The sequence below is a fragment of the Streptomyces natalensis ATCC 27448 genome, from assembly GCF_000935125.1.
Classification (GTDB): domain Bacteria; phylum Actinomycetota; class Actinomycetes; order Streptomycetales; family Streptomycetaceae; genus Streptomyces; species Streptomyces natalensis.
In genome coordinates this window covers 170879-228058 of the sequence record NZ_JRKI01000003.1, presented here as the reverse complement: position 1 = coordinate 228058, position 57180 = coordinate 170879, and the positions used below count along the sequence as shown (strand labels likewise).

The window sequence follows — 57180 nt, the reverse complement described above, 5'->3', positions numbered from 1 at the left end:
CGCGCACCGTGCGAGCGCCGCGGTCAAGTCCGAGCTGCGGATGCGGCTGCTCGAACGGGCGGCGCGGCTGGGGCCCGGCGCCACGCTCCGCCGTACGGAGACCGACGGGCGGGGCCAGGACGCGGGAGGCCGGCAGGCCGACGACCCGGGCGCGGCAGAGGCGGGCACGCTGGAGATGCGTACCGGCGAGCTGGCCACCCTGGCCACCCGCGGTATCGACGCCCTCGACGATTACTTCGCGCGCTATCTGCCGCAGCTGGGCCTGGCGGTCGTCGTCCCCGTCGCCGTACTCGCCCGGATCGTCCTGGGCGACTGGATCTCGGCCGCGACGATCGTCGTCACCCTCCCGCTGATCCCGCTGTTCATGACCCTCATCGGCTGGGCCACTCAGGCACGGATGGACCGCCAGTGGCGGCTGCTCGCCCGGCTCTCCGGGCACTTCCTCGACGTCGTCGAGGGGCTGCCCACCCTCAAGATCTTCGGCCGGGCCAAGGCTCAGGCCGCCTCCATCCGCGCCATCACCAGCGAATACCGCCGCGCGACGCTGCGCACCCTGCGGATCGCCTTCCTCTCCTCCTTCGCCCTCGAACTGCTCGCCACCATCTCGGTCGCCCTGGTCGCGGTCGGTATCGGCATGCGGCTGGTGCACGGTGAACTCGACCTCTACACCGGGCTGATGGTGCTGGTCCTGGCGCCTGAGGCGTATCTGCCGCTGCGGCAGGTGGGTGCGCAGTACCACGCCGCGGCCGAGGGGCTGTCCGCCGCCGAGGAGATCTTCGCCGTACTGGAGACACCGCTGCCGGCGTCCGGCACCGCACCGGCGCCCGAGGGCACCGCGCTGGCCGTCGAGAACCTGGTCGTCCGGCACCCCGGCCGCGGCGCCGACTCGCTTCCCGCGACCTCGTTCGAGGTCGGGCCGGGTGAGACCGTCGCCCTGGTCGGCCCTTCGGGCGCGGGAAAGTCCACGCTGCTGAGCGTGCTCCTCGGCCTCACCGCACCGGCCGAGGGCCGCGCCCTGGCCGACGGCCGGGACATCGCCTCCCTCTCCCCCGAAAGCTGGCGGCGGCGGATCGCCTGGGTGCCGCAGCATCCGCACCTGTTCGCCGGGACCATCGCCGAGAACGTACGGCTGGCCCGGCCGGATGCGGACGATGCGGCCGTACGGGCCGCCCTGCGCGATGCCGGGGCGCTGGACTTTGTCGATGCGCTTCCGCACGGCACGGCCACCCCCCTCGGCGAAGCGGGCGCCGGGCTCTCCGCCGGCCAGCGCCAGCGCCTCGCGCTCGCCCGCGCTTTCCTCGCCGACCGCCCGATCCTGCTGCTGGACGAGCCGACCGCGAACCTCGACGGCGAGACCGAAGAGGCCGTCGTTGCCGCCGTCCGCCGTCTCGCGGTAGGCCGCACGGTGCTGATGGTCGTCCACCGGCCGGCGCTCCTGGCGGTGGCGGACCGGGTGGTGCGGCTGGCGGATCCGGTCGTGCCGTCGGACCCGGCGCCGAATGTTTCACGTGAAACACCGGCCGGGCCGCCTCGGCGGTCCGCTGCCCCCACAACCTCCGCCGCTGACACGGACGTTGAGGCCACCCCGGCCCCGGCTCCAGCACTGGCCCGGCTGCGCCGTATGGCCCGGGCCCGCCGGTCGCGCTTTGCGCTGGCTCTGCTGCTCGGCAGCCTCGCGCTGGGCAGCGCGGTCGGCCTGATGGCGACCTCCGGCTGGCTGATCTCGCGCGCCGCGCAGCAGCCGCCGGTGCTGTATCTGATGGTGGCGGTCACCGCGACCCGGGCGTTCGGCATCGGACGGGCCGTCTTCCGCTACGCCGAGCGGCTGGTCGCCCATGACGCCGTCTTCCGGATGCTCGCCGATGTGCGCGTCGCGGTCTTCCGGCGGCTGGAGCGGCTGGCGCCCGCTGGTCTCAAGGAGCGCCGCCGCGGCGATCTGCTCTCCCGGCTCGTCGCCGATGTCGACGCCGTACAGGACCACTTCCTGCGCTGGCTGCTGCCTGTCGGCGCCGCGGTGCTGGTCGGCGCGGGCGCCGTCGGCTTCACCGGCTGGCTGCTGCCGGAGGCGGGTGCGGTGCTCGCCGCGGGGCTGCTGCTCGCGGGGGCGGGGGCTCCGCTGGTGTCGGCCGCGCTCGCCCGGCGGGCGGAGCGTCAGCTGGCGCCCGCACGGGGCGTTCTGTCCACCCGCGTCGTCGATCTGCTCACCGGAACGGCCGAGTTGACCGTGGCCGGCGCGCTGACGGCCCGTACGGACGCGGCCCGGCGCGCGGACCAGGACCTGACCCGGATCGCGTCCCGCTCGGCCACCGCGGCCGGCACCGGCGCCGGGTTCTCGGCGCTGCTGTGCGGGCTGACCGTCGCGGCGTCCGCGGTGGTCGGCGTACAGGCCGTGCACGAGGGCCGACTGCACGGGGTCGCGCTGGCCGTTGTCGTCCTCACCCCGCTGGCCGCGTTCGAGGCGGTGGCCGGGCTGCCGCTCGCCGTGCAGTACCGCCAGCGCACCCGGCGCGCCGCCGAGCGGGTCTTCGAGGTGCTGGACGCCCCGGCGCCGGTGCGCGAACCGGCCACGCCCGCGGCCGCTCCCGAGGCGCCGTTCCCCCTGACCGTGAGCGAGCTGACCGCGCGCCACTCCGGGCAGACCGCCCCCGCACTGGACGGCGTCTCCTTCACCCTGCCGGCCGGCCGGCGGCTGGCGGTGGTCGGTCCGTCCGGCTCCGGCAAGACCACGCTGGCGCAGGTGCTGCTGCGTTTCCTGGACCGGGAGGCCGGGGCGTACACCCTGGCCGGGACGGACGCCCAGGCCATGGACGGTGATGCGGTGCGGCGACTGGTGGGGCTGTGCGCCCAGGACGCGCACCTCTTCGACAGCTCGCTGCGGGAGAACCTCAAACTCGCGCGCCGCGGCGGCCCCGATGCGGCGGACGACGGCGACCGCGATCTGTGGGACGCGCTCGGCCGGGTGCGGCTGGCGGACTGGGTGCGCGGTCTGCCTGATGGCCTGGACACCATGGTCGGCGAGCACGGCGCCCGGCTGTCCGGCGGCCAGCGCCAGCGGCTGGCCCTGGCCCGCGCGCTGCTCGCGGACTTCCCGGTGCTCGTCCTGGACGAGCCCGCCGAGCATCTCGACCTGGCCACCGCCGATGCGCTGACCGCCGATCTGCTGGCCGCGACCGAGGGCCGTACGACGGTCCTGATCACCCACCGCCTCACCGGCCTCGACGCGGTCGACGAAGTGCTGGTCCTCGACCGCGGCCGGGTCGTCCAGCGCGGCGGATATGCACAGCTGGCGGCGGCCGACGGCCCGTTCCGCAGGATGCTGGAACGCGAGCGGGCGGCCGATGCGGCGCTGCCGGTGGCGGCGGTTCCGGTGGAAATGGCCCGGTAAATGTCTCCTTATTAGGCTCATGGCATGGCAGCAACGACAGGACCCCCGGACCCGATGGACGCGGCCACCGAGGTCACCCGCAGTCTCCAGGGACTGTCGTCCGAGCTGACCTCCCGGATCCCGCACCTGCTGGAGGCGATGCGGACGGTCGGCGCCGGACTCGATCTGCACATCACCCTCGACCGGATCGCGCAGACGGCCGCCGAACTCGCCGACGCCCGCTACGCCGCGATCGGGATCATCGACGAAACCCGCGAGGGGCTGTCGGACTTCGTCACCTACGGCGTGACCGCGCAGCAGCACCAGCGGATCGGCGCCCTGCCCGACGGCCACAAGGGCCTGCTCGGCGCGCTGATCCACGACCCCAAGCCGCTGCGCCTGGCCGATCTCGGCCAGGATCCGCGCTCGGCCGGACTCCCGCCGCGGCATCCGCCGATGCGGACGTTCCTGGGGGTGCCGATCCAGGTGCAGGGCGAGATCTTCGGCAATCTCTATCTCACGGAGAAGCGCGGCGGCGGCCAGTTCAGCGAGGAGGACCTGCACATGGTCCGGGTGCTGGCCGCCGAGGCCGGGATCGCCATCGGCAACGCCCGGATGCATGCGGCGACCCGGCAGCGCGAACGCTGGATCGACGGTTCGGTCGCGGTGACCACCGAACTCCTGGCGGGCAGCGATGTCGACGACGCCCTCGCGGTGGTCGCCGAACAGGCTCAGCGGCTGGCGGAGTCGGCGGCCGGCATCGTGCTGCTGCCCGACGACGAGGGCGGGCTGGAGATCGTCGCGGTGTCCGCGGACGACCCCACCGGCATCATGGGCACGCATATCCCGCCCGACAGCCCGGTGGCGGAACAACTCCTCGCCGGGGAGCCGGTGTTCGTGGACGACTCGGCCACCGATCCGCGGATGGTGACGGCCATCGCGCCGCGCTTCGGCCCGAGCATGATGCTGCCGCTCAAGAGCGGCGGCCGGGTGCTGGGCACGCTCACCATTCCGCGCAACCGCGGCGCCCGCCCGTACACCGCCGCCGAGCGGACGCTGGCCACCCAGTTCGCGGCGCAGGCCGCACTGGCGCTGGTGCTGGCCGATGCGCAGCGCGACCGCGAGCGGCTGGCGGTCCTCGAGGACCGCGACCGGATCGCCCGTGACCTGCACGATCTGGTCATCCAGCGGCTGTTCGCGACCGGAATGATGCTGGAGAGCGCGCACCGTAAGTCCACGGCGCCGGAGGTGGCACAGGGCGTCGGCAAGGCGGTCGACGAGCTGGATGTGACCATCCAGGAGATCCGGACCGCGATCTTCGCGCTCCAGCAGAGCCCGGCCGAGGCGCCGTCCGGGCTGCGCACCAGGGTCCTGCGGGAGATCGGCACCGCCGCCGTACCGCTCGGCTTCCAGCCGTCGGCGAACTTCATCGGCCCGGTCGACTCCCGGGTGGGCGAGCTGACCGGCAAGAACCTCATCGCCGCACTGCGCGAGGCGCTCTCCAACGCCTTCCGGCACGCCCAGGCCGCCCGGATCGAGGTCGTCGTCGACGCCACGATCACCTTGCCGGACGGGTCCGACGGGGTCCGGCTGACCGTCGCCGACGACGGCATCGGCATCCCGCCGGGCGGCCGCCGCAGCGGTCTGAAGAACCTCGCCCGGCGCGCCGAGTCGCTCGGCGGGTCCAGTACGTACGGCCCAGGGCTGGGCGAGGGCGGCAGCGGGACGAAGGTGACGTGGGAGGCACCGCTGTAGGGGAGTGGCAGGCGCCCGTAGGGGGCGGCGCTCGCCCGTTCGGGGCTTGGACGGGCCGTAGGGGCCTGAGGTCCGGCGGTTCTGGTGCATTTCGGACCAATCTCGGCCTATGCATTCATCGGCGTACCGGAAGGAGCGGGGGGTACAACGGGCAGGGGCGCGCATGCTGTGCGCATTCGCCCTGGTGGTGTCGGCAGCGGTGGGAATCTCCGCGCCGTCCGCCCCGAAGGCGAGGGCGGCCGTCATCCGGTGGCACCCCGTCGGCGACCATCCCGTCGCGGCCGCCGGACCGCGCGTGATGTCGGGCCGTTCGCCCGGGCGACGGCTGGCCGATGTGAGCCTGGAGGTGATCCGGCTGGGCGAGGCGTCGCGCCGGGTGAGCCGCTCGTACGAGGCCAGGCGGCGCGCGGAGCTGCTGGAGCGGGCCGAGAGCGGCCGGCTGCACCGGGAGCTGGACCGGGCCCGGCGGCTGGCCGCGACGCTCCGCCGACGGGTGGGTGCGATCGCCGACGCGCAGTACCGCACCGGCAGCCTGGTGGCGTACACCGTGCACGAGGCGGCCGCAGAGGACCACAAACCGCTGGTCAGCATGTACGAGGAGACGACGCGGCGGGAGCGGGCGCTGGCAGCCCGGTTGGGCACTCTACGGCGCGCGGGGCGCGTACTGGCGGACGGCAGTGCGCTCGCAAGTGCCCGCGCGGCCGCGTTCGCCGCCGACCGCGAGCGGCTCGGCCAGGCGCGGGCGCGGGCCGACCGGGGCCTGGATTCGGCCCGCGACATGCTGCGGCGGCTGGCCTCGCAGGTGTCCCGGAGCGGCAGCTGCGGCACGCTGCCGAGCGAGGTGACCACCGCGGCCAGGGCGGCCGCCCCGGTGGTCGCCCCGAGCGATCCCTGGACGCGCCCGGTGGAGAACTACGAGCTGTCCTCCCCCTTCGGCGGCTCGGGCGCCCACTGGGCCTCCCGCCATACGGGCCAGGACTTCGCGGTGCCGGTGGGCACGCCCGTACGCGCCGTGGGCGCGGGCCGTATCGAGAGCCTGAGCTGCGGCGACGGCTTCGGGATCAGCATGGTCGTACGCCATCACGACGGCCTGTACACCCAGTACGCGCATCTGTCGGCCGTGCTGGCCGGGCCGGGACATCAGGTCGCCCCCGGGGAGCGGATCGCGCTGTCCGGTGACACCGGAAACTCCACGGGTCCGCATCTGCACTTCGAGGTGCGGCATACGCCCTCTCTGGGGTCGGGCGTCGACCCGGTGCCGTGGCTGCGCGAGCACGGGGTCACGGTGTGAGGCCCACCGCGGGCGTCCGGCTGGGCGGATGCGCCGCTCAGCGGGGGTGCAGGATGCGCTCGATGACGAGCGCGACGCCGTCGTCGTTGTTGGAGGCCGTACGACGCGTGGTGGCGGCCAGTACGTCGGGGTGGGCGTTGGCCATGGCGTAGGACGTCCCGGCCCAGGTGAGCATCTCTATGTCGTTGGGCATATCGCCGAATGCGACGACCTCCGAGGGGGAGATCCCGCGCTCCACGCAGCAGCGGGCGAGGGTCCCGGCCTTGCTGACGCCGCGGCCGCTGATCTCCAGGAGTGCGGTGGGGCTGGAGCGGGTGAAGGACGCAAGATTGCCCGCGGCCTCACGGGCCAGCGTCAGGAAGGCGTCCGGGTCGAGGTCGGGATGGTGGGCGAGCAGCTTGAGCACCGGCTGGCCGGGGCCTTCCGGGGCGGAGGGCGCGGCGAAGTCCTCGGCCAGGAGCTTCTCCGCCGGGGCGACTATGGCGGTCGGGTCCAGGTGGAGGGGCGGGTAGCCCGGCTCGTGGTGGAAGCTGCCGGTGCGCTCGACGGCGAAGGACGTGCCGGGGGCGGCGGTGCGCAGCGCGGTGACGACGTCCAGCGCGACGGTCTGTTCCAGGGGACTGACCTCGACGATGCGGCGGCCGCGGTGGAGGTCGACGACGGCCGCGCCGTTTGCGCAGATCGCCAGGCCGTGGCCGTGCACATGGTCGCTGACGACGTCCATCCAGCGGGCCGGGCGGCCGGTGACGAAGAAGACCTCGATGCCGGCCTCCTCGGCGGCGGCGAGCGCGGCGATGGTGCGGTCGGAGACCGTCTTGTCGTCGCGCAGCAGCGTGCCGTCGAGGTCGGTGGCGATCAGCCGGGTCGGCCGGGACGGAACGACCGGCTCGGGCGGCGTGGCGGAGGCGTCAGTCACGGGGCCATCTTCGCTTACCGGGCCGCACAGGTGTGCGCTGGGGCGCGCGTCCGAGCTGCCGGGCGGGCCCGCGCCCGAGCCTGCGGAGCGAGCCCGGGCGGGCGCCTGTCCGAGCCGGTCGCGTGGGCGCCCGCCCGAGCCGCACAGGCGGGCCCGGCGCCCCTGGCACCCTTGGTCACCCGAGCTGGGACCGGGCCTCGGTGGCGATCCGCTCGAACACCTTCTGGTCCGCGGCGAACACGGAGTCCGGTATCGGTGCGTGGATGACGATCTCGGTGAAGCCGAGCGCACGGTGGCGGCCCGCGAAGTCCACGAACGCGTCCAGCGACTCCAGCGGGCGGCCGCCGTCCGGGGTGAAGCCGGTGAGCAGGATCCTGTCCAGCTCCGCGCTGTCCCGGCCGACGTCCGAGCACGCCTTCTCCAGCTTCTCCATCTGGCCGAGGAGGGCCTCCACGGAGTCCTCGGGGGTGCCGGTCGCGGAGATCTTGGGGTCGCCGGTCGTCACCCATGCCTGGCCGTGGCGTGCGGCGAGCCGCAGTCCGCGCGGACCGGTGGCGGCGACGGCGAAGGGGAGACGGGGACGCTGCACGCAGCCGGGGATGTTGCGCGCTTCATCGGCCGAGTAGTGCGTGCCCTCGTGGGAGACGGCGTCCTCGGTGAGCAGCCGGTCGAGCAACGGCACGAACTCGCCGAAGCGGTCCGCCCGTTCGCGCGGTGTCCAGAACTCCTGGCCGAGCGCGGTGGCATCGAAGCCATTGCCGCCGGCGCCGATACCGAGGGTGATCCGGCCGCCGGAGATGTCGTCGAGGGTGATCAGTTCCTTTGCGAGGGTGACCGGGTGCCGGAAGTTGGGCGAGGTCACCAGCGTGCCCAGGCGCAGCCGCGAGGTGGCCGCAGCGGCCGCGGTCAGCGTCGGTATCGCGCCGAACCATGTCTGCTCGCGAAAGGACCGCCAGGACAGATGGTCGTAGGTGTAGGCGGTGTGGAATCCGAGCTCTTCCGCGCGCTGCCACTGCTCGCGGCCGCCCTCGTGCCAGCGGCGGACGGGAAGGATCACGGTGCTCAGTCGGAGGGGAGCGCTCATGGCGTAAAGCGTACGGGGAGGGCCGGAAAGCCCGGGGTGGCTCCGGTCCGGGAGGGGGCGCCCCGCTGGGCCCGTGGCCTGCCGGGGAGGTCGGACCTGCGGTTCCGTCGCTGAGTGCGTGCGCGGTGTTTCACGTGAAACATAGCGCCGGGCTTTACCCCGCATATAGCGGTGAAGAGGGAGAATCGGGTCAGCGGCGCAGTGCGCGGAGCGTGGCGCGCGGGTGAAGTGCGCGAAGCGGTCCGGCGGCTGCCCGAAGCGCGGTGCGATGTGGAGGAGCCATGGCACAGACCCGATTCGCCCCCGACCGCGGACTGACCTCGCGCATGGTCACAACGATGTTCTTCATCGGACTGCTGTACGTCGTGGTCGTCAGCGTGCTGGTGGTGCTGCTCAAGGGCGCCTGGGCGGTGGTGTTGATCATCGCCGGGGGTCTGTTCGTCGCGCAGTTCTGGTTCAGCGACCGGATCGCGGCGTTCAGCATGGGTGCCCGCGAGGTCACACCGGAGGAGGCCCCCGAGCTGCACGGTGCCGTCGACCGGCTGTGTGCGCTGGCCGATATGCCCAAGCCGCGGGTCGCCATCGCGAATTCGGATGTGCCCAACGCCTTTGCGACCGGCCGGAATCAGAAGAACGCGATGGTGTGCGCGACGACGGGGCTGCTGCGGCGGCTGGAGCCGGAGGAGCTGGAGGGCGTGCTGGCGCATGAGCTCTCGCATGTCGCGCACCGCGATGTCGTGGTGATGACCATTGCGTCGTTCCTCGGTGTGCTGGCGGGGATCATCACCCGGGCCGCCCTGTGGAGCGGAGTCGGCCGCAACAACCGCGATCAGAACGCCGCCATCGCCGTACTGATCGTCACCGCCGTGAGCGTGGTCGTCTATGCCATCAGCTTCCTGCTCACCCGGCTGCTGTCCCGCTACCGCGAGCTGTCCGCGGACCGCGCGGCCGCGATACTGACCGGTCGCCCGTCGGCGCTGGCCTCGGCGCTGACCAAGGTCACCGGGCAGATGGCGAGGATCCCGACCGAGGACCTGCGGAAGGTCGAGCCGTTCAACGCCTTCTTCTTCGCCCCGGCGTTCAACCAGGAGACCGTCAGCCGGCTGCTGTCGTCGCACCCGACGCTGGAACAGCGGCTGGACCAGCTCGGCCGGATCGCGGCGCAGCTGGGGCGGCCGTGAGCGGCTCCGTAACGGAACCGAAGAGAGGAAAGCAGGTCACGCATGGGATTTCTGGATGCCCTTCTGGGCCGCAGCAAGCCGGTACGCCCCGATCTCGACCAGCTCTTCGCGCTGCCGTCCGCCGCCGTCACCCTGGAGGCCGCGGCGGGCTTTCGGCCGACCGGCCTGGGCTCGGTGTGCTTCGCAAGCGTGGAGGGCGGGGCGTTCTCCCGGATCGAGGACGAGGCGCGGGGGCTGCTGGACGGCTCGGTGGAGTTCTCCCAGGACGCGTACGGCTACACCTGGCTGCTGGCGCGGCACCCGGAGCAGGACGTGGCGGGGTTGGTCAATGACCTGCACGCGGTCAATACGTCGCTGGAAGAGGCGGGTTTCGGCCCCCAGTTGCTGTGCTCGCTGATCGGATTCCGCGACGGGAAGGACCGCTCGCTGGCGCTGGTCTACCTCTACAAACGCGGCACGTTCTACCCGTTCGCCCCGCAGCCGGGCGCCGGCGAGAAGCGGGACAACGCGCTGGAGCTTCAGGTGCGGGCGATGCTCGGGGACGATCTGACGATCGAGAAGGACCTGGCGCGGTGGTTCCCGGTCTGGGGCGCACCAGGGCTGTGAGCTGGGCTTTCGTTCCGCCTTCTCAGCTCGGGAAGCGGAGGAACTCCGGCGTTACCCGAGCGGTGAGCCAGACCCCGTTGGCGCTGACCTGGAAGACATGGCCGGCCTTGTGCATCGCGCCCGCGTCAACGGTCAGGACCACGGCCTTGCCGCGCCGGGTGCCCACCCGGGTCGCGGTCTCACGGTCCGGCGAGAGGTGGACGGCATGCCGGGACATCGGCCGCAGGCCCTCCTGCCGGATCGCGGCAACGCTGCGGGCGACCGTGCCGTGGAAGAGGTGCGCGGGCGGTTCGGCCGGCGGCAGATCGAGGTCGACACGGACCGAATGGCCCTGGTTGGCGCGGATGCGGCCGTCCTTGATGGTGTAGCGCCGCTTGTCGTTCTCCACGACGACCGCCTCCAACTCGGTCCGGGAGAAGCGGAATCCATGCCGCGCGGCCGCCTCGATCAGTTCCGGTACCGGCACCCAGCCCTGGGCGTCGAGAGTGATGCCGATCCGTTCCGGCTCATGCCGCAGGTGTTTCGCCAGATATTTGGAAATGCGCACGGAGCGCTGGGGGTTCATGCCTCCAGAGTGCCGCTCGGTGCGATCCGCGACATCCGGTTTTCGATCAGGCGTTATCCGCCCCTGATTCCCCTGACTCCTCGGCATGCTCGCGCCCCTTCCTGACCCGCTCGCTCGCCGCCTGTGCCCTGGCGTGGCCGATCTCCTCGGCGGCCCAGCGGGCCCAGTCCGCCTGCATTGCCGACTGGCGCAGGCCGTAGTCCAGCGCGAGACGCCCGTAGACCGAGATCATGTCGTCGTCCCAGGGGAGGTTCTTGTCGAGCTGCTCAAGTGCGCTGTGCGTACGGGAGGCGGATTCGGCGCGGGACAGCAGGTATGTACGGGCCTCGAGCGGGGTGAGGACGCCCAGGAAGAAGACCCGCAGGAGCCCGTCGGAGCGTGGGGGTCCGCTGGGCTCGACCTCGATGATCCAGCGCCGCAGTTCGTCCAGTCCGGCGTCGGTGATCGCGTATTCCTTGCGGCCGCGGGGGCCTTCGGCGGCGACCTCGGCCATGCCCGCTGCCGTGAGCTTGGTCAGCTCTCCGTAGACCTGGCTCTGTGTGGCGGGCCAGACGTTCGCGAGCGAGGCGTTGAACAGCTTCATCAGGTCGTAGCCGCTGGCAGGGGCCTCCGCCAGCAGGCCCAGCACGGCGTGTCTCAGGCTCATGGCCATCACATTACCTTCCACTGTTGACATGTCAAAGAAGGACCTTCTATCTTCGACATGTCGAAGTTGGAATGTGGGCCGGTGTCGGGTCCGGAAAAGAGGGGGGATCATGGGCTATCTGCGGGGCTTCATTCCGTGGCTGGTGTTCGCAGGGGTGGGGTCGTTCGGCTGGCAGTGGGGGGCGCTGGCGGCGCTGGTCGTCTCCGTGGCGCTGCTCCTCGCCGACCGCGCCGGCGGGCTCTCCCTGGAGTTCCGGCTGCTGGAATACGGCACGATCGTGTTCTTCGTGGCCTTGGCGGCCCTGGCCTTCGCCCGGCCCCACAGTGGTCTGCATCAGTACGGATCCACCCTCTCGATGGGCTGGCTGGCGCTGATCGCCTGGGCGTCGATAGCCGTCCGCCGCCCCTTCACGATGGCCATCGCGCGCCGGATGGCCCCGCCGGAGGTCTGGCACACCCCGCTGTTCCGGCACATCAATGTCGTGATCACCGCTGTCTGGGCGCTGTCCTTCACCCTCAGCACTGCCGCACACGCGGTCGTCAGCGCCCAGCACCTGGGCCTGCTGGCCTCCATCCCGATCCAGATCGCCGGATTCGTTCTTCCGGCCCGCTTCACCGCCTCGTACCCGGAGCGGGCCCGCGCCCGATTCCTGCGGGACCGGGGCGCTGCGCGGTCCGGCCTTCAGGAGGCATGACGCCATGACCACCGCAAACCCGAGCGCCGCCACGGAATCCACCGCCCCCGTGCCCCATATGGCCGGAAACTTCGCCCCGGTAAAGGACGAGGTGACCGCCTACGACCTACCGGTTACGGGCACCATCCCACCGGAGCTGACCGGCTGGTTCCTGCGCAACGGCCCCAACCCGCGCGATGCCGCCTCCCGGCATTGGTTCTTCGGCGACGGCATGGTGCACGGCCTGCGCCTGGAGGGCGGCCGCGCCGTCTCCTACCGCAACCGCTGGGTCCGTACGGCCGGCTTCACCGACGGCATCCCCTTTGCCGACGAGCAGGGTCGCCGCAATCTCACGGCGAGTGTCGCCAATACCCATGTCGTCCGGCACGCCGGACGCACCCTGGCGCTGGTCGAATCGTCCTTTCCTTACGAGATCGACTGCCGCCCCGGTCATGAGCTGGAGACCATCGGCGCCCATGATTTCGGCGGCCGGCTCACCACCGCGATGACCGCCCACCCCAAGACCTGTCCCACGACGGGCGAGCTGCACTTCTTTGGATACGGCGGCCCGCACCCGCCCTATCTCACCTACCACCGTGCCAATGCCGCAGGGGAGTTGGAGGTCAGCTGCCCCATAGACGTCCCGGCGGCGACGATGATGCACGACTTCCATCTCACCGCCGCCCATGTCGTCTTCATGGATCTCCCGGTCGTCTTCGACCGCAGCCGTCCCGGGATGCCCTACGCCTGGGATCCGGAGTACGGTGCCCGGCTGGGCGTACTGCGCCGCGACGATCCGTACGGCGAGATCCGCTGGCTGTCCATCGACCCCTGCTACGTCTTCCACGCCCTCAACGCCCATGACGACGGCGCGCAGCGCATCGTCCTCCATGTCGCCCGCTATCCCGACTACGGCGCCAACAACCCGTCCCACTTGTGGCGCTGGACCATCGACCTGGCCTCCGGAACGGTGTCCGAGGAGCAGCTCGACGACCAGTTCTGCGAGTTCCCCCGAATAGACGACCGCCTCGCCGGTCAGCCGGCCCGCTTCGGCCACGCCATATCGGCCGAGGTGCCCGGCTCGGGGCCGCTACCCGGGGCGCTGGTCCGCTATGACCTGCACTCGGGCGCGGTGGTACGGCATGACTTCGGGCCCGGCCGCACCCCGAGCGAGGCGGCCTTCGCACCGGCGGACGACCGCCCGGGCGGGCCGGGCTGGCTGCTCAGCTATGTCCATGACGCCGTCGGCGACACCAGCGATCTGGTGATCCTGGATGCGGAGGACATATCTGCCGACCCGGTCGCGACGGTGCATCTTCCGCAGCGGGTGCCCTATGGGTTTCACGGCAACTGGCTGCCCGATCCCGTGAGTTGAGGGAGGGGAGCATTGAGGGGAGCGCGTTGAGGGGAGCGAGTTGAGGACGCAGATCAGCGTCGGGGCGAACGGGAGCGCTCGGCGGCGGGTGCGTCCCGTAGGGCCGAGGCCGTCAGGGCGTCCATGGTGCGTGCCCGGACTTCGCGGTCGGCGGCGGCGGCGATAAAGGCGGCCATGTTGTCCGGGCCGACCAGGTCGCGTACGGCCTGGGCGGTTTCGGCGGGGAGAAGGACCGGCTCCCGGTCGGTCGCGGACCCCCGTGCCGCGACCGACCGGGAGCCGGTGCCGGACTCCGCCGCACGGGGGATGACGGAGGCAGGCGCGGTCGCGGCAGCCCGCTCCCTGTTCCTCGCGCCGCGGCTTCCTCCGGGCTCCCCCGGCTGCGCCTCGGCGAGGTGGCGGCGGAGGTAGCGGGTGGCCAGGGTGCGCATGGCGCGGGCGAGTTCGGCGTCGATGGTCTGCTGCGCCAGAGGCCGGAGGCGGCGTACGAGCGCGGCGGCCTCGGCGGCCTCGGTATCGGTCGGCGGGTGATTCAGATAGGGACGGAAGAGGTGTTCGGTGGTGAAGTCGACGAAGCGGGCCGCGATGTGTTCCACCTGTCCGCGTACCTCGCGCAGATGGCCGGAGATGGCCGGCAGCGGGACGCCCGCGGAGTGCAGCTCGGCGGCTACGGCGAGCTCGCGGGGACTGGGGACGAGGTACTCGTCGTCATGGCCCGGGATACGTTCCAGTACGCCGAGCTCGACGGCCTCGGCCACCGCGGCGTTGTCGGAGGTGCCGCCGAAGGCGGTGTCCAGGTCGGCGCGGCTGATACGAGACGCCTTCTCATCGGTCCACGGTCCGTCGATCTCGGCGACCAGACCGAGTACCCCGCCCAGGTCGAGTCCCGCGTCCCAGGCCTCGAGGAGTTCCTTGATGCTGGCCAGGGTGTAACCGCGGTCGAGGAGGTCGGCGATCTGGCGCAGCCGGGCCAGATGGACGTCGCCGTAGACATTGGCCCGGCCGCGGCGTTCGGGGCGGGGGAGCAGTCCGCGGTCCTGGTAGGCGCGGATCGTACGGACCGTGGCGCCGCTGAGGTGCGCCAGCTCCTCGATGCGGTATTCGGCCGTGCGGGCCTCGGCCGTCGGCGGCTGCTCGGTCACTGCGGTACTCCTCACAAGATGGCCGCCCGCCCGTCTTGTGGCGGCCGTCCGGTTTCCGTCAACGGCCGCCCGACGGCCGCGCGTCACGAAAGGGCCGCGCGGCCCACCGCGCCCGCCGCGGCCCGGGCGGCCGGGGAGGACGCCAGGTAGGCGACGGCCGTGCGCGGCGACCCCTCCTGCGAGGGATGGTACGACCGCCGCAGATAGCGAGGTACAGCCGAGCCCAGCTCGCGCCAGGAGGGCAGCAGTCCCTTACGTACGGCGCGGTTGTGCTCGCGCAGCGAGTAGCGGGAGGGAAGGGCGAGCTGGGGATCGTGCCGCAGGAGGTAGGCCGCGCCGCAGGCCCAGAGGTAGAGGAGGACGGGTGCCGTGACCGACATCCCGAGGATACGGCGGAGGTAGCGGGCGGGTTCCTCGCCGCCGGTGTGCTGGTACATGTCGAAGGCGACGGCGCGGTGCTCGACCTCTTCGGCGCCGTGCCAGCGCAGCAGATCGAGCATGACCGGATCGGGAGCGGCGCGGTCGAGGCCGTCGGCGGCCAGCACCCAGTTACCGAGCACGGCGGTGAACTGCTCGATGGCGGCGATCAGGGAAAGGCGGAAGCGCAGCCACTCCTGTTGGGGGAGCGGTAGGCCGAGGGGAGGTTTCTCACCCAGGAGGTAGGCGAAGAGGAAGTCGATGTGGCGTGTGTAGCGCTCGGTGTCGAGGCCCTGGTGGGCCAAGTGGTCGAGGACGTAGGCGTGCTGGACGCTGTGGGTGGCCTCCTGGCCCATGAAGCCCTTGACGTCCCGGAGGAGTTCCTCGTCCCGGACCAGTGGCAGGGCCTCCTTGAAGACCGTGACGAACCACCGCTCGCCCGCCGGCAGCAGCAGATGCAGCACATTGATGACATGCGTGGCGGTGGGTTCGTCCGGTATCCAGTGCAGCGGTGTGGTGCGCCAGTCGAACGTGACCCGGCGCGGCGCTATCGGGTGGTGGTCCCGCGGACGCGGGTCAGGGGTGCGGGGTGCAGGTGACGTGCTCATGCGCGGCTCCTGATGTGCGCAGAACTCTCCTTGAAGGAATCAACGGCTTGAAGGAATCAACGGCGACGACCGGATGGCAACGGGGGTGACACACGGTGCGGTCAGCGCGAGTGCGGTTACAGCGGCGGTTCGATGCGGGCGAGGGCGCGCAGGGCGCGCGGGGTGAAGCGGGACATCAGATGGGCGCCGCGTGCCTCCGGGGTGACGGGCACCACCGCCTGGTTGCGCACCACCGCCCGCAGTACGGCATCGGCGACCTTCTCCGGCGGGTAGTTGCGCATCCCGTACAGCCGGGCGGCCTTGGCCTGGCGGCGCTTCTCCTCGTCGGCCGAGACCCCGGCGAAACGCGAGGTGGTGGTGATGCCGGTGTTGACCAGTCCCGGACAGATGGCCGAGACACCGATGCCCTGGCCCGCCAGCTCGGCGCGCAGACATTCGCTGAGCATCAGGACGGCCGCCTTGGACGTGCTGTAGGCGGGAAGGATCTTGGACGGCTGATACGCGGCGGCCGAGGCGGTGTTGACGATATGGCCGCCCTGTCCGCGTTCCGCCATCCGCTTGCCGAAGATCCGGCAGCCGTGGATGACCCCCCACAGGTTGACGTCCAGGACCTTCTGCCAGTCCTCGGTGGTGGTGTCGAGGAAGGAGCCGGACAGGCCGATGCCGGCGTTGTTCACCAGGACGTCGACGGTGCCGTATGCGGCGTCCACCGTGTCGGCGAGCTTCTCCATGGCCGCCTCGTCCGAGACGTCCACGGCCTCGGCCCACGCCTGCGGCGCGCCGATCAGCCGCGCCATATCGGCGGTCCGTGCCGCGCCCTCCGTGTCCCGGTCCACGGCGATGATCCGCGCACCGGCCTCGGCGAAGGCGAACGCCGTGGCCCGCCCGATCCCGCTGGCCGCGCCGGTCACCAGCACCAGCTGCCCGCCGAACCGGTCGGCGTACGGGCCGGTGGCCACCACCTTCTTGGCCGGATCGCCCTCCTCCTGGGCGGTGATGAACTCGGTGATCCAGGAGGTCAGCTGGTCGGGCCGGGTGCGCGGCACCCAGTGCTTGGCCGGAAGGGTACGGCGTACCAGCTGGGGCGCCCACCGCTCCAGGTCGTCATAGAGCCGCTGCGAGAGAAACGCATCGCCGGTCGGAGTGATCAGCTGGACCGGGCAGTGGGCATACGCATCGGCGCGCGGGCGGCGCAGCCGCGGGATGACGTTGTCGCGATAGAGCCAGGCGCCATGGGCGGCGTCCGTGGGCAGCGAAGGCGTCGGATAACTGCCACCGGGCACCTTCTCCACCCGCTCCAGAATCCTGGGCCAGCGTTTGCCGAGCGGGCCTTTCCACGCCAGCTCGGGCAGCTTGGGGGTGTGCAGCATGTAGACGTACCAGGACTTGGCGCCCTGGTTGAGGAGCTGGGCGGCGCGCCGGGGGGTGGGCCGCGCCATCCGCTTCTTGATCCAGTGGCCGAAGTGGTCCAGCGACGGGCCCGACATCGAGGTGAAGGACGCGATCCGGCCCTCCGTGCGGCGGACCGTGGCGAATTCCCAGGCCTGGACGGAGCCCCAGTCATGCCCCACCACATGGACCGGCCGGCCGGGGCTGACGGCGTCCGCGACGGCCAGGAAGTCATCGGTCAGCTTCTCCAGGGTGAACCCGCCGCGCAGCGGCTTCGGGGCCGTGGAGCGGCCGCAGCCGCGGACGTCGTACAGCACCACATGGAAACGCTCGGCCAGCCGCTGGGCGACCTCGGACCACACTTCCTTGCTGTCCGGATAGCCGTGCACCAGCATCACAGTGGGCCGTGCGGCATCCCCCAGTTCGGCGACACACAGTTCCACGCCGCCGGTGCGCACCCGGCGCTCCCGCGCCCCCCGGAGCCCTTCCTGACCCTGATGCGACCCCTGTCCCGGGCCCTGTCCCGTCTTCACGCGGCCTTCTCCTCCTGCCAGCGCCGCACATGCGGCAGATCGTCGTCCAGCCAAAAGGCGCTTTCCTGCGGATCCTTGGAGTCGGTGACCACCAGGATTTCCTCGAACTTGGCGCCCGTGCCCCGGAATCCGAGATGGGGTTCGACCGCCCACAGCCCCGGCTGCGGCGGGTGGTCGGAGAACGAATACGGGCTCCACAGCGGTGACCAGCCCTCCCGGTGGCCGTGCAGCGCGTCGGAGGCCAGGCCCTTGAGGGACTGGGTGCCGAACCCGAAGAGAGTGGGGGACCAGCGGCGCTGCCGGACGCGGTCGATCTTGTGGGCGATGACGCCGAAGGGGTAGGCCCGGTGGCGGTTGGTGTGGCCCTGGCGCACCATCAGCCGCTCCACGTCCTCGTAGATCTCGCGCAACGGGCGCCGCTCGCGCACCTCGCGCAGGATCAGCTCGCGGTGCGCTTCGAGGTCGGCGAGCAGCCGGTCGTGGACGGGGTTGAGGCCGAGGCAGCCGGAGTAGCCGATATCGGCGGTGAAGCCTTTGTACACGGGGGCCATGTCGAGGATGAAGGCCATGCCCGGTTCCAGCTCGCGATGGGTGGGAAAGAACTGCAGCGGGATGCGGAAGTTGACGAAGGCGGTGCGGTCGCCGAACCACGCGAACGGCAGATGGAACCAGTCCCGTACGCCGCGCTCGCGCAGCCACTCGCGCTGCATCCGTGCCGCCGCGCGCTCGGTGACCCCGGGTTTGAGCTGCGCGGCGACCGCCTCCGCGCAGTCGTACGCCAGGCGCTGGACCTCTCTGAACCCGCTCAGTTCGGCGGTACGTGCTGTGGTTCCTGCTGAGGTCGCTGAGGCCATCGCCAACCGTCCGTCCGTAAGCGGTTCATCGCGGTACGCGCCCGTAACTTGCCACTGATGAATGTGACAATGCCTGGCGGCTGCGTCAAGAGGTGTGCAGCACGGGTGTGCGGAGGGGCGTGGGCACGGGGGTGCGTCAGGGGCTGGTCAGGGGGCGGGGCGGGAGTGCCCGGACGCGGCCGGTCGACCCGTGGTGTGACGCGACCCTGAGGCCGGGTCCCCTCCAGGCATGACGACCCCTAAGGGTTCCTCGTACCGGAGAGGTACGCGAGGGGTGGGCAGAGACCACCGTCTGGGTTGACGACCGGAGGGCGCCCCGCCTCTACCGTCGAAGACGTGACTGTGATCGTGACCGAAAGCCTGAGCAAGCGGTTCCCCCGGGTGACCGCCTTGGACCGGCTCTCCGTTGACATCGGGCCCGGCGTGACGGGCCTGGTGGGTGCCAACGGTGCCGGAAAATCCACCCTGATCAAGATCCTTCTCGGCCTGGCCCCGGCCACCGAAGGGAGCGCGCACGTCCTCGGCCTGGACGTGACCAAGGACGGTGCCGCCATCCGCGAGCGGGTCGGCTATATGCCCGAGCACGACTGCCTGCCGCCGGACGTCTCGGCCACCGAGTTCGTGGTGCATATGGCCCGGATGTCCGGCCTGCCGCCGACGGCCGCCCGCGAGCGGACCGCGGACACCCTGCGTCATGTCGGCCTCTACGAGGAGCGCTATCGCCCCATGGGCGGCTACTCGACCGGTATGAAGCAGCGGGTGAAGCTGGCCCAGGCGCTGGTGCACGACCCGCAGCTGGTGTTCCTGGACGAGCCGACCAACGGTCTGGACCCGGTCGGCCGGGACGAGATGCTCGGCCTGATCCGCCGCGTCCACACCGACTTCGGGATCTCCGTCCTGGTGACCTCCCACCTCCTCGGTGAGCTGGAGCGCACCTGTGATCATGTCGTCGTCATCGACGGCGGCAAGCTGCTGCGGTCCTCGTCCACGGATGAGTTCACCCAGGCCACGGCCTCGCTGGCGGTCGAGGTCACGGACACCGACCGCTGCCCGGACGGCACTGCGGCGCTCCGCTCGGCACTGGTCGCGGCCGGAGCCGTGGTCAGCGACGCCGTCGGGACCGAGAGCCTGGCCTCCTCGGGCCATGTGCTCTACGTCGAGGCGTCCAGCGAGGAGACCCACGATCTGGTACGGGACACGGTTGCCGGGCTGGGCCTGGGGCTGATCCGGATGGAACAGCGCCGGCACCGGATAGCGGAGGTCTTCCGCGACGCAGACGCGGAGTCGAATGCGGAGGCAAACACAGGCGCGGGTGCGGCTGTGGCTACCGCCGCACCGTCCTTCAGCTCCTCCGCCGTCAGCTCCTCCGCCGGTGTCCCCGGCACCCCATATGCCCCGCACGCCCCCCAGGAAGGAGGCGCCTCCGATGCCGACTGACTCCTCGCCCCCCGTGTCCGCGGCCCCCGCACCGCAGGCCCCCTTCTCCGCCACGCCCGGCGGGGCCTTGATCCACAACATCGGCTACCGCCATTACGACGGTCCCCGTCTCGGCCGTTCCTACGCCCGCCGGTCGCTCTTCTCGCAGAGCCTGCGCGGTGCCTACGGACTCGGCCGCTCGGCCAGGACCAAGGTGCTGCCGATGCTGCTCTTCGCGGTGATGTGCCTGCCCGCGGCGATCATGGTCGCGGTGGCGGTGTTCACCAAGGCGAGCAGCCTGCCGGTCTCCTACACCCACTACGCCATCTATCTACAGGCCGTCATCGGCCTCTATCTGGCAGCCCAGGCCCCGCAGTCCGTGTCCCGTGATCTGCGTTTCAAGACCGTCCCGCTGTATTTCTCCCGCCCCATCGAGCGCGGCGACTATGTGGCGGCGAAATTCGCGGCCATGGCGAGCGCCCTGTTCATCCTGACCGCGGCGCCCCTTCTGGTCCTCTACACCGGTGCGCTGCTAGCCAAGCTGGACTTCCTCGACCAGACCAAGGGGCTGGGGCAGGGCCTGGTGTCCGTCGCGCTGCTCTCCCTCCTCTTCGCCGGAATCGGCCTGGTCATCTCGGCGCTCACGCCCCGCCGCGGCTTCGGCGTCGCCGCCGTGATCGCCGTACTGACCATTCCCTACGGGGCCGTCAGCGCCGTCCAGGGCATCGCCGCCATCCAGGGCAGCGAGGCCGCCGTCGGCTGGCTGGGCCTCTTCTCCCCCATCACGCTCATCGACGGAGTGCAGGCGACGTTCCTCGGCGGGACGACCTCGTTCCCCGATCACCTGGCGCCGTCGACCGCCGCCGGAGGCGTCTATCTCCTCGTCACGCTGATAGCCATCGCGGGCTTCTACGCCCTGCTGATGCTCCGCTACCGGAAGGCCGGCCTGTGAGTGCCCGCCCGTCGCCCACCACCGCCCCGCGACGAAGCGCTTCGCGCTGCCCCTTCTTGTCGCCGTCGCCCGACCACCACCCCTCAAGGAATGGGCTGCGCCCATGAGTACTGTCGCCATCGACCATGTCTCCCGCTGGTTCGGAAATGTCGTTGCCGTCAACGACATCTCGATGACCATCGCGCCCGGAGTGACCGGCCTGCTCGGCCCCAACGGCGCCGGGAAGTCCACCCTCATCAATATGATGGGCGGCTTCCTCGCCCCTTCCAACGGCACCGTCACCCTCGACGGCAGCACGATCTGGCGCAACTCCGACAGCTACCGCCACATCGGCATCGTCCCCGAGCGCGAGGCGATGTACGACTTCCTCACCGGACGCGAATTCGTCCTGGCCAACGCCGAGTTGCACGGCCTGGGCCGGGCCGAGGCGGCTCGGGCGCTGGCCACGGTGCAGATGGAGTACGCCCAGGACCGCAAGATATCGACGTACAGCAAGGGCATGCGGCAGCGGGTGAAAATGGCGTCCGCGCTGGTCCACGACCCCTCCGTTCTGCTGCTGGACGAGCCGTTCAACGGCATGGACCCCAGGCAGCGCATGCAGCTGATGGAGCTGCTGCGGCGGATGGGTGACGAGGGGCGTACGGTCCTGTTCTCCTCGCACATCCTCGAAGAGGTCGAGCAACTCGCCTCGCATATCGAGGTGGTGGTGGCCGGACGGCATGCCGCCTCCGGTGACTTCCGCAAGATCCGCCGGCTGATGACCGACCGCCCGCACCGCTATCTCGTCCGGTCCGACAACGACCGTGCGCTGGCCGGTGCGCTGATCGCCGATCCGTCCACGTCCGGCATCGAAGTGGACCTTGCCGAGGGTGCGTTGCGCATCCAGGCCGTCGACTTCGGCCGGTTCACCGAGCTGCTGCCGCGGGTCGCCCGCGACCACGGCATTCGGCTGCTGACGGTCTCGCCGTCCGATGAATCGCTGGAATCCGTCTTCTCCTACCTCGTAGCGGCCTGAGGCCGGAAAGGAGCCCCGTCGCAATGTCCACGACCACTCCGGCGGCGCCGCCCGCGCCCACCGGCGCGCCCCGGGCCGCACTGTTCCACCCCACCGTCGCCCGGCTCACCTACCGAGCCCTGCTCGGCCGGCGCCGTGCGCTGATCCTCTTCGCGCTGCCCGCACTCCTGGTGGTCATCGCCGTCGCCATCCGCGCGCTGGCCGGTGCAGACGACTCCACGGCGAGCGGCGTCCTGGGCGGTTTCGCGCTGGGCACGATGGTGCCGCTGATCGGCGTGATCGCCGGTACGGGCGCGATCGGCCCCGAGATCGACGACGGCTCGGTGGTCTACCTCCTGTCCAAGCCGGTGCGGCGGTCGACGATCATCTTCACCAAACTCCTGGTCGCGACCGGCGTCACGGTCACCTTCTCCGCCGTGCCCGTCCTGCTCGCCGGCTTCGTGCTGAACGGCAACAGCCAGCAGATAGCCGTCGCGTACGCGGTGGCGGCGGCCATCGCCTCGGTCGCCTACAGCGCGTTCTTCCTCCTGCTCGGCACGATCACCCGCCATGCGGTCGTCTTCGGGCTGGTCTACGCCCTGGTCTGGGAGGCGTTCTTCGGGACGCTGGTCCCCGGTGCCCGGACCCTCAGCGTTCAGCAGTGGGCGCTGGCGGTCGGCCAGAAGGTCGGTGCGGAGGGTGCGCTTACCTCCGATGTTCAACTCCCACTCGCGCTCTGCCTGTTGGCGGTCGTGACGGTCGGGTCCACCTGGTACGCCGGGCGCCGGCTGAAGTCGCTGACGCTGGCCGGAGAGGAGTGATCGGGTAGGAGTGATACGGGGCGCGTGCTCAGCCGCCCTGAGCCTGGCCGGTGGCACCGCCGTTCTTCTGGTGCGCATTGAAGTCCCGGACGTTGCGCTGGTGCTCGTGATAGTCCGCGGTGAAGCGGGTGTCGCCCGGTGTGACGGTGACGAAGTACAGCCAGTCGCCCTTGGGCGGCGCGCCCGCCGCCTTGAGCGCATCCGTCCCGGGGTTGTCGATCGGGGTGGGCGGCAGGCCCGGGTGCCGGTAGGTGTTGTACGGGCTGGTGGTCCTGGTGTCGGCGTGACTGGTGTGGAGGGTGCTGCGGCCGAGTGCGTAGTTGATGGTCGAGTCCATCTGGAGCGGCATGTTCCTGGCGAGCCGGTTGTCGATGACCCGGGCGACCTTGCCCATGTCGGCCGGCCGGTCCGCCTCGGCCTGCACGATGCTGGCGATCACCACCGTCCGGTAGGCGGCGATGCGGTCGTCGGCGAGTCGCTGGTGGGCGGTGTCGACCATGTAGGCGAGCAGCGACGCCGGGGTGGTGCCCTGTCGGATCGGATAGGTGGCCGGGAAGAGGTAGCCCTCCGGGTTGCCCTTCGCGTCGGCCGGTAGGTGCAGATGTGCGGTCCTGGCGGCCTTCGCGGTGGTGCCCTCGGGGAGATGCAGCACCTTGTCCGCGGCGGCATACACCTGTGCCGCGCGTCGGCCCTCCGGCACGGTCAGCTGCGCCTCGGGCTGCGGTCCGCGCAGCAGCCGCGGCACGAGCAGCACGGCAAGGACGACCAGTACGCACAGCACGGCAACAAGAAGCAGCCGGCCCCCGCGGGGCAGCCGCGGCCCGGACCGGCGAACGGTGCGCCGAACATCGCTCATGGGGGCACCGTAGGCCAGCGGGCCGCGTAACGAGGCCTGCCTCCTCTGTATCGCCACCGATGAGGGGAACGGATGGTGGTGTGATGCCTGGTCTTCACCTGACCGCACGGTGTGCCGACCCGCCGGGGGCGGCCGGTCGGACCACGGCGGAGGCCCGAGCTCCGGCGCGCCGAGTCGTACCGCCCGTACTCGTCGTAACGGCCGTCCTCGCCGCACCGGTCGCGTCGTCCCGCGCGGTCCGGTCGGAGGGCGCCGTCCGGGTCCGCGGCGCCGGTCCCGCGCCCCCGAGCCGATCGCCTCCGTAGAGCAGGTCAACCCCACCCAGCCGCCCGAGCGGCCCGAGCCGCCCGAGCGGCGCAGTAGCGTCCGACCGCGCCCGTTGTACCGACCGTCCCCCTCCGTACCGACTGACCAGTACCGACCGACCCGGCCGGCCGACCGCGCCCGTCGCGCCGCCCCTCCGTTAAAGCCCCACGTCTAACAGCCCCACGTCTAACGGCCCCTCTTCCAAAGCCCCTCTTCCAAAGCCCCTCTTCCAAAGCCCCTCTTCCAAAGCCCCTCTTCCAAAGCCCCTCTTCCAACGCCCATGTCTAAAGCCCCACATCCCGCCCCTGGATGTCCGCCAGGGACTCCCGGCGCACCAGGAGTCGGGCGTGGCCGCCGGTGACCGCGACCACCGGGGGGCGGCCGACCAGGTTGTAGCCGGAGGCCATGGAGAGGTGGTAGGCGCCCGCTACGGGTACGGCCAGGAGGTCGCCGGGGCGGAGGTCGCTCGGGAGGGGGACGTCGGAGGCGAGGATGTCGCCGGCCTCGCAGTGGCGGCCGACGACCGTGACCGCCGCCGGTGCGGCGAGCGAGCGGCGGCCGACCAGCCGGGGCGCATAGCGCACCCCGTAGAGCGCGGGACGCGGGTTGTCGCTCATGCCGCCGTCCACCGCCACGAAGGTGTGCCCGCCGCTCTGTTTGACGGTCAGCACCCGGTAGAGGGCGATACCGGAGGGCCCCGCGATGGCGCGGCCCGGTTCGATGGCCAGGCGGGGCACCGGCAGTCCGGCCGCCGCGCAACTCCCGGCCAGTTCGGCGCGGATCTTGACGGCGAGGCCGACGGGGTCGAGGGCCGGTTCCCCGGGGCGGTAGGCGATGCCGTGGCCGCCGCCGAGGTCCAGTTCGGGCAGGGTGAGGCCGTGCTGTTCGTGGATGCGGGCCAGCAGCCCGACCAGTCGCCGTACCGCCGACAGATACGGCTTGACGGTGGTGATCTGCGACCCCAAGTGGCAGTGCAGGCCCACCAGTTGGAGGCGCGGCTGACCCAGTACGCGGGTGATGGCGTGCTGGGCGGAGCCGTCCGCCAGCGACAGTCCGAACTTCTGCCCTTCGGTCCCGGTGCGGATCTTGGCGTGGCCGCCCGCGGCGATCCCCGGTACGACCCGGATCAGTACCTTCTGCCGGTTGCCGACCGGGACCGCGGCGGCCAGCCGGGCTATCTCCGAGGTGCTGTCGATGACGATCCGCCCGACGCCGAGCCGCAGTGCGCTGCGCAGGTCCTCCGGGCTCTTGGCGTTGCCGTGCAGCACGATGCGCTCGGCCGGGAAGCCGGTGGTGACGGCCAGCTCCAGCTCGCCGGCCGAGCAGACGTCCAGGCCCAGGCCCTCCTCCTGGACCCAGTGCGCCATCGCGCGGCACAGGAACGCCTTGGCCGCGTAGTAGATGTCGGTGTCGGGGAAGGCCCGCAGATAGGCGCGGCAGCGGTTGCGGACCTCGTCCTCGTCCAGGACGTAGGCGGGGGTGCCGAAACGGTCGGCGAGCTCGGTGAGGGGGACGCCGCCGACGGCGAGATCGTCGTCCGGCAGGGGGCTGGTGGACCCGGGCCAGAGGGCCGGCGGGGAATGCGGGGGCGCGGCGGGGCCGGGGACGGCGGGCTGCGGGAGAGCGGTCCGGGTCCGGCCGAGGGTGTGGCTCATGATCGGCTTCCCCTCAGACGGCTTGCAGGGGCGGGATCTCCGGCGTGAACCGGGGATCGACGGCCAGACCGGTCGCGCCGACCGGTTCGGCCAGGGCGCGCAGGGCGGGTTCGGCGAGCCGGACCCAGGGCTGGCCGCCGCCGAGGGCCGCCGCCAGCCGCTGGGGCGAGGTGAAGGCGACGGCGATACGGCCGCCGCGCGGGGTGCGGAACAGGCGGGCGGTGCAGCCCGCGGGGCCCGACCGGACGGGGACGAACAAAGGCCCGGCCGGGAGACGTTCGGAGGGTTCGGGGTCTTCCGCGTACAACGGGTGGGGGTGGGGCACGGCGTCGCTCCTCGGCAGCACTCGACGGCCCCGGTCCGAAGGTGACGCAGCCGCCGGGGCTCGGCTCTTCCGACGCTATTCCCGCTCGGCGCGGCGTCCCGCGCCCGCTGACGCATCATTGACGAACTGTGGACGGGACTTGACGCGATGCTGCCGTCGGGCGGCCGGTCACGGGCGGCCCGCTTGGGTATCCACCCGTACGTGTGCCGTGGTGGTTTGCGCTTGACCGCGGCGAGGGCGGCTGACGAGGGTGGCTAACGAGGGCGGCCGCCCGCGGCGACGGCGGTGCGCGGCGTCGGCGGTGCGGCTTGCCCCGCATCCGTACTCCCCGCCCCCCGAACCACCATCAACACCATCAGCCCCGCCGCCACCGCCACCAGCCCGCAGGTCAGGGTGAGGCGCGTCAGGCCCGTCGCATACGCGGCGCGGACGGCCGGTAGCGGGGCGCCTGGGGTGAGGCCGTGCAGGGCGTGGGTGAAGAGTGTGCCGAGGGCCGCGATGCCGAGGGCGAAGCCCAGTTGGCGGAAGGTGTTCACCGCGCCGCTGGCCATGCCCGCGCGCTGCGGTGGCGCCGCGCCCAGGGCCGCCGGGGCCAGCACCGGCATGGCCGTGCCGACGCCCAGTCCGCTCACCGCGAGCCCCGGGAGCAGCGTGGCCCAGCCCGCGTCCGCGCCGAGCAGCGCGCTGTCCAGCAGCGCACCCGCGCCGACCAGCAACAGGCCGATCCCCAGCGGGAGTTGCGGGGCAAGCCGCTGGAGCGTCCGGCCGCCGAGCGCGCCGACCAGCAACGACATCAGGGCCATCGGCAGCACCGCCAGCCCCGCCTGCACCGGGCTCAGGCCCAGCACGTTCTGCACCCACAGTCCCACGAACGTCAGATACGGGAAGGCCGCAGCCTGGAGCAGCAGGGCCGCCGCCATCAGGGCCGCGAACGACGGGCGGCGCAGCAGCCGCAGGTCCAGCAGGGGCTGTGGCACCCGCCGCTCGACGAGAACGAAGACGACCAGCGCGACCGCCGCGCCCGCGAACGAGGCCAGGGTGCCGTGCTCCGTCCAGCCGCGTTCGCCGCCGCGCATCAGCCCGTACGTCAGCGCGCCCGCGGACAGCGTGAAGGCCAGGGCGCCCGGTATATCGATGCGGGCCCCTCGGTCGCCGTGGGACTCGCGGAGATGGCGGACCGTCAGATACCCGGCGACGGCGGTCAGCGGCAGGTTGACCAGGAAGATCGCCCGCCAGTTCAGGTACTCGGTGAGCAGCCCGCCCAGGACGGGGCCGATCGCCGCCGCGGCGCCGCTGGTGCCGCCCCAGATGCCGAAGGCGATGCCGCGGTCGCGGCCCCGGTAGGCGGCCATCAGCAGCGGGGTGTTGGTGGCGAACATCGCCGCCGCGCCGACGCCCTGGGCAGCGCGGGCCGCGATCAGGGTCCCGGCGCCCGGGGCCAGCCCGCAGGCCAGCGAGGCGAGGGCGAAAAGGGCCAGCCCCGCCAGGTACAGCCGGCGCCGCCCGAAGCGGTCCGCGGCCGAGCCCGCCGCCATCAGCAGCGCGGCCATCGCCAGCGCATAGCCGTCCATCACCCACTGGAGGGCGGAGAACGAGGCGCCCAGGCCGTCGGCTATCCGGGGCAGCGCGCTGACCACGATCGTCACATCGACCAGCAACAGGACATTGCCGAGGCAGACGGCGGCCAACGGCCACCATTTCCCCGGGGCGGCGGGCGAAGAATTCGCGCCGGTGCTCATGCTCACTTCCTTCTTCCTTCTTCCTTCGTACGGCGACAGGGACCGGGCCACCGTCCGCCGCCCGGTCGGCGGACTCCCAGCCACCGTTCTCAGGGCGGCGCAATCCGACGCGCGCTAGCCTCGAACGGTGAAAACCGACACGAAGGCCGTCGGCCCCGCCACCGGGTTCGACGCCCTCGACCGGCAGCTGCTGCACGCCCTCCAGCTGGACGGACGGGCGCCCTTCAGCCGTATTGCCGCCGCGCTCGGCGTCTCGGACCAGACCGTTGCCCGCCGCTACACCCGCCACCGCGGCAGCGGAGCGCTGCGCGTCGTGGGGCTGGCCGGTACACAGGCGCTGGGCGAGGTCGACTGGCTGGTGCGGGTGCAGTGCACGCCGGATGCCGCGGTGCCCGTCGCCGAGGCGATGGCCCGCCGCACGGACACCAGCTGGGTGGGCCTGATGTCCGGCGGTACGGAGATCGGCGCGCTCTGCCGCGGGGCGAGCGGCGAGCACTCCGATCAGCTGCTGCTGGAGAAGCTGCCGCGGACGCCCAGCGTCGTCGGGGTCACCGCGCACTGTCTGCTGCACAAGTTCTTCGGCGGTCCGCAGGGCCTGATCAGCAAGTCGGGGGCGCTGAGCGACGAGCAGATCGTCCGGCTGAGCCCGCCGCCGCCGGATCCGGTGCCTGCACCGGTCGCGCTCGGCGAGGCCGACCGCCGGCTGTTCGAGGCGCTGGGCCGCGACGCCCGTACCCCGCTGGCCGAACTGGCCGCCGTCACCGGCTGGTCGCCCACCACCGTCCGCCGCCGGCTGGCCGAGCTGCGCGCGGACGGCGTCCTGTACTACGACGTGGACTACGACCCGCGGCTCGTCGGGTACGGCGTGATGGTCGCCCTGTGGCTGTCGGTCGAGCCCGCCGCGCTGGCCGCCACCGGAGCGGCGCTGGCGCCCCATCCGGAGGTCGCCTTCGCGGGCGCCACCACCGGGCCGAACAACCTCTTCGCGTCCGTGGTGTGCGAGGACGTCGCGGCGCTCTACACGTATCTGACGACGCGGGTCGCGGCGCTGCCCGGCGTACGGACGATGGAGAGCGCGCCGCGGATCCGGCACATCAAGGGCGCGGGACCGTTCCTGCCCGCCGGACCGGCCACCCGACCGGCCACCCGCTCCGCCACTCCACCGGCCACCCGACCGGCCCTGCCCCCCTCCGCCCGCCCCGTCGTCCCCGGGCGCCGCCGATGAAACCCGTACTCCCCGGCCGGCGTCTGCAACGGCCCGCCGACGCCGTGCGCCGCTCGGCGGCCTGGGCGCGGGCGTGGGTACGCAGTGCCCCCGGCACCCACATCTGGCTGCTGATCATCGGCATCACCAGCGTGGTCGTCGCCTCCGCCTCCGAGGGGCTGGGCGAGTTCCTGCTGCACCGCACCAGCAGCAATATCCACGAGCTGAACGAGCATCCGGTGCCCGCGCTGCTCATGAGCGGTTTCTGGATCGAGCGCCCGGGGTCGTTCCTGCTCTATGTGGTGATGTTCGAGCTGCTGCACGCCAATGTGGAGCGCTGGCTGGGCACCTGGCGCTGGCTGCTGATCGTCGGCGCGGCGCACTGCGCCGCCACGCTCGCCAGCCAGGAACTCGTCCTGCTGGCCATCGAGGGCCACCGGCTGCCCCGGTCGATGACCCATGTCGTGGACATCGGGGTCTCCTACGGGCTGGCGGCCGCCGCCGGGGTGCTGACCTACCGGCTGCGCTCGCCCTGGTGCTACGGCTGGCTCCTCGCCGTGCTGCTCTTCTTCGGCGTCCCGCTGCTGACCGGGGCGAACTTCACCGACTTCGGGCATGCCATCGCCCTGGTCCTGGGGCTGGTGGCCTGGCCGCTGACACCGGCGGGGCGGGCCACGCCGGATGAGGACGGGGCCGGGGCGGAGCAGGACGGGGCGCGGGCCGCGCCGCAGCCGGGCGGCGCCTCAGAGCCCGGCGCCGCCCCCGACCCCGACAGCCCCCGTCAGGACGGGTAGAGCCGTTCCAGGACGACCGCGATCCCGTCCTCCTCGTTGGAGGCGGTGACCTCGTCAGCGACGGCCTTCAGCTCGTCATGAGCGTTGGCCATCGCCACCCCGTGGGCGGACCAGCCGAACATCGCTATGTCGTTGGGCATATCGCCGAAGGCGATCGTGCCGGCGGCCTTGACGCCGAGACGGCGGGCGGCCAGCGACAGACCGGTGGCCTTGGTCAGGCCCAGCGGCAGCAGTTCGACGATGCCGGGCCCGGCGACCACGACGCCCACCAGATCCCCGGCGACCTCGCGGGCGGTGCGGGCCAGCGAGTCGTCGTCCAGGCTCGGGTGCTGGAGGTAGACCTTGTTGAGCGGGGCGGTCCACAGCTCGGCCGGATCGTCGATCGGGATGCTCGGCAGCGGGCCGTCCTGGACGCGGTAGCCGGGGCCGACCAGCACCTCGCCCGCCAGGCCGTCGCGGCTCGCCGCCAGATACAGCGGACCGGTCTCCGCCTCGATCTTGGCCAGTGCCAGGCCCGCCAGCTGCCGGTCGAGCGTGACGGAGGTCAGCAGCCGGTGCTCGCCGGCGTGGTAGAGCTGCGCGCCCTGGCCACACACCGCAAGGCCCCGGTAGTCCAGGGCGTCGAGGATGTGCCGGGTCCAGGGCACCGAGCGGCCGGTGACGACGATATGCGCCGCGCCCGCCGCGGTGGCCGCGGCGAGCGCCGCACGGGTGCGCTCGGAGACGGTCTCGTCGTGGCGCAGCAGCGTCCCGTCGAGGTCCGTGGCGATGAGCTGGTAGGGCGCGGGCGGTGCGCTCACCGGGCGACGGGCTCTAGGCGCTCGCGGCCGCCCAGGTAGGGGCGCAGGGCCTCGGGGACGCGCACCGAACCGTCCGCCTGCTGGTGGTTCTCGAAGAGCGCGACGATGGTGCGCGGTACGGCGCACAGCGTGCCGTTCAGCGTCGCCAGCGGGCGGACCTTGGACTTGCCGTCCTCGGTGTCGCGCAGCCGGATCGACAGCCGCCGCGCCTGGAACTCGTCGCAGTTGGAGGCCGAGGTCAGCTCGCGGTACTTGCCCTGGGTCGGGATCCAGGCCTCGCAGTCGAACTTGCGGGAGGCCGACGCACCGAGATCACCGGTGGCGACGTCGATCACCTGGAACGGCAGCTCCAGGGCGTTCAGCCACTGCTTTTCCCAGTCCAGCAGGCGCTGGTGCTCGGCCTGCGCGTCCTCCGGGGCGACGTAGGAGAACATCTCCACCTTGTCGAACTGGTGGACCCGGAAGATGCCGCGGGTGTCCTTGCCGTACGTGCCGGCCTCGCGGCGGAAGCACGGGGAGAAGCCGGCGTAGCGCAGCGGGAGGCGGTCGCCGTCGAGGATCTCGTCCATGTGGTACCCGGCGAGCGGGACCTCGGAGGTGCCGACCAGGTAGTAGTCGTCCTTCTCCAGGTGGTAGACGTTCTCGGCGGCCTGGCCGAGGAAGCCGGTGCCCTCCATGGCGGACGGACGCACCAGCGCCGGGGTCAGCATGGGGATGAAACCGGCCTCGGTGGCCTGCGCGATGGCGGCGTTGACCAGGGCGAGCTCCAGCAGTGCGCCGATGCCCGTCAGGTAGTAGAAGCGCGAGCCGGAGACCTTCGCGGCGCGTTCGACGTCGATGGCGCCGAGCGCCTGGCCGATCTCCAGGTGGTCCTTGGGCTCGAAGCCCTCGGCGGCGAAATCGCGGATGGTGCCGTGCGTTTCGAGGACCGTGAAGTCCTCCTCGCCGCCGACGGGCACGTCCGGGTGGACCAGGTTGCCGAGCTTGCGCAGCAGCTGCTGGGTCTCTTCCTTGGCCTCGTCCTGCGCGGCGTCGGCGGCCTTGACGGCGGCGGCCAGTTCGCCGGCCTTCTTCAGCAGGACGGCCTTTTCGTCCCCGGCGGCCTTGGGGATGAGCTTGCCGAGCGCCTTCTGCTCGGCGCGCAGCTCGTCGAAGCGGACGCCGGACGACCTGCGCCGCTCGTCGGCGGAGAGAAGCGCGTCGACGAGTGCGACGTCCTCTCCACGGGCGCGCTGGGAGGCGCGCACACGGTCGGGGTCCTCACGGAGCAGGCGAAGGTCAATCACCCCACCAGGCTACCGGGGCCGCGCCCGGCGGTTCGACGTGATATCGCTTCGCGTTGCAAATTGTCCGGTTTGTTACTGTTTATTTCGATTTGAGGAGAGAAGGTGAAATGCGCACTGTGAGGTGTTCCGCAATTCCCTCGCATTGAGTTTTTCCACAGGGGGGCGGGGGTCGGAGTCCTTTATCCACAGGCTGTGCGTGAGATCTGTGGAAGTCGGAGGCGATCATTCCGGTCCCGGAATGTTCCGCTATGGATTCTTCACTCAAACCCCGTTCTCACGCTCTTTCGTGTGGGATTGCCTCGCCCTAAAGGATTGATCGCGGGAATTGTGCTGACGGAGCCGGGGTTGAGGCGCTGTGCAGCGATGTGGAACACCGTGGAGGGGGGTGGGGTCGGTAGGGGAATTTGTCGACTCTGTCCGAATCGCGCGGCCGTCCATGTCGACTTACCCACAGGTCGAGAACCGACCCTGTGGATAACTTTGTGGACAGTGGAAAACCGGCTGCTCAGCGAAGCCCGGCCGCTGAGCCGAAGCCCGGCGGCCCGGCGCCGTCCCGTCGGCTCAGCCGCGCCCGTCGAGGCAGCGCGCCAGCCAGTCCGACGCCTCGGTGAACGCCGAGTCCGTCATCGTCGGCCGTACCGTCGCCGTCACCTCGTCGGCCCGCGGATACGAGCCGAGGAACCGCACATCGCGGCAGACCCGCTTGAGCCCCATCAGGACATCGGCGACCCGGCGGTCGGCGATATGGCCCTCGCAGTCCACCGAGAAGCAGTAGCGGCCGATGCCCTCACCGGTCGGCCGGGATTCGATCCGCATCATGTTCACGCCGCGCACCGCGTACTCCTGGAGCAGCTCCAGCAGCGCACCGGGGTGGTCCTCGGCCAGCCACAGCACCACCGAGGTCTTGTCCGCGCCGGTGGGCGCCGCGGGCCGGGCCGGGCGGCCGACCAGGACGAAGCGGGTGGCGGCGTTCTGCGCATCGTGGATGTTGGTGACCAGCGGCGTGAGCCCGTATGTGGCCGCGGCGAACTCACCGGCGAACGCGCCGTCGTACCGCCCCTCCTGCACCAGCCGCGCGCCGTCCGCATTGGAGGCCGCCGACTCCCAAACGGCTTCCGGGAGTTGGTCCGCCAGCCACTTGCGCACCTGCGGCTGGGCGACCGGATGCCCGGTCACCGTCTTGACGTCCGTCAGCGCCGTACCGGGGCGCACCAGCAGCGCGAAGGCGATCGGCAGCAGCACCTCGCGGTAGATCATCAACGGTTCGCCGGAGGCCAGCTCGTCGAGGGTGGTGGTCACCCCGCCCTCGACGGAGTTCTCGATCGGCACCAGCGCCGCGGCCGCCTCGCCGCCGCGCACCGCGTCCAGAGCGGCCGGCACCGACACCATCGGCATCAGCTCCCGCGTCGCGGCCTCCGGCAGCGTGCGCAGGGCGGCCTCGGTGAACGTGCCCGCGGGCCCGAGATAGGTGTAACGACTGGCCGACATGCAAAGGACTCCTCGCTCAGCGCGGGGGCGCCCCGCCGATCTCTCCCTGTCCTGCCACGATACCGAGCCGGTACGGCGGCGAGCGGGGCGTTCCACCAGCCGGGCGGGCCCGCCGCTCAGCCCTCCAGCAGCGGCCGGCCCACATAGTCCCCGGCCTCCGCGGCGGGCGGCACCGCATACAGCCCGCTCGCCTCGTGCCGCAGGAACACCGACAGTGCGTCCCCGCGGTCCAGCTTGCGCTGGATCTGGGTGAAGGCGCGCAGCGGATCGGCCTGCCAGCAGACGAAGAGCAGCCCCGCGTCCGGCGCCCCGTCGTCGCGGAACCCGTCGTGGAAGGAGAACGGCCGGCGCAGCATCGCCGCGCCCTGGTTGGACTCCGGCGCCGCGACCCGGGCATGCGCATCGGCCGGGATGACCGGCAGCCCGTCGGGCCCGTTGGCGTCCAGCCGCATCGGGGTGGTCTCCGAACCGCCGGTCAGCGGCGCCCCGTTGGACTTCCGCCGCCCTATGACCTTCTCCTGCTTGGCCAGCGGCTGCTTCTCCCACTCGTCCAGCAGCATCCGGATCCGCCGCACCACGGCATACGAGCCGCCGCGCATCCACTGCTGGTCGGCGTCGCGCCCCACGAAGATCCGCTCATCGAAATCCGGGTCCGACGGCTTGGGGTTGTTGGTGCCGTCGACCTGGCCCATCAGATTGCGGGCGGTCATCGGCTGCGCGGTGGCGCCCGGGGTGCGGTTGAAACCGTTCATCTGCCAGCGCAGCCGGGCGGTACCGGCCGCCTCCTTCTGGAGCGCCCGCAGCGCGTGGAAGGCGACCAGCGCGTCGTCGGCGCCGATTTGGATCCACAGATCGCCGTTGCTGCGCCGGGGATCCAGCGCATCGGCCGAGAAGTCGGGCAGCGGATCGAGCTGGGTGGGGCGGCGCTTCGTCAGGCCCGTACGGTCGAAGAAGCCGTGGCCGAAGCCGAAGGTGACGGTCAGCGAGGACGGGCCGGCGTCCAGCGCCACGCCGGTGTCGGCGTGCGGCGCATGCCCGGCCATCAGCTCCTCGGCCGTCCGCGACCAGCGGCGCAGCAGTGCGGCGGCCTCCTTGCGGCCGCTGCCCGGGGTCAGGTCGAAGGCGACCAGATGGCCCTTGGCCTGCAACGGTGTGGTGATCCCCGCCTGGTGCTTCGCCCGTGCCGGGCGGAAGGCGACCGCGGTCGAACCGAGGGTGGTCAGGGCCTCGGGCCCGTCGTCCTGCGCGGCCGCGACCCCGAGGGCGCCGCCCGCCCCGCCGACGACGAGCCCGGCCGCACCCGCCGCGCCGACGGTGCCGAGGAGACGGCGGCGGGAGAGCTCCAGGGAGGTCTGCGGGGTCTGCCAGTCCGGCGCCTGTCCCTGCGGCATCTTCCGGTCCGATGTCTGCCTGTCTGGTGTCTGCTTGCTCATCAGCCGATCTTCACGTTCCTGAATTCGGTCACCTGGTCGATATCGGAGGTCCGTACGAGCAGCGTGAGCTGCCACCGTCCGGGGACCGGCAGCCGGACCCCGTCCGCGCTCCAGTGCCCCTTGCTCACATGCCGGGGTACGACCGGGAGCGGCCCCAGCTTCTTGTCCTTGAGGGTGAAGGAGACCTTCACCTCGGGGACGTCCCGGGTCCGGCCCGACGGGTCCGCGATCCGCAGCCGCAGCGTGTTGCCGCCGCTGCTGCGCCCCGGATCGAGGTCGATCCGGGCGGTGCCCTTGCCGTGCGGGCCGCCGGTGTCGAAGGGAATGGTCAGTACCTGCGGACGGCCCACCGAGGCGGACTGCTCGGTGGCCTTGACCGCCTCTTCCGTACGGGCCGGCTCGGTGGCGGTCAGCACGGTCGTCACCGCGAGCAGGACGGCCGCCACCGACACCTCGGCCAGCACGGACCGCCGCAGCCCGCACCGCTCCGGGTCGGCGTCCCGGATGCGCTTGGTGCGCGCGGTGCGCAACGCGGCCTGCTGGCGGGCGAGTTGAACGGCGCGAGCCGGGTCGGCGGCGGGGGCCGATGTTTCACGTGAAACATCCTCCGGCTCGGTCTCGGCATCCGCGGCGGCACCCGCGTCCGCGTCGGCGTCCGCGTCCGCACCCGCGTCCGCCTCGGCATCCCTGTCGACATCGACGTCCGTAACGGATTCCTCTGCGTCCGCCAGCCGCGCCGTCCACCGCCGAGACACCGAGGCGATCCCGACGAGCACCACCACCAGGCCCGCCTTGAGCAGCAGCAACCGCCCGTAGGAGGTGCCGGTCAGCGCCGTCCAGCTGCCCACCTGCCGCCAGGACTGGTAGATCCCGGTGGCGACCAGGACCAGCACCGCGCCGAACGCGATCCGCGAGAAACGCCGTACGGCGGACCGCTCGACGGCCGGGCCCCAGTACAGGGACACCACCAGCGCCGCGAGCCCGCCGAGCCAGACGGCGACGGCGAGCAGATGCAGCACATCCACGGGCATCGCGACCGCGGGCTGAAGCCCCGTCGAGGCGTGCTCGGCCATCGCCCAGGTCGTCGCGAGCCCCGCGGCGACGATCACCCCGCCGCCGCCGAGCCCCAACGTGAGGTCCTTACGGCGCCGGGTGTCCTCGCCGGGGGCCGAGCCGTCCCCCTCCTCATGGGCGCGCGCAAACGCCCCGAACAGCACCGCGATGAACACCGCCGCGGCCGCGAGCAGCAGCAGCCGGGAGACCAGCGCCGCGCCCGGTTTGGTCAGCAGCGCCTGCTGGAGCAAGCCGAAGTCGAGGACGTCGGAGAGCTTGCCCGACGCCGTGTACGCGCCGCGCAGCACCACCATCGCCAGGGTGCTGCCGGTCAGCACGGCCCAGCCGTGGACGACCAGCCGCTGCACGGACCGTACGCCCGCAGCGGCCGGCCGGCAGCCGACGACGAAGGCCGCGCCGCCCGCCAGCAGGATGAATCCGGCGTAGGCGAGGTAGCGGGCGATGCCGTAGAGCGCGCCGACCGGACCGCCGCCCGCCTCCTGCTGGGGGACGGCGGCGCTGGTCTTCGAGGGCGCGCCGATGGAGAAGGTGAAGGCGCCGGAGACCGGGTGGCTGTCGGCGGAGACCGCCTGCCAGGCGACGGTGTACGTACCGTCGCCGAGCCCCGGTGGCAGCCCCGCCCCGTACTTGACGACCCCTCCGCTGCACAGATCGCGCAGCTTGCCGCGGTCCACCCGCTTGCCCTTCGGGTCGAGGACCCGGATCGAGTCGTCGCCCATCGCCACGCCCTCGGAGAAGGTCAGCGAGACCTGCTCGGGGGCATGGTCCACCACCGACCCCTGTGCGGGGTCGCTGCCGGTCAGCGCGGCATGCGCAACGGCCGGGGCGGCGCCGCCGAACAGCGCGCCCAGCAGCACCGCGACGACGGCCAGCAGGCGCAGGGCCTGTGTCGGACGTCCCGCCTGCCCCGCGACGCCCCGTCGCGGCCCGGAGCCGGTGGTGGCCAAGGCCATGGTGATCGCTCCCTCACTCCGTGACGCGGGCTACTTCTGGGGCACGTAGTCGGTGGCCTTCACCGGCACATCGACCCGGACCGGGCCCGAGGTGGCGAAGTGCAGCTCAAGGGTGACCTTGTCGCCCTTGACCGGCTTGTGCTTCAGGCCCATGAACATCAGGTGATAGCCGCCGCGGGCGAGCCGCAGTTCGCCGTTGGCGGGCACCTTCAGGGAGCTGACCTGCTCCATCTTGGTGCCGACCGTCTTGTGCATCGTGACGTCCTTGGACAGGTCGCTGGTGACCGAGGTCAGCTTGTCCGCGGTGTCGCCGGTGTTCTTGACGACGAAGAAAGCACCGGCCATGTCCTGCGTGACCGGCTGCGGCATGTACGACTCCGAGACCTTGAGACGGGGCGCACCGCCCCCGGAGTCACAGGCCGCCAGCGTGAGACCGGCGGTGAGGGCGAGCGCGGTGACGAGGGCCGTGCGGCGGGCGGTGTGGAGGGTGCGGCGGGTCACGGGTTCTGCCCCTTGATGGTCTTGGGAAGTGCCTGGCTGTAGTTCTCGGGAGTCGCTTCCTCCATGCCGATCCAGTGGATCTTGTCGTCCTTGGGGGAGCTCAGCAGCACCTGTGCGCCGTGGGTGGAGATGACATCGCCGTTCTTCTTCTTGACCGGCTTCTCGATCCCGATGTTCACGCTGCGCGCACCGGCCTGGATACGGTCGAACGGGCCGGTCAGACCGATGAAGTCCTTGTTGATACCGGCCAGCCACTTCTTGAGCGCGGCCGAGGTGTCGCGCTCCGGATCGGAGGTCACGAACACCACCCGCACATCCTTCTGTTCGGCCTTGGGCAGCTTGCCGATGGCGACGGCCAGGTTGGACATCGTCAGCGGGCACACGTCCGGGCAGTGGGTGTAGCCGAAGTAGATCAGGGTCGGATGGCCCTTGGTCTCCTCCAGCAGGTCGTACTTCTTGCCCTGGGTGTCCGTCAGCTCCAGGTCCGGCTTCTCCATGGGGCTGTCGAGCGTGACGATCGGCTTGGACTTGGCGCCGGAGACGTCGGCGGCGGGCTTGCCGTCGTCGGCGTTGCAGGCGGTCAGTGAGAGGGCCGCGACCGCCGCGAGGGCGGACGCGAGCAGGGTCCTTGTGCGCATGGGTCCTTCTGAAAAGGGAGGGGTGGCAGGCCGGCGCGGGTCGGGCGCCGGCCCCTGCGGGGAGGTCAGGAGCTGCGGCGGCGGCCGGCGAACAGGCCGAAGCCGGTTCCCGCGATGCCCGCCACGATGCCGATGACGGCCAGTACCCGCGCCGTGGTGTCGGAGCCGTCCGCGTCCTTGGCCGCCGTGGCGGTGGTGGCGCCGTTCTTGGCATCCGCCCCGCCGTCGTCGGCGGCCGCTGCGGTGAGCTTCAGCACCGGCGCCGGGTTCTCCGGCTCCGGGTCGCCCTCCTTCGTCGGCTCGATCCAGCGCACGACCTTCTTGTCGTCGTACGTCTGGAGGGCCTTGAAGACGACGTGGTCGGCGTTCTTGGGCAGCTGCCCGACCGAAACCGGGAACTGCTGGAACTGGCCGGGCCCGACGCCCTTGCCGTCGGCGGTCCAGGTGATCTTGACCGGTGCCTCGGTGATCTTCTCGCCCTCCATCTCGATGGGCTTGGCGAGCTTGGCCTTCTTGACCTGGACCTTCCAGCCGGGCACCGGCTGCGGCATCGCCGACGCCAACGGGTGATCGGTGGGCAGGGTGACCTCGAGCTTCACCGTCGAGGAGTCGTCCCGCTCATTGGGGACGTTGAAGTTGACGGTCGCGAAGCCGCCCTTTGCGGCCGGGCCGGCGGGCTGCACGCTGACGTGCGCGAAGGCCGGGGAGGCGAGCAGCAGCACGCTGCCCGCGGCGATCGCGCCCACCACCGGCAGCCGGCGGACGAGGCGGCGCGGGGCGGGGGACGGGGCGGCGGGCTGCGAGATCTTCGGCGTACTCGACATAACAAAGCACTCCACGGGGAGAAAGATGCACGTCGCAGGGACGGTGCACGTATGGGTAGTGGTCTGTCGGTCCGGCGCGCACGCGGCGACGGCGCGAGAGCCCCTACCCCTCCGGGGAGCGTGCTTCGCGTACGTCAGGCCGCGAGGGCGAGCCGGGCCGGGGCCGGCGGCCCCCGCCTGACGACACTGTGGTGGAGCGCGAGGCCCGGCGGACCGGGTTTGTCATCCCCGTACGAAACGGGGGCGCGGCGCGGCCCGTCGTGCGCCGTACCGAGCCCCGAGAGCAGGGCGCCCACCAGCGCGAGCGCCCCGCGCAGGGTGCCCATCAGCGCCTGCGCCGCGATCTCCCGCGCCGCGGGGGCCGACAGCCGCACCAGCCGCCAGAGCGCGGCCTCGCCGCGGCGCAGCAGCCAGCCGGCGCCCAGCGCGGCCAGCAGATGGCCCAGCACCATGGGCACCGACGGCACCAGACAGTGTGCCATCTCCGCTCCGCCGGGCATCTGGTGCGCGGCGGCACCGCTCATTCCGCCGGGACCTGCGGGCGGTACCAGCCCGCCCGCCACGGCGGTGTCGTAGCCGCCCGAGCCCAGGACCCGGCGCGCCTGCGCGCCGTCCACCCGGCCGGCCTCCAGCCCGCACGAAACATGCCGCGCGAGGAGGACGGCCGCCTGGTCGGACAGCCCCCGCAGCCCACCGGCGCGCGCGCCGCCGCCCGGCATCCGCATCGGGTGCTGGCCCATCGCGAACACCGCATGCAGCGCGAGCTGGCCCACGGCGAGCGCGGTGGCGATCCCCGGCAGCGAGCGTTCCCGCCCGGCCAGCGGGGCCGCGACGGCGAACACGGCGGCGCAGCCGACGCCCAGCGTCCACAGCGGGACGGCGGCGAACGAGGCGATCATGTGCCCGGTCGCGGACAGCGCAACACAGACCGCGGTGAAGACCGCGGCCCTCAGCAGCCGCAGATCGGCGGCTGCGCGCGCTGTGGGGGCGAGCGAGGCAGACATGGCGGGCGACATCATCCCATTGCCCGCACCGGCGGCCCACGGCAGGGCGTCGCACGCCGCCGCGCCGGGGGGCGGCAACGGCGCCCGCCGGGGCGCGCGGGAGCGCGCGGGGGTCGGTACACCACCGGCCGTGCGCTCGCAGCCCGCCTCCGCCGAATGAGCGGCGTCACGTCCGGAGCATGCTTACGGACCTTGGGCTGCGGCAATAGGTATCGATATGTCTAGCGGTGGCCAGGAGGCTGGAGCGATGAGCATCTGGTGGTCCCTCCAACTGCGACGTGAGGCCGCGAGCGTTCCGCTCGCCCGCCGTCTGCTGCTGGGCACCATGGAGACGGCCGGCGTCGACCCGGACATCTGCTACGACCTGTCGGTCGCCCTCTCCGAGGCCTGTGCCAACGCCGTCGAACACGGCGGGGACGCCCCCACCGACGACTACCGCGTCACCGCCTTCATCGACGGCGACACCTGCCGCATCGAGGTCACCGACTCCGGCCCCGGCTTCCGCCGCCCCCAGCCCCCCGCCCCCGTCCCCACCCCCACCCAGGCCCCCGCCGACGCCGAGGACGGCCGCGGCCTCTTCCTCATCGAGGCCCTCACCGACCACGTCCGCTACCGCAACCGCACCGGCAGACGCGGCGCGGTGGTCAGCTTCGACAAGATCCTCAAGTGGCGCGAGGGGGCGGCGCTTCCGATGGCGTCGTGAGCGGTCAGGCGTGCGGCCGACCAGTTGGCGAAACTCTTCGGGATCCGCGCCCGGGGAGACCTCACCGGCCAGGAGTTCCAGCGCGCCAAGGAGAGGATCCTGCGCTGAACCGAGATTCCGCACTGAACCGACACGGCGTCACACAACTGCCGCACACAACTGCCTCACGCAGCGTCAAATCCGCTGCGCACGTAGGCGACCGCGGCCTGTCCGTAGTCGTCGGTGATCGCCCCTGCGGGGCCCTGTGCAGCGCCGTCTCGCAGCGTGAGGACCTCCCCCGCGGCGTCCCCTGTCCCTGCGAGACCGGCGTGCACCAGAACTAACGCGAAGTTGCTCGCGTTAGTCTTTGTCGGACAATACTTGGCGTGAACCCGCACTGCAATACGGAGGCGCCGTGACCACAGCGCACCGGGCCTCGGGGGAGGCCCGCCCGGGGGGACGTACCGCGCGGACTCGGCAGGCCGTACTGGCCGCCGTCTTCGAGGAGTTGGGACACGGCGGCCCTGCCGCGCTGAGCATGGAAAGGGTTGCTCAGCGCTCCGGAATCCATCTGGCGACGCTCTACCGGCGCTGGCGCTGCGCCGAGGGTCTGGTCTGCGATCTGCTGAACGGGCTGAGCGCGGATGTGCCGCTGCCCGACACCGGTACGCTGCCCGGCGATCTGCGTGCGCTGGCCCGTTCGATAGGCGCGTTCTACGCGGACGAGCGGATACGCAGCCTGATCGAGGCGGTGGTCTCGGCCGCCGCCCGCGACCCGCAGGCCGCCACGGTGCTGCGGGATTTCTTCTCCGAACGGCTGACACTGGCCGGCCAGATGGTGGTCCGCGCCGTCGAACGCGGTGAACTGCCCCCCGATACGGACCCGGAGGCGGTGATGGCGGCCCTGGGCGCGCCCTTCTACTACCGCATCCTGATCGCCCGCGGTCCGGTCGACGCGGCCCTGGCCGAGTCCACCGCCACCGCGGTGTGGGTGGCGGCCCGCGCGGGCGCGTACCGGCGGACGGAGCCCCACAACGGTGCGCCGCGCGACGGCCGGTGACCCATCCCGGGACACCGGCCGTCGCCATCACGCCGTTACGGCGCCACGCCATCAGGCCGTCAGGCCGGCATTGCCGTCACGCCGTCACTCACCCCACGGCTACTTCCCCAGCAGCCCCGCCATCCACGCCTCGACCTCGTCCGACCGGCGCGGCAGCCCGGCCGACAGGTTCCGGTTGCCGTCCTCGGTCACCAGGATGTCGTCCTCGATCCGCACACCGATACCGCGGTACTCCTCGGGCACCGTCAGATCGTCCGCCTGGAAGTACAGACCGGGTTCGACGGTGAGCACCATCCCCGGCTCCAGCGTGCCGTCGACATACGCCTCCCGGCGGGCCGCGGCGCAGTCGTGGACGTCCAGGCCGAGCATGTGGCCCGTGCCGTGCAGCGTCCAGCGGCGCTGGAGGCCCAGCTCCAGCACCCGATCGACGGGGCCCTCGACCAGACCCCACTCGACCAGCTTCTCGGTGAGCACCCGCTGCGCCGCGTCGTGGAAGTCGCGGTAGGCCGCGCCCGGCTTGACCGCGGCGATGCCCGCCTCCTGGGCCTCGTACACCGCGTCGTAGATCGCGCGCTGGAGGTCGGTGTAGCGGCCGTTGACGGGCAGGGTGCGGGTGACGTCCGCGGTGTAGAGGCTGTGGGTCTCCACGCCCGCGTCCAGCAGCAGCAGGTCGCCGGAGCGGACCCGCCCGTCGTTGCGGACCCAGTGCAGGGTGGTGGCGTTGGGGCCCGCGGCGCAGATCGAGCCGTAGCCGATGTCGTAGCCCTCGACGCGGGCGCGCAGGAAGAAGGTCCCCTCGATGTAGCGCTCGCTGGTGGCCTCGGCCTTGTCCAGGACCTTCACGACGTCCTCGAAGCCGCGCACGGTCGAGTCGACGGCCTTCTGGAGCTCGCCGATCTCGAACTCGTCCTTGATCACCCGGGCCTCGGACAGATACGCCCGCAGCTCTTCGTCGCGCTCGGCGGTGACCTTGTCCGTCAGCGCGGCCTCGATGGCGGCGTCGTGCCCGCGGACGGCCCGCACCGGGCCGGTGGCCTCGGTCAGCGCCGCGGCCAGCTCGCGTACGTCCTTGCAGGGGATGCCGAGCAACGCCTCGGCCTCGGTCAGGCTGTGACGTCGGCCGACCCACAGCTCGCCCATGCCGCTCAGCCAGAACTCGCCGTTCTCGCGGTTGGAGCGGGGCAGGCGGTAGAGGGTCGCCTCGTGCCCGTCCTCGGTGGGCTCCAGGACGAGGATGCTGCCGTCGGTCTGGTCGCCGGTGAGGTAGACGTACTCGGTCGCGGCGCGGAAGGCGTACTCGGTGTCGTTGGAGCGGGTCTTGAGCCGGCCCGCCGGGATCACCAGGCGCTCGCCGGGGAAGCGCGCCGAGAGCGCGGCGCGGCGGCGGGCGGCGTTCGGGGCCTGCTCGATCGGTTCGAGACCGCGCAGCTCGGTGTCGGCCCAGCCGCTCTTCATGTTCTCCGCGAGCTCATCCGAGACGCCCGGGTAAAGGCCGTTCTTGCGCTGCTTGATCGGCTGCTCGTCCTCGTCCGGGGTCTCCGGCGTGAGCTCGTCGGTCACAATGCCTCCTTTAAGACGGAACCGCCATCCATCGTATGTGCGGATGGCAAGGGGTCCAGGGCTAGGAAGCTGTGACTTTTCGGGCATCGCGGCCTTACGAACCCCGGCTGCCCCTCGACTGCTCCTGCGCTACTCCTCCCCCGCGCCACGTCTCTCCCGGGCTACTCATCGAAGCGCGCCGCGAGCAGCACCACGTCCTCCTCCGACGCCGGATCCTCCAGCCCGCTCTGCGGCAGCATCGTGCGCACGAGGTGATCGAGGATCGCCTCCGGGTCGTGCCGGCTGCCCTTGGGGACGCTCGCAGCGGCTGCGTGCAGACGGGCGAACGCCCGGTCCATGGCCTCCCCGGTGCGGTGCAGCAGCCCGTCGCTGTAGAGCAGGACCGTCTCGCCGGGCGCCAGCTCGATCTCCACGCTCGGCGCTTCCCAGCAGGCGAGCATGCCCAGCGGCGCGGACAGCGTGGTCTCCACGAACTCGGTGCGCAGCTCCCCCAGCAGCAGCGGAGGGCAGTGGCCGGCGCCGGCGATCACCAGCTTGCGGGGGAACGGATCGTCGAGACCGGCCGGCATCGGGGGCGCGGGCGGCCCGCCCGGTGCGCCGGGCGGCGGCTCGGTGAAGGCGAAGAGCGCGGTGGCGCTGCGGGCGGGCTCGGTCAGCCGCAGCAGCAGCTCCAGATCGGAGAGGACCGCGACGGGATCCTCCCCTTCCATGACGGCATACGCGCGCAGCGACGCCCGCAGCCGTCCCATCGCCGCCACCGCGCTCGGCCCGGACCCGGTGACCGATCCCACGGCCAGACCCAGCGCGCCGTCCGGCAGCGGCAGTGCGTCGTACCAGTCACCACCGCCGCGCGGCCCGGTGCTGTGCCGCACCGCGAGCCGTACGCCGGGTACCCGCGGCAGCCGACTGGGCAGCAGTTCCTCGCGCAGGGTGACGGTGTCCTGGATGCTGCGGTGCAGTTCGAGGAGCCGGGCGAGATGGGCGGCGGCGTGCGCGCGGTAGAGGCCGATGAGATGGCGCTGACGGTCGGTGGGGGCGGCGGGCTCGTCGTAGAGCCAGACCGCGGCGCCCGTTCTGCCGATGGGGTCGGCGCTGAGCGAGACCGCGTAACTGGCGGCATAGCCCAGCCGGGCGGCGACCTCGCGCAGCCGCGGGTCGAGGTCCTTCTCGCCGGGGATATCGGGTTCGGAGATCTCGGTGCGGGCGGTGGGGTCCTGGTCCGTGGGGGAGTCGTCGCCGGCGCCCGGCTCGGGGAGGCCGTCCAGTATCCGCGCGTACGACAGGGCGCGGCGCGGCACGGTCTCGATGTGGCCGATATCGGCGTGGCCGAGGCCGAGGCCGATGGTGGTCTCCGGGCCCAGCCCGTCGGCCGGCGCCAGCACGACCAGCCCGCGCCGCGCGCCGACCAGGGAGGCACCGGCCCGCAGGAGTTCGTGCAGCGCCTCGTCCAAGGTGCGGGTGCCGGCGAGCTGTTCGGTGAGGTCGTGCAGGGTGCTGAGGTCGGAGATCCAGCCGGCGAGCCGGTCCTGTACGGCCGCGATGCGGTCGACCGGGGAGACGTCGGGGGAGCCGGAGCGGGTGGCGTCCGGGCGTTCGTCGTGGGGGGATCCGGGGGTCCGACAGGAGTCGGCGGAGGCGTCCGAGGAGGGGTCCGAGCCGTCGTCCGCGGCGGCTTTCGGGGTCAGCGGATCGGCAGTGTGCGCGGGAGCGGGAAGCGCTGGTTCGATTCCAGCCACTTTCGGTACGTGAGGGATGCTCATGGCAGACGACTCATGTCATGCCTGGAGTATTCCCAGGTCGGGCCGTGTTTTGTTAGGGAGTGCGGCTTTTTGTTGAGTGATGCTGTGCGGTGTGCGGGCTCACTCAATTTCCTCAATAGCATCGCAAACCCCCATGTCATGCTGCTCCGCTATCAATGCCTCCACATGTACACGCACCAGCGATGTGATGTCCAGCACTGTTCCGCTGGGGTTTGTGGTGTCAGCGAGGTCTGTAGATTGGCCTGAAAATAGCCCCCCAGGCGTCAATTTGAGGTCGACTGGCGGCCATCGACAGCGCGTCATATGCACGATGGCGGGTACGTACTCCGAAAGGTGCGGGGCCAGTTGAGCCCGCGCCGGAACCCTCCAGAGGGCGCGGGCGTCTCATACCGCGACGGCCGCGACGCACTCCCAAGTGGCGGGATTGCTCCACAGAACTGATAAGCGCCATGTGTGCGCCACCCTCCGCCACGTTCCACGCTCGACGTACGGCGTGATGCGCTGCCTTGTACACGCGGTGACACATGTTCCACCAGGCGTGACCGGTCGGCAACACCCGGTCTCACGTCCCCACAGCGGCATGCGGAAAGCAGCACGTGACGATGCGTGAGGCGGCCCGTGTGCAGCGCCCGTACGGCATGAAGTGCGACGGACATACCCCTCGGCGTTAACGGAAAGGAACGAGCGCTGATGCGCGAGATCCTCGGAAGGCGACGCAAGCCCCTGTTTCGGCGCGGTGGAAGGACAACGCCGCTCGGTGCGGCGCTCCAGTGCGCCACCGAGTGGCGGTGGCCCGTCCTCCCGGGGGTCGGCCTGCGGGCCGGCGGCCGGGGCGCCCGCCGGTGCAGCTGTCCCGACCCGGACTGTGTGGTGCCCGGCGCGCACCCCTTCGACCCGGGGCTGCTGGCGGCCACGACCGATGAGCGGATGGTGCGCTGGTGGTGGACCAACCGCCCGGACGCCCCGGTCGTGCTGGCCACCGGCGGCCGGGCCCCGTGCGCGGTGAGCCTGCCGGCCGACGCCGGGGAGCGGGCGCTGGCGGCCCTGGACCACTTCGGGGTGCACACCGGCCCGGTGGTGGCCACGCCCACCCGCTGGTCGCTGCTGGTATCGCCGTACGACCTCGCGGAGTTGGGCGAGCTGCTGCACTCCCAGGACTGGGTGCCCAGCTCGCTGCGGTTCCACGGCGAGGGCGGCTATCTGGTGCTCCCGCCCTCGGAGATCGCCGCCGGAAAGGTGCGCTGGGAGCGGCCGCCGGGCACGGGCCCGGCCGGGCCCTGGCTGCCGACGGTGACGACGGTCGTCGACGCGCTGGTGGCGGCGAGCACCAAGACCCCGGACGGCAGCCGGCTCGCCTTTTAGAAGCCGGCGACAGGAGCGGGCCCTCCGGCAGTGGCCGGAAACAATGCACCCCCACGGTTCACCCGTCCGGGTGTGAGCGGAGTGGCCGACTACGGGAAACGGGTGTCCGGACCGCCGGGTGCACCCCCGCGGCCCGATAGGTTCGGCGCACCGTCAGGCCGTGGGCGGCGCGCCACCGCCGCGGCCCCTCCCCCTCGCTCCGCAGGTGATCCCATGCAGCGCGCGCCGAAAGTCCGCCTGATCTCTCTCGCGGGTACGGCGGCGCTCGCCGTCGTCGTCCCGCTCGCCGCCGCCACGGCCGGTCCGGCGGCCACCGCCCAACGGGCCGACGGCGCGCGCACGAAGCCGCGCACCAGGCCCGGTGCCACGTCACAGACGACGTACCGCAACATGTCCGAAAAGCCCCCCGGTACGGCCGAAAACGGTCCCCGGCCCAAGGGCGGCGAGGCACCTGGCGAGGATCGCTTCGCGGATCTTCGCGACGACCTCCGCGACGAAACGTCCGGCGACGATCCGCTCGCCGATCTCGGTCTGCCGCTGCTTTCCGACGGCGCCCGCACCTCCCGCTGCGGGCCCGAACTCGCCTCTCCCCAGGGCATCGAAGCGCAGACCTGCATCCTGGCCGAACAGGGTCTGACCTGGGCGCGGACCTACTACCGCAACCCCACGGGCACCCCGCTGCGGGCCGTACTGACGCTGCTGCGGCCCGACGGGCGCAGCGTCCAGGTGCACTGTGAGGTACCCGCGAAGGACGACCCCGGGGTGTGCGAAACGCCCACCGGGAAGGCCGTGCACCGGGACGAGGGCCCCACGCCGTACGACGCGGTGGCGGAAATCTCCGATGAGGCGGGGGAGCGGCTGCTGCTGCGCTCCGGCGGCAACTCGGCGCCGGACGAGGAAGGTTCGGACCTGGGGCGGAAGGGCCGGCGGGCCATCTGAGCGCCGTCCGGGTCCGGACATGGAAGCGCCCGGTCGCTGGCGACGGGGGATGCACCAGCGACCGGGCTTTTAGAACCGTAACAAGAGATCCGGGCTTCGCAAATTCGATCGTGGATTTCCGGACGTCCTTTTACCGGCGGGTAGGGGCAGTTGTGACCGCTGTCACCGCTGCGCGCGCCGGGGTCCGCGGGGCGTCATGGTTCGGCACGGTTGGGTACGGTTCAGCTCAGGGTGATCTGCCGGTTGGTGAGGCCGCCGCGCGCCCGGCGCTCCTCCGGGGACAGCGGGGCGTCGGAGGCGAGCGCCTCGGCCAGCCGCTCGGCGAACTCCGCGGCCGGCGCGGCGACGTCCTCGGCCTTCATGGAGGACGGCAGGTCCCATACCGGGACGATCAGCCCATGTGCCCGGAACGAGCCGACCAGACGGGTGCCTTCGCCGAGCGAGCCGGTGCCCGCGGCGTGCAGCCGGGCGAGCGCGTCCAGCAGCTTCTCCTCCGGGTGCGCGGTGACCCAGCGCAGATGGTTCTTCTCCGGTGCCTCGCACCAGTACGCGCCCTCCAGCCCCGGGATGCGGGCCGTCGGGACGGCCGCGGCGTTGGCGCGCTCCAGAGAGGCGGCGACCTCCCCGGTGGCGTTCTCCGCGTTCTCGACCCAGAACTCGAACCCGGTGTGCACGACCGGCTCGAACGGCGCGCCCGGGTCGAGCAGATCCTGGAGCCGCGGGCCGTCGGCGGCGGGCCGCCCGGCGGCGACCGGGGTACCGGGCTCGGCCTCCAGTGCGCGCTGGAGGGTGTCCGCCAGGTCGCGGCTGATGTCGCCGGAGGCGGTGTCGTTCTGGAGGCCCAGCAGCACCGCACCGTTGTCCCGCCGCAGCGCGGGCCAGGCCATCGGCAGCACGGTCGCCAGCGTCACCGACGGCACGCCTTCGGGCAGCCCGCCCTTGAGCGTCAACTCGGCGGTGGCGGCGGGCACCAGCTCGCGCAGCGCCACCCAGTCGCACTCCCCCGCCAGCCCCTCGAAGGGACGCTGCACCAGCTCGGTGACGGCATGCGCCGCCTGCCGCCCGTGACACGCCTTGTACCGGCGGCCCGAACCACACGGGCACGGCTCGCGGGCGCCGACGACCGGCACCTCGCCGCCCTTCGTCTTCACTGCTGCGGCCTGGGGCTGAGGACGGCGCTTCTTGGCCATGGCGGCGGTGTCTCCTGGTCGTTCCTGGGCGTACGGATGCGCCCGGAGCCACGCCGCGACCGCCGAGGAAAGGCACGACAGACACGGCACGACCGGTACGGACGCGCTTCGGCGCGAGCCTAGAGGAGCGCGTCCGAAATTGCGCCGCTTACGGGGCGGGGCGCCGCGGTGCGTGATGTGGTGGTGCGCCTGCGGTGGCGCGCCTGCCTCACGGGACGTCAGGGCCCGCTGTGCGGCTTTGGCCGTGGCTCGCGCCGGGGTGTCTCGTGCTTCCGCGAACGTGCGTTGCGCCCCGCTCTCCACGGCTCGCCATCGTGGCCCGCCCTACGGCTCGCCTTTGTGCCCCGCCCTACGGCTCGTCGAAGTCCGCGAAGGCCAGGCCGGGGGGCAGGCCGTCGTCGAGCCGTTCGCCGAGTCCCTCCCCGAACCCGCCGCCGAACGCCCCGCCGAGAGAGGGCGGCAGGCCGTCGCGCATGTCCACGCGCGTAGCGAACGAGTCCTGAGCGGGCAGGATCGCCCAGACCGTCACCTCGCCACCCGCGGTGTCGCGTACGCCCCAGTCCTTGGCGAGCGAGCGGATGATCGCCAGCCCGCGGCCGCCGTGCGCGGTGACCGAGGGGGTCGACGGCAGGGGCCGGGTCGGGCCGCCGCCGTCCGTGACCGCGATGGTCAGCCGGCCTTGTGCGTCGATGCGCCAGGAGGCCCGTACGGACTCCCGCAGCGCGCCGTGTGAGGCGTCGCCGGATGCGCTTTTTCCGTAAAGCGACGCGCCGTTGTCGTATATCGGACGCGCATGCCGACAGGAATTGCTCAAGAGCTCCGAAAGGATGAGGATCGCGTCATCGACGACGCTGTCCTGAACTCCACTTGCCAACAGCTCGTCACGCATGCGCCGCCTGGCCATGCCCACACCCGCAGGACCATGGGGTACGGCCATGATCGACGACGTCGGCACCTCTTGTGCCACCACCAACGCCACCCCCGAGACCTCCTTTGCCCCACGCCACGGGTTGAATGCCCCAATGGACTGGACCGGAAACCGGCCAAGCGGCATGCAGTGACGCACCCGACACCCGTGGATACGGGCCGAATGCGCCGGTGCACACCCTGTGAAGGGCTTTAGGCAAGGCCCAGTTGGTTTCGCACCTGTTTGGGGCGATTGGTAATCACGGCATCCACACCCAACTCACGGCACAACTCGACATCCGATGCCTCGTTGACCGTCCAGACGTGAACCTGATGGCCCGCGCGATGGGCCTTGGCGACGTACTCCGGGTGCGCGCGCAGGATCCGGATGCCGGGTCCCGCGATCTGCACACCCGGGGGCAGCCGGCCGTCGCGGTGCCGCGGGGTGAGGAATTGCATGAGGTAGACGCCGGGGATCTCCGGTGCGGCGGCCCTTACGCGGTGCAGCGAGCGGGCCGAAAAACTCATCACCCGGACCGACGGTATCCACTCCTCCGCCCTGGCCGGTTTTGTGTGCCCGAACCGTTCGAGCAGCTCGACCAGCCGCTCCTCCACCTGTCCGGCCCAGCGCGTCGGATGTTTCGTCTCGATGGCCAGTTCGACCCGGCGGTCCGCGTCGGCGACCAGTTCCAGCAGCCGCTCCAGGGTCAGTACGGACGTCCGCTCGGGGTCCTCGAGCTGCCGGTCGGGCGCCTCGTTGGGGTCCAGGGTGTCGGGACCGTACGCGCCGTCCTTCCAGGACCCGAAGTCGAGGCTGGCGAGATCGGCCAGCTCCAGGGCGGAGACGGCGCCGCGTCCGTTGGAGGTGCGGTTCACCCGCCGGTCGTGGACGCAGACCAGATGCCCGTCGGCGGTCAGCCGGACATCGCATTCGAGGGCGTCCGCCCCGTCCTCGATCGCCTTGCGGTAGGCGGCCAGTGTGTGCTCCGGAGCGTCCTCGGAGGCGCCCCGGTGGGCGATGACGGATATGGCCGGCCGACTCGAACGGTCGTCGTGGGCGGGGCGTGCGTAGTTCACCGAGTTATCGTGCCATTCGCCGTTGCGCGGCAGGTGTGTACGGTGCGCGTGGGACGGCAGGGGTTGCAGGGGCGGGTGGCACGGACTGCCGGGCCGCTTTCCTGCCTGACGGCACCCCGAGCACCCGACCACCACGGACCCACCCACCCCCTTCACCCCACCTGTCCAAAATGACCGAATCATCCGGCATAAGGGTGCGGGAAAGTCACAGCCTCGGCTTACGGCGCCCTGACGCGCGGTGGGCAAGGCTGGAGGAGGCGGGATGCCGTGCCGGGGCGGGTCGCTACGGTCCGCGGGTCCGTAGGGCGCATACGGCCCGTATGGCCCGCACCGGCGGGATCCTTGATGCTGGGATCTGGGATCTGGGATCTGGGATCTGGGATCCGGGATCCGGGGCCGGAGCCCGAGGTGTGGGGCCTTGGGCTCCGGAACCGCCTTGGATTCCGCGCCCCTGGGCACCCGTATCCCAGGGCCGGCCCCGGGGAACACCCCCGATCCGGCACAGCCGTCGAGCTCATGTCAGGAAGCTGAGGAGAGATCTGTGAGCACCGAGAACGAGGGAGCCGACGTCCCGTCGGAGGCCACGCCGCCGACCGGGCCGCAGGCGTCGGACCGCGCCGCCGCGTCCGCCCCGGGCGCGCAGACTCCGCACGTCCCGCCGCCCCCCGCCATGCCCCCCGCGGCACCCCCGCCGCCCCCCGGGCCGGCCGCCGCCGCGGGCGCGCCGGGCGACTCGGCGGGCCCCGCCGCGTCCGTACCGGGCGGCGGCAGCACCTGGGAGCAGTCCCCCGCCCCCGGCGGCCACGGTCCGTCCCCCGAGCAGACCGCCCAGTTCCCCGCCTACGCGACCGCCGGCCAGGGCGGGGCCGGCGGCGGCTGGGGCTCCCACGGTGGCGGCGGTGGCGGCGACCCCTGGGGCACGCCGAGTGGCCCGGCCCCCAAGCGGCGTAATGCCGGACTGGTGGTCGGCGTGCTGGCGGCCGCGCTGGTGGCGGGCGGTATCGGCGGCGGTATCGGCTTCTGGGCCGCGGGCCGCAACGACACCGGCTCGACGACGGTCACCGCCACCGGCAACCCCGAGGCGCTCAACCGCAAGCCCACCTCCGTCTCCGGCATAGCGCAGAAGGCGCTGCCCAGCGTCGTCACCATCGAGGCGCAGGGCGCGACCGGCGAGGGCGGCACGGGCACCGGCTTCATCTACGACAAGCAGGGCCACATCCTCACCAACAACCACGTCGTCGCCAGCGCGGCCGACGGGGGCAAGCTCACCGCGACGTTCTCCAACGGCAAGAAGTACGACGCCCAGGTGATAGGCCGCGCCCAGGGCTACGACGTGGCCGTGGTCAAGCTGAAGCACCCCTCGGGAGCCCCGCTCAACCCGCTTCCGCTCGGCCGCTCCGCCGGCGTCCAGGTGGGCGACGCCACGATCGCGATCGGCGCCCCGTTCGGGCTGTCCGGCACGGTCACCACCGGCATCATCAGCGCCAAGGACCGCCCGGTGGCCTCCAGCGACGGTGACGGCGCCAGCGCCTCGTACATGAGCGCCCTCCAGACGGACGCCTCGATAAACCCCGGCAACTCCGGCGGCCCCCTGATGGACGCCAGCGGCAACGTCATCGGCATCAACTCCGCCATCCAGTCGGCGGGCAACGGCGGCGGCCTGGGCGGCGAATCGCAGCAGTCCGGCAGCATCGGCCTGGGCTTCGCCATCCCCATCGACCAGGCCCGGCGGGTCGCCCAGGACCTGATCAGGACCGGCAAGCCGGTCTATCCGCAGATAGGCGTCCAGGTCGGCATGAAGGAGACCGGCAACGGTGCCACCATCGCCCAGACCGGCAACAACGGCACCGAATCGGTCACCCCGGGCGGCCCCGCCGACAAGGCCGGTCTGCGCCCCGGCGACACCATCACCAAACTCGACAGCACCGTCATCGACAGCGGCCCCACCCTCATCAGCGAAATCTGGCAACACAAGCCGGGCGACCACGTCACCCTCACCTACCTGCGCGGCGGCAAGGAGCACACCGCCCAGGTCACCCTGGGCCAGCGCACGGGCGACAAGTGACGCGCTAGTCTGATCCCCGCGACACCGCACACCGGTGCCGCGGGGAGGCTTGCCCGAGCGGCCTAAGGGAACAGTCTTGAAAACTGTCGTGAGGTAACCCCTCACCGTGGGTTCAAATCCCACAGCCTCCGCGAGCAGAGCTGCGAGAACGGCCCCTGACCAGGATGTTTGGTCGGGGGTCGTTCTCGTCGGGCGCGTGGCGGTACGCCGGTCTTGCTGATGGTGCGCTCTGTTCCGACCGGCTCATGCGCCCTGGGCCGTTCGCCCTCCCCGTGCTGTTCTGGTGCCTCGCTGCGCGAGCCCACCGTGCCCGTATGCCCGTCGGGCATGGAGTCCGGAAGCGACGGGGGCGGCGCCGCCGGGTCGAGTCCGGGCGGGTGGCGGCGGAGCGGGCTGTGGACGAGGCCGCTGATGAGCTCGACGTCGTGGGCAGTAGCGGCCTTGTCGGTCTCGTAGGCAGGAACTCCGGGTCGGCGGAAGGGCTTTGGGGCCGGAGGGCACAATGAGGGGAACGGTGCTGTTGTGCAACTGCGGTGCCACAAGGGGGAGTAGGGATATGCAGGGTGTGCAGGGTGTGCAGGGCGGGGCCGGGCTCGTCGTCGTGACCGTGGTGGTTGTCGGGTTGGTGGTGCGACGGCAGTTGCGCACGCGTCCGGTGCGGCGTAACGGGTCGTTGATTGCGCCGGCCGTCCTCGGTGTGCTGGGTGTCCTGGGGATCACCTTCGGTATCGCCTCGGTCGTGAAATATCGCCCGCTGACGTTCCTGCCCATTGCCCTCCTGGTGGTGAGCCTGGCCGTCGCGGCGGGGTTCGGCGTGGTCAGGGCGCGGACCGTGCGGGTGTGGCGCGGTCCGCAGGGCGAGGTGTGGCGCAAGGGGACAGCGGCCACGACCGTGTTGTGGCTGGCCTCGGTGGTGGTGCACGGTGGGCTGGGGCTGTGGATCGATCACGTGGCCGGGGCCGGGATGCTGGGCGCCGCGTCGGTGTATGCGTACCTGGCGATCGGCCTGGGGACGCAGAACGTTTTGGTGCGGGGGCGGGCTGTGGCGCTGTGAGGTGAGTCCGGGGGCGGGTTCATTTGCCGCAGCTGAGCCGGCGCGTGGGGCAGCGGAAATCGTTGGCGTATGCAGGTATGTGCCGGGATGATGGCGGTATGGGAAATGCGTCGCGCGGGTTTGAGGAATTGGTGGACGAGGCTGCCGCCGTATCGGTTGAAGGGTGGGACTTTTCGTGGCTGGAGGGGAGGGCCACCGAGGAGCGGCCCTCTTGGGGATATCGGCGGGAGATGAGTCGGCGGCTCGCGGGGGCGTCGGCGGCGTTGGATATTCAGACCGGTGGTGGGGAAGTGCTTGCCGGGGCGGAGAAAATGCCGTCGGTGATGGTTGCGACGGAATCCTGGCCGCCGAATGTCGCCAAGGCCACCGCGCTGTTGCATCCGCGGGGTGTCGTCGTGGTCGCCGATGACGACGAGCCGCCGTTGCCGTTTGCCGATGCGGCTTTCGACCTGGTGACCAGCCGTCATCCGGTGACGGTGTGGTGGGAGGAGATCGCTCGGGTGCTGCGGCCGGGCGGCACGTATTTCTCCCAACAGGTCGGCCCGGCGAGTGTGTTCGAGCTGGTGGAGTTCTTTCTCGGACCGCAGCCGGAGGAGGTGCGGCGTGCGCGTCATCCCGAGGATGCGCGGCGGGCCGCGGAGAAGGCCGGACTGGACGTGGTCGATGTGACAGCGGAGTCGCTGCGTACGGAGTTCTTCGATATCGGGGCCGTCGTTTACTTTCTGCGGAAGGTGATCTGGATGGTGCCGGGCTTCACCGTTGAGGAATATCGGGATCGGCTGCGGGAGTTGGACGCGCTGATTCGGCGGGAGGGGGCGTTCGTGGCCCATACGACGCGGTTTTTGATGGAGGCGCGGAAGCCGGGCGGGGGCTCAAGCGACGGTGGTGGCGCTTAACGCCGCCCCGCCGAAGCAATGGTCGCCCGTGCCTCCTGTTCGGACAGCCCCGTACGGCAGGCGGCCTCGATGAGGCGGGCGGACAGTTCCTGGCGCAGGCCCGCCTCGTGGGCGCGGCAGGCGGCCCAGAAGAGGCGGGCGTTGCGCTGGCCCCGCGGGGAGGGGCGGACGAAGCGTATGAGGGCCGAGGTGGGCTGTGGCGGTACGGGCGAGGGGGCGTCGCAGTGAGGGGGGGGGGGCGTGAGGAGGGCGAGCAGGGCGTGCGGGGCGGGGGCGGGCACGCGGGGTGCGCCCGGCGCCAGTACGTAGCGGCCGCGAGCGGTGAGGGAACCGGGGCCGACCAGATAGCCGCCGGCGCCCCGGATGTCGATGCCCGGGGCGAGGCGCCCGACGGAATTGGGTACGGGCGGCGACGGCGGTCCGGTGAACCAGAGATGGCGGCCGCCGCTCGGGGTGCGGACCGTCACCGTCGGCGGCAGCGGGAAGCCGTGTTGCTCGGCGAGGAAGCGCAGCGCGGTGAGGGCGTCGGCGCCGTTCTTGGTGTCGAGGTCGACGCCGATGAGGTGGTACGGCGGCAGGCCGCAGGCGATGCCGTATCCGGTGGCCCACGGGGCGGCGGCGAACAACCGGCGGATGCCGAGCGGGTCGGTGGTCGCGTCGTGGATGCCGTGCCCGATACGGCCGCAGGCGCCGCGGCAGGGCGGCGATTCGGGGTGGCCGCGATGCGGTGAGCGGACGGCGGGGTGCTTGGTGCGGGTCAGCGGGATGACGGCGTAACCGCGCTCGGCGGCGCGCAGGGCGTGGGCGAGGGCGGTGGTGTGGGGGTCTTTCCTGCTCGAACGCGGGCGGGTGCTCGGGGAAGCGTCCGGCTGCGGGCGGGACGGGGCGCATCGGGCGGTCCCGGCCATGGGCCCGGTGGGGAGCGCCGCGGGGACCACCGGTCGGACCGCTGGGGAGAGCTCGGCGGGCGGAGGGTCGACGGCAGTGCTTCGGTGCGTGCCCATGGCCTTATTTTCGTACGAATGTTCGAGAAAAGGAAGGGGGCGGGGCGGGAGAAGGGGGCGTGGGTCGGGGTGAAAGGCCAGGTCGTGCGGGCCTGGGTGCGTGCGTGGGGGCGCTGGGGAGCGGAGATGGTTTATCCGATGTTCCTCATGCTTGCGAGGGAATCGACCCTTCACGGCGGGTTCGCCGGGGATTCGGTGGGCAATTCTGAGGTCGCGACGTCGAGGCACGCACCGGGTGGTCGGCCAATCACCCGGTGGATCAACGGAGTTGGCAATCGGATCGGGATCGAAGCGGGATCGAGGGCGGCAGGCCGGGTGGACCGGCTCTGCCGGGCAGGTAGCTCGGATCCGTACAGAGCGCAGATCCGCAAGGAGATCGGATCCACAGGGGGTCGGATCTTGAAGTTGTGTTCCGTAGGAGGAAGAAACATGGCAAGCACCCGTACTGCTCGCGTCATCGCTGTCGTCGCCGCCCTGCCCTTCGCGGTCGCTCTTTTCGGCGGCGTGGCGCAGGCCGACAACGGCAGCCTTGCGAACAACGGGTCCAATGCGGCGGCCACCACCCAGCAGGGGACCGGTGTCCACGGCGACAACCACGGAAACTCCACCACCGGTCAGCAGGTTGCCAACGGCACCGGTGCCTCCAACCAGAACAACACCGCGAGCGTGAACGGCTCCGGCTACACGGACCTTGACCAGTCCAACGCCTCTGTCACCTTCGGCAACAACATCGACTGATCCGGCTCGCCGCCACGGGGGCAGCGGTCGGCCCCAAGGTGAGCCGAGAGGCGAGCCGAGGGCTGAAGCCGACAGGTGCGGCGGCACCCGGGTCGATGGATGAGCCCGGAGATGAGCCCAGCGATGAGTCGAGAGGCAAGCTGAGGGGGGATTCATAGGGGAGTTGAGAGAAGAGCCGTAGGTGATGGTCGAGGTTGGTGCGGCGGTTACGGGCTGCGCCGGGGTTCCCTGCGCCGACCTTGACAGCGAGCGGGTTTCTGACGGACAGTCAGAAACCCGCTTTCGCTCGTACGGCCACCACAACGCGTACGGCCACCAGAAGGGGAGGCCGCCGACGTGCACCTCGCCCCCACCGCGCGCCAGCAGCGGCTGCGCGCCGAACTCCGCGCCTACTTCCGTACGGTGCTGCCCGACGGCCCCGTCGAGGATCCCGCGGACCGGCGCGACGTGCTCCGCCGGATCGGCGCCGACGGCCTGCTGGGCCTGGGCTGGCCGACCGCGTACGGGGGCCAGGGCCGCGGCCCCGACGAGCAGTTCATCTTCTTCGACGAGGCCCAGCGCGCGGGCGCGCCCGTATCGATGGTCACCCTCAACACCGTCGGCCCGACCCTGATGGCGTACGGAACCGAGCGCCAGAAGGACTTCTTCCTGCCGCGCATCCTCAGTGGCGAGATCGTCTTCGCTATCGGCTATACGGAGCCGGAGGCGGGCACGGATCTCGCCGCGCTGCGTACGCGCGCCGTGAAGACGGGTTCCGACTGGCTGATCGACGGCAGCAAGAGCTTCACCAGTAACGCCCACCAGGCCGACTGGATCTGGCTCGCCTGCCGCACCGACCCCGACGCGCCCAAGCACCGGGGCATCTCGATCATCCTGGTGCCGACCGATGCGCCGGGCTTCTCCTGGACCCCGATCGAGACCGTCGGCGGCCTGATGACCACCGCCACCTACTACGACGGTGTGCGCGTCCCGGCCGGCAACCTGGTCGGCGAGGCGCACGCCGGCTGGCGGCTGATCACCACGCAGCTCAACCATGAGCGGGTGGCGCTGGCGGCCCTCGGCATGCAGGCCGAGGACTCCTTCGAGGCGGCGCTGGCGTATGCCCGGACACCCGATCCGGAGAGCGGCGAGCGGCCGGCGGACCGCCCTTGGGTACGGTCCCGGCTCGCCGAGGCGTACGCCCGGCTGGCCGCCACCCGGCTGTTGAACTGGCGGCTGGTGGGCGAGGTGGGCGCCGGCACGCTCGGCCCCGGTGACGCCAGCGGTGTGAAGTTCGCGGGGACGGAGAGCGCCGTCGAGGTCTACCGGATCTGCCAGGAAGTGGCCGGCGACGCCGCCCTGGTACGGGCCGGGTCGCCGGGCGCCTTCGGGGACGGCGAGCTGGAGCGGATGAACCGTGCGGCGCAGATCAACACCTTCGGGGGC

The 57180-nt window shown here is 71.7% G+C and carries 50 protein-coding genes and 1 tRNA gene (2 of these 51 only partly in view); 24 read left to right on the top strand and 27 right to left on the bottom strand.

Annotation, left to right across the window (positions count from 1 at the left end):
* The 3 genes from cydD to SNA_RS01990 all read left to right on the top strand — a co-directional run.
* Positions 1–3385, top strand: the 3' portion of a protein-coding gene (cydD, locus tag SNA_RS02000) for a thiol reductant ABC exporter subunit CydD (protein ID WP_037788889.1). It extends 242 nt beyond the left edge of the window; only the last 3385 of its 3627 coding nucleotides appear in the window; its start codon lies off the left edge, out of view; the stop codon is at positions 3383–3385.
* Positions 3386–3439: 54 nt separating this feature from the next.
* On the top strand, positions 3440–5119 hold the full coding sequence (locus SNA_RS01995; protein ID WP_030064507.1) for a GAF domain-containing sensor histidine kinase: 1680 nt from the start codon (positions 3440–3442) through the stop codon (positions 5117–5119).
* Positions 5120–5282: 163 nt separating this feature from the next.
* Positions 5283–6410 (top strand): M23 family metallopeptidase, encoded by a 1128-nt coding sequence (locus SNA_RS01990; protein WP_051877182.1) that lies wholly within the window; start codon positions 5283–5285, stop codon positions 6408–6410.
* 37 nt (positions 6411–6447) lie between these two features.
* Here the strand turns inward: SNA_RS01990 and SNA_RS01985 are convergent, their stop codons facing one another.
* Positions 6448–7326, bottom strand: coding sequence for an HAD hydrolase family protein (locus SNA_RS01985; RefSeq protein WP_030064509.1), 879 nt, complete (start codon positions 7324–7326; stop codon positions 6448–6450).
* 175 nt (positions 7327–7501) lie between these two features.
* The gene (locus tag SNA_RS01980; protein ID WP_044362771.1) at positions 7502–8410 is read right to left on the bottom strand and encodes an LLM class flavin-dependent oxidoreductase; all 909 of its coding nucleotides are present in this window, start codon (positions 8408–8410) and stop codon (positions 7502–7504) included.
* A gap of 281 nt (positions 8411–8691) precedes the next feature.
* Here SNA_RS01980 and htpX point away from each other — a divergent pair, with 281 nt between their 5' ends.
* The gene (gene htpX, locus SNA_RS01975; RefSeq protein WP_030064511.1) at positions 8692–9591 is read left to right on the top strand and encodes a zinc metalloprotease HtpX; all 900 of its coding nucleotides are present in this window, start codon (positions 8692–8694) and stop codon (positions 9589–9591) included.
* Between the two features lie 42 nt (positions 9592–9633).
* Positions 9634–10197 (top strand): PspA-associated protein PspAB, encoded by a 564-nt coding sequence (gene pspAB / locus SNA_RS01970; RefSeq protein ID WP_030064512.1) that lies wholly within the window; start codon positions 9634–9636, stop codon positions 10195–10197.
* A gap of 22 nt (positions 10198–10219) precedes the next feature.
* On the opposite strand, the gene SNA_RS01965 is transcribed toward pspAB, so the two are convergent.
* Entirely contained in the window at positions 10220–10762 is a 543-nt protein-coding gene (locus SNA_RS01965; RefSeq protein ID WP_030064513.1) for an RNA 2'-phosphotransferase, read from the bottom strand.
* A gap of 46 nt (positions 10763–10808) precedes the next feature.
* The gene (locus SNA_RS01960) at positions 10809–11408 is read right to left on the bottom strand and encodes a PadR family transcriptional regulator (protein WP_030064514.1); all 600 of its coding nucleotides are present in this window, start codon (positions 11406–11408) and stop codon (positions 10809–10811) included.
* Between the two features lie 109 nt (positions 11409–11517).
* Here SNA_RS01960 and SNA_RS01955 point away from each other — a divergent pair, with 109 nt between their 5' ends.
* Together SNA_RS01955 and SNA_RS01950 are read left to right on the top strand one after the other, a co-directional pair.
* Positions 11518–12102, top strand: a complete 585-nt coding sequence (locus tag SNA_RS01955) for a hypothetical protein (RefSeq protein ID WP_030064515.1) — start codon at positions 11518–11520, stop codon at positions 12100–12102.
* A gap of 4 nt (positions 12103–12106) precedes the next feature.
* The gene (locus tag SNA_RS01950; RefSeq protein ID WP_030064516.1) at positions 12107–13456 is read left to right on the top strand and encodes a carotenoid oxygenase family protein; all 1350 of its coding nucleotides are present in this window, start codon (positions 12107–12109) and stop codon (positions 13454–13456) included.
* A gap of 53 nt (positions 13457–13509) precedes the next feature.
* Here the strand turns inward: SNA_RS01950 and SNA_RS01945 are convergent, their stop codons facing one another.
* The 4 genes from SNA_RS01945 to SNA_RS01930 form a co-directional block, all read right to left on the bottom strand.
* Positions 13510–14598: a MerR family transcriptional regulator gene (locus SNA_RS01945; protein ID WP_044362768.1), complete on the bottom strand. Its 1089-nt coding sequence runs from the start codon at positions 14596–14598 to the stop codon at positions 13510–13512.
* An 83-nt stretch (positions 14599–14681) separates the two neighbouring features.
* Positions 14682–15623: a metal-dependent hydrolase gene (locus SNA_RS01940; protein WP_030064519.1), complete on the bottom strand. Its 942-nt coding sequence runs from the start codon at positions 15621–15623 to the stop codon at positions 14682–14684.
* Between the two features lie 116 nt (positions 15624–15739).
* Positions 15740–17545 carry an SDR family oxidoreductase gene (locus SNA_RS01935; RefSeq protein ID WP_044362765.1) on the bottom strand — a complete coding sequence of 602 codons (1806 nt, stop codon included), beginning with the start codon at positions 17543–17545 and terminating at the stop codon, positions 15740–15742.
* Positions 17542–18399, bottom strand: coding sequence for a M24 family metallopeptidase (locus tag SNA_RS01930; protein WP_044362763.1), 858 nt, complete (start codon positions 18397–18399; stop codon positions 17542–17544). Before SNA_RS01930 ends, SNA_RS01935 begins: the two co-directional genes overlap by 4 nt.
* Positions 18400–18741: 342 nt before the next feature.
* Here SNA_RS01930 and SNA_RS01925 point away from each other — a divergent pair, with 342 nt between their 5' ends.
* The 4 genes from SNA_RS01925 to SNA_RS01910 all read left to right on the top strand — a co-directional run bounded on the left by SNA_RS01925 (position 18742) and on the right by SNA_RS01910 (position 22582).
* Complete coding sequence (locus tag SNA_RS01925) at positions 18742–19836, top strand: ABC transporter ATP-binding protein (RefSeq protein WP_104531884.1); 1095 nt, start codon at positions 18742–18744, stop codon at positions 19834–19836.
* A complete protein-coding gene (locus SNA_RS01920; protein WP_078969611.1) occupies positions 19826–20767 on the top strand; it encodes an ABC transporter permease subunit in 942 nt (313 codons plus the stop codon). Before SNA_RS01925 ends, SNA_RS01920 begins: the two co-directional genes overlap by 11 nt.
* Positions 20768–20870: 103 nt before the next feature.
* The gene (locus SNA_RS01915) at positions 20871–21782 is read left to right on the top strand and encodes an ABC transporter ATP-binding protein (protein WP_030064523.1); all 912 of its coding nucleotides are present in this window, start codon (positions 20871–20873) and stop codon (positions 21780–21782) included.
* Between the two features lie 80 nt (positions 21783–21862).
* Positions 21863–22582, top strand: coding sequence for an ABC transporter permease (locus SNA_RS01910; RefSeq protein WP_030064524.1), 720 nt, complete (start codon positions 21863–21865; stop codon positions 22580–22582).
* A gap of 28 nt (positions 22583–22610) precedes the next feature.
* Here the strand turns inward: SNA_RS01910 and mltG are convergent, their stop codons facing one another.
* From mltG to SNA_RS01890, 4 genes are all read right to left on the bottom strand, one after another.
* On the bottom strand, positions 22611–23438 hold the full coding sequence (mltG, locus tag SNA_RS01905) for an endolytic transglycosylase MltG (RefSeq protein ID WP_044362759.1): 828 nt from the start codon (positions 23436–23438) through the stop codon (positions 22611–22613).
* A gap of 590 nt (positions 23439–24028) precedes the next feature.
* The gene (gene lysA, locus SNA_RS01900) at positions 24029–25399 is read right to left on the bottom strand and encodes a diaminopimelate decarboxylase (RefSeq protein ID WP_044362757.1); all 1371 of its coding nucleotides are present in this window, start codon (positions 25397–25399) and stop codon (positions 24029–24031) included.
* Positions 25400–25412: 13 nt separating this feature from the next.
* On the bottom strand, positions 25413–25724 hold the full coding sequence (locus SNA_RS01895) for an SAV_915 family protein (RefSeq protein ID WP_030064527.1): 312 nt from the start codon (positions 25722–25724) through the stop codon (positions 25413–25415).
* 254 nt (positions 25725–25978) lie between these two features.
* Complete coding sequence (locus tag SNA_RS01890; protein ID WP_044362755.1) at positions 25979–27463, bottom strand: MFS transporter; 1485 nt, start codon at positions 27461–27463, stop codon at positions 25979–25981.
* Positions 27464–27590: 127 nt separating this feature from the next.
* Between SNA_RS01890 and SNA_RS01885 the strand changes: the two genes are divergently transcribed.
* The gene (locus SNA_RS01885) at positions 27591–28688 is read left to right on the top strand and encodes an Lrp/AsnC family transcriptional regulator (protein WP_078969610.1); all 1098 of its coding nucleotides are present in this window, start codon (positions 27591–27593) and stop codon (positions 28686–28688) included.
* On the top strand, positions 28685–29461 hold the full coding sequence (locus SNA_RS01880; RefSeq protein WP_241779515.1) for a rhomboid-like protein: 777 nt from the start codon (positions 28685–28687) through the stop codon (positions 29459–29461). The genes SNA_RS01885 and SNA_RS01880 overlap by 4 nt, the downstream gene beginning before the upstream one ends.
* Here the strand turns inward: SNA_RS01880 and SNA_RS01875 are convergent.
* The 9 genes from SNA_RS01875 to SNA_RS01835 form a co-directional block, all read right to left on the bottom strand.
* Positions 29449–30261 carry an HAD family hydrolase gene (locus SNA_RS01875; protein ID WP_030064532.1) on the bottom strand — a complete coding sequence of 271 codons (813 nt, stop codon included), beginning with the start codon at positions 30259–30261 and terminating at the stop codon, positions 29449–29451. The two genes, SNA_RS01880 and SNA_RS01875, sit on opposite strands and share 13 nt — an antisense overlap.
* On the bottom strand, positions 30258–31547 hold the full coding sequence (gene serS, locus SNA_RS01870) for a serine--tRNA ligase (RefSeq protein WP_030064533.1): 1290 nt from the start codon (positions 31545–31547) through the stop codon (positions 30258–30260). Before serS ends, SNA_RS01875 begins: the two co-directional genes overlap by 4 nt.
* 561 nt (positions 31548–32108) lie before the next feature.
* Positions 32109–33035, bottom strand: coding sequence for a prephenate dehydratase (gene pheA, locus SNA_RS01865; RefSeq protein ID WP_044362720.1), 927 nt, complete (start codon positions 33033–33035; stop codon positions 32109–32111).
* Positions 33036–33151: 116 nt separating this feature from the next.
* Positions 33152–34426, bottom strand: a complete 1275-nt coding sequence (efeB, locus tag SNA_RS01860) for an iron uptake transporter deferrochelatase/peroxidase subunit (RefSeq protein WP_044363099.1) — start codon at positions 34424–34426, stop codon at positions 33152–33154.
* Between the two features lie 41 nt (positions 34427–34467).
* Entirely contained in the window at positions 34468–36495 is a 2028-nt protein-coding gene (locus tag SNA_RS01855; RefSeq protein ID WP_044362718.1) for a copper resistance CopC/CopD family protein, read from the bottom strand.
* A 30-nt stretch (positions 36496–36525) separates the two neighbouring features.
* On the bottom strand, positions 36526–36996 hold the full coding sequence (locus SNA_RS01850; RefSeq protein ID WP_030062770.1) for a copper chaperone PCu(A)C: 471 nt from the start codon (positions 36994–36996) through the stop codon (positions 36526–36528).
* Entirely contained in the window at positions 36993–37634 is a 642-nt protein-coding gene (locus SNA_RS01845; protein WP_030062769.1) for an SCO family protein, read from the bottom strand. Before SNA_RS01845 ends, SNA_RS01850 begins: the two co-directional genes overlap by 4 nt.
* 65 nt (positions 37635–37699) lie before the next feature.
* The gene (locus tag SNA_RS01840) at positions 37700–38458 is read right to left on the bottom strand and encodes a YcnI family copper-binding membrane protein (RefSeq protein WP_044362715.1); all 759 of its coding nucleotides are present in this window, start codon (positions 38456–38458) and stop codon (positions 37700–37702) included.
* A gap of 134 nt (positions 38459–38592) precedes the next feature.
* Positions 38593–39462, bottom strand: coding sequence for a hypothetical protein (locus tag SNA_RS01835; RefSeq protein WP_030062767.1), 870 nt, complete (start codon positions 39460–39462; stop codon positions 38593–38595).
* A 247-nt stretch (positions 39463–39709) separates the two neighbouring features.
* On the opposite strand from SNA_RS01835, the gene SNA_RS01830 reads away from it, so the two are divergent.
* Both SNA_RS01830 and SNA_RS01825 read left to right on the top strand, forming a co-directional pair.
* Complete coding sequence (locus SNA_RS01830; RefSeq protein ID WP_044362711.1) at positions 39710–40165, top strand: ATP-binding protein; 456 nt, start codon at positions 39710–39712, stop codon at positions 40163–40165.
* A 394-nt stretch (positions 40166–40559) separates the two neighbouring features.
* Positions 40560–41204, top strand: a complete 645-nt coding sequence (locus tag SNA_RS01825) for a TetR-like C-terminal domain-containing protein (RefSeq protein ID WP_044362708.1) — start codon at positions 40560–40562, stop codon at positions 41202–41204.
* Positions 41205–41303: 99 nt separating this feature from the next.
* On the opposite strand, the gene SNA_RS01820 is transcribed toward SNA_RS01825, so the two are convergent.
* Together SNA_RS01820 and SNA_RS01815 are read right to left on the bottom strand one after the other, a co-directional pair.
* The gene (locus SNA_RS01820) at positions 41304–42764 is read right to left on the bottom strand and encodes an aminopeptidase P family protein (RefSeq protein ID WP_030073327.1); all 1461 of its coding nucleotides are present in this window, start codon (positions 42762–42764) and stop codon (positions 41304–41306) included.
* A 161-nt stretch (positions 42765–42925) separates the two neighbouring features.
* Positions 42926–44500: a PP2C family protein-serine/threonine phosphatase gene (locus SNA_RS01815; RefSeq protein ID WP_420823449.1), complete on the bottom strand. Its 1575-nt coding sequence runs from the start codon at positions 44498–44500 to the stop codon at positions 42926–42928.
* 714 nt (positions 44501–45214) lie between these two features.
* Here SNA_RS01815 and SNA_RS01810 point away from each other — a divergent pair.
* Complete coding sequence (locus SNA_RS01810; protein ID WP_044362705.1) at positions 45215–45886, top strand: bifunctional DNA primase/polymerase; 672 nt, start codon at positions 45215–45217, stop codon at positions 45884–45886.
* 213 nt (positions 45887–46099) lie between these two features.
* Positions 46100–46825, top strand: coding sequence for a hypothetical protein (locus SNA_RS01805; RefSeq protein ID WP_044362702.1), 726 nt, complete (start codon positions 46100–46102; stop codon positions 46823–46825).
* A 221-nt stretch (positions 46826–47046) separates the two neighbouring features.
* On the opposite strand, the gene SNA_RS01800 is transcribed toward SNA_RS01805, so the two are convergent.
* Together SNA_RS01800 and SNA_RS01795 are read right to left on the bottom strand one after the other, a co-directional pair.
* Positions 47047–48015 carry a DUF5926 family protein gene (locus SNA_RS01800; protein ID WP_044362698.1) on the bottom strand — a complete coding sequence of 323 codons (969 nt, stop codon included), beginning with the start codon at positions 48013–48015 and terminating at the stop codon, positions 47047–47049.
* Between the two features lie 349 nt (positions 48016–48364).
* On the bottom strand, positions 48365–48994 hold the full coding sequence (locus SNA_RS01795) for an ATP-binding protein (protein ID WP_241779514.1): 630 nt from the start codon (positions 48992–48994) through the stop codon (positions 48365–48367).
* Here SNA_RS01795 and SNA_RS44615 point away from each other — a divergent pair.
* On the top strand, positions 48951–49076 hold the full coding sequence (locus SNA_RS44615; RefSeq protein WP_275041982.1) for a hypothetical protein: 126 nt from the start codon (positions 48951–48953) through the stop codon (positions 49074–49076). The genes SNA_RS01795 and SNA_RS44615 overlap by 44 nt on opposite strands.
* Before the next feature lie 58 nt (positions 49077–49134).
* Here the strand turns inward: SNA_RS44615 and SNA_RS01790 are convergent, their stop codons facing one another.
* Positions 49135–49998 carry a glycerophosphodiester phosphodiesterase gene (locus tag SNA_RS01790; protein WP_030073312.1) on the bottom strand — a complete coding sequence of 288 codons (864 nt, stop codon included), beginning with the start codon at positions 49996–49998 and terminating at the stop codon, positions 49135–49137.
* Between the two features lie 541 nt (positions 49999–50539).
* Between SNA_RS01790 and SNA_RS01785 the strand changes: the two genes are divergently transcribed.
* The 4 genes from SNA_RS01785 to SNA_RS01770 all read left to right on the top strand — a co-directional run bounded on the left by SNA_RS01785 (position 50540) and on the right by SNA_RS01770 (position 54013).
* Complete coding sequence (locus SNA_RS01785; protein WP_044362694.1) at positions 50540–52063, top strand: S1C family serine protease; 1524 nt, start codon at positions 50540–50542, stop codon at positions 52061–52063.
* A 43-nt stretch (positions 52064–52106) separates the two neighbouring features.
* Positions 52107–52194 (top strand) — tRNA-Ser (locus SNA_RS01780).
* 425 nt (positions 52195–52619) lie between these two features.
* The gene (locus tag SNA_RS01775) at positions 52620–53117 is read left to right on the top strand and encodes a hypothetical protein (RefSeq protein ID WP_044362693.1); all 498 of its coding nucleotides are present in this window, start codon (positions 52620–52622) and stop codon (positions 53115–53117) included.
* A gap of 98 nt (positions 53118–53215) precedes the next feature.
* On the top strand, positions 53216–54013 hold the full coding sequence (locus SNA_RS01770; protein WP_030068356.1) for a class I SAM-dependent methyltransferase: 798 nt from the start codon (positions 53216–53218) through the stop codon (positions 54011–54013).
* Here the strand turns inward: SNA_RS01770 and SNA_RS01765 are convergent.
* On the bottom strand, positions 54010–55017 hold the full coding sequence (locus SNA_RS01765) for a bifunctional DNA primase/polymerase (protein WP_078969607.1): 1008 nt from the start codon (positions 55015–55017) through the stop codon (positions 54010–54012). The genes SNA_RS01770 and SNA_RS01765 overlap by 4 nt on opposite strands.
* A gap of 429 nt (positions 55018–55446) precedes the next feature.
* On the opposite strand from SNA_RS01765, the gene SNA_RS01760 reads away from it, so the two are divergent.
* Positions 55447–55755 carry a hypothetical protein gene (locus SNA_RS01760; protein WP_030068359.1) on the top strand — a complete coding sequence of 103 codons (309 nt, stop codon included), beginning with the start codon at positions 55447–55449 and terminating at the stop codon, positions 55753–55755.
* Positions 55756–56091: 336 nt separating this feature from the next.
* Positions 56092–57180: the 5' portion of an acyl-CoA dehydrogenase family protein gene (locus SNA_RS01755; protein ID WP_030068360.1), read on the top strand. It continues 69 nt past the right edge of the window; the window shows 1089 of its 1158 coding nt (coding positions 1–1089); it begins with the start codon at positions 56092–56094; its stop codon lies off the right edge, out of view.

Coding starts and splice junctions, on each gene's coding strand:
- SNA_RS01995 (WP_030064507.1), top strand. CDS start 3,440: ATGGACGCGGCCACCGAGGTCACCCGCAGTCTCCAGGGACTGTCGTCC.
- SNA_RS01990 (WP_051877182.1), top strand. CDS start 5,283: ATGCTGTGCGCATTCGCCCTGGTGGTGTCGGCAGCGGTGGGAATCTCC.
- SNA_RS01980 (WP_044362771.1), bottom strand. CDS start 8,410: ATGAGCGCTCCCCTCCGACTGAGCACCGTGATCCTTCCCGTCCGCCGC.
- htpX (WP_030064511.1), top strand. CDS start 8,692: ATGGCACAGACCCGATTCGCCCCCGACCGCGGACTGACCTCGCGCATG.
- pspAB (WP_030064512.1), top strand. CDS start 9,634: ATGGGATTTCTGGATGCCCTTCTGGGCCGCAGCAAGCCGGTACGCCCC.
- SNA_RS01965 (WP_030064513.1), bottom strand. CDS start 10,762: ATGAACCCCCAGCGCTCCGTGCGCATTTCCAAATATCTGGCGAAACAC.
- SNA_RS01960 (WP_030064514.1), bottom strand. CDS start 11,408: ATGAGCCTGAGACACGCCGTGCTGGGCCTGCTGGCGGAGGCCCCTGCC.
- SNA_RS01955 (WP_030064515.1), top strand. CDS start 11,518: ATGGGCTATCTGCGGGGCTTCATTCCGTGGCTGGTGTTCGCAGGGGTG.
- SNA_RS01950 (WP_030064516.1), top strand. CDS start 12,107: ATGACCACCGCAAACCCGAGCGCCGCCACGGAATCCACCGCCCCCGTG.
- SNA_RS01940 (WP_030064519.1), bottom strand. CDS start 15,623: ATGAGCACGTCACCTGCACCCCGCACCCCTGACCCGCGTCCGCGGGAC.
- SNA_RS01930 (WP_044362763.1), bottom strand. CDS start 18,399: ATGGCCTCAGCGACCTCAGCAGGAACCACAGCACGTACCGCCGAACTG.
- SNA_RS01920 (WP_078969611.1), top strand. CDS start 19,826: ATGCCGACTGACTCCTCGCCCCCCGTGTCCGCGGCCCCCGCACCGCAG.
- SNA_RS01915 (WP_030064523.1), top strand. CDS start 20,871: ATGAGTACTGTCGCCATCGACCATGTCTCCCGCTGGTTCGGAAATGTC.
- mltG (WP_044362759.1), bottom strand. CDS start 23,438: ATGAGCGATGTTCGGCGCACCGTTCGCCGGTCCGGGCCGCGGCTGCCC.
- lysA (WP_044362757.1), bottom strand. CDS start 25,399: ATGAGCCACACCCTCGGCCGGACCCGGACCGCTCTCCCGCAGCCCGCC.
- SNA_RS01890 (WP_044362755.1), bottom strand. CDS start 27,463: ATGAGCACCGGCGCGAATTCTTCGCCCGCCGCCCCGGGGAAATGGTGG.
- SNA_RS01880 (WP_241779515.1), top strand. CDS start 28,685: ATGAAACCCGTACTCCCCGGCCGGCGTCTGCAACGGCCCGCCGACGCC.
- pheA (WP_044362720.1), bottom strand. CDS start 33,035: ATGTCGGCCAGTCGTTACACCTATCTCGGGCCCGCGGGCACGTTCACC.
- efeB (WP_044363099.1), bottom strand. CDS start 34,426: ATGCCGCAGGGACAGGCGCCGGACTGGCAGACCCCGCAGACCTCCCTG.
- SNA_RS01855 (WP_044362718.1), bottom strand. CDS start 36,495: ATGGCCTTGGCCACCACCGGCTCCGGGCCGCGACGGGGCGTCGCGGGG.
- SNA_RS01845 (WP_030062769.1), bottom strand. CDS start 37,634: ATGCGCACAAGGACCCTGCTCGCGTCCGCCCTCGCGGCGGTCGCGGCC.
- SNA_RS01840 (WP_044362715.1), bottom strand. CDS start 38,458: ATGTCGAGTACGCCGAAGATCTCGCAGCCCGCCGCCCCGTCCCCCGCC.
- SNA_RS01835 (WP_030062767.1), bottom strand. CDS start 39,462: ATGTCTGCCTCGCTCGCCCCCACAGCGCGCGCAGCCGCCGATCTGCGG.
- SNA_RS01830 (WP_044362711.1), top strand. CDS start 39,710: ATGAGCATCTGGTGGTCCCTCCAACTGCGACGTGAGGCCGCGAGCGTT.
- SNA_RS01810 (WP_044362705.1), top strand. CDS start 45,215: ATGCGCGAGATCCTCGGAAGGCGACGCAAGCCCCTGTTTCGGCGCGGT.
- SNA_RS01805 (WP_044362702.1), top strand. CDS start 46,100: ATGCAGCGCGCGCCGAAAGTCCGCCTGATCTCTCTCGCGGGTACGGCG.
- SNA_RS01800 (WP_044362698.1), bottom strand. CDS start 48,015: ATGGCCAAGAAGCGCCGTCCTCAGCCCCAGGCCGCAGCAGTGAAGACG.
- SNA_RS44615 (WP_275041982.1), top strand. CDS start 48,951: ATGATCGACGACGTCGGCACCTCTTGTGCCACCACCAACGCCACCCCC.
- SNA_RS01775 (WP_044362693.1), top strand. CDS start 52,620: ATGCAGGGTGTGCAGGGTGTGCAGGGCGGGGCCGGGCTCGTCGTCGTG.
- SNA_RS01770 (WP_030068356.1), top strand. CDS start 53,216: ATGGGAAATGCGTCGCGCGGGTTTGAGGAATTGGTGGACGAGGCTGCC.
- SNA_RS01765 (WP_078969607.1), bottom strand. CDS start 55,017: ATGGGCACGCACCGAAGCACTGCCGTCGACCCTCCGCCCGCCGAGCTC.
- SNA_RS01760 (WP_030068359.1), top strand. CDS start 55,447: ATGGCAAGCACCCGTACTGCTCGCGTCATCGCTGTCGTCGCCGCCCTG.